General features: G+C 61.3%; 54 protein-coding genes (2 of these 54 cut by a window edge). 34 read left to right on the forward strand and 20 right to left on the reverse strand.

The window, feature by feature from the left end:
• From ACW9IN_RS05250 to sutA, 3 genes are all read left to right on the forward strand, one after another.
• Window positions 1-1,151: the 3' portion of an ammonium transporter gene (locus tag ACW9IN_RS05250; protein ID WP_457364868.1), read on the forward strand. Its footprint begins 187 nt before the window's first position; the window shows 1,151 of its 1,338 coding nt (coding positions 188-1,338); its start codon lies beyond the left edge, outside the window; it ends in the stop codon at window positions 1,149-1,151.
• 211 nt (window positions 1,152-1,362) lie between these two features.
• Window positions 1,363-1,788, forward strand: coding sequence for a secondary thiamine-phosphate synthase enzyme YjbQ (locus ACW9IN_RS05255; RefSeq protein ID WP_457364869.1), 426 nt, complete (start codon window positions 1,363-1,365; stop codon window positions 1,786-1,788).
• A gap of 103 nt (window positions 1,789-1,891) precedes the next feature.
• Window positions 1,892-2,218, forward strand: coding sequence for a transcriptional regulator SutA (sutA, locus tag ACW9IN_RS05260; protein ID WP_457364870.1), 327 nt, complete (start codon window positions 1,892-1,894; stop codon window positions 2,216-2,218).
• A 95-nt stretch (window positions 2,219-2,313) separates the two neighbouring features.
• Here sutA and ACW9IN_RS05265 read toward each other — a convergent pair whose 3' ends face one another.
• From ACW9IN_RS05265 to lptM, 6 genes are read right to left on the reverse strand one after another with little or no spacing between them, the layout of a single operon-like run.
• The gene (locus tag ACW9IN_RS05265; protein WP_457364871.1) at window positions 2,314-3,015 is read right to left on the reverse strand and encodes an HAD family hydrolase; all 702 of its coding nucleotides are present in this window, start codon (window positions 3,013-3,015) and stop codon (window positions 2,314-2,316) included.
• A complete protein-coding gene (gene xerC / locus ACW9IN_RS05270) occupies window positions 3,012-3,911 on the reverse strand; it encodes a tyrosine recombinase XerC (protein WP_457364872.1) in 900 nt (299 codons plus the stop codon). The genes ACW9IN_RS05265 and xerC overlap by 4 nt, the downstream gene beginning before the upstream one ends.
• A gap of 2 nt (window positions 3,912-3,913) precedes the next feature.
• Window positions 3,914-4,630, reverse strand: coding sequence for a DUF484 family protein (locus tag ACW9IN_RS05275; RefSeq protein ID WP_457364873.1), 717 nt, complete (start codon window positions 4,628-4,630; stop codon window positions 3,914-3,916).
• Window positions 4,631-4,643: 13 nt separating this feature from the next.
• Window positions 4,644-5,474, reverse strand: coding sequence for a diaminopimelate epimerase (gene dapF / locus ACW9IN_RS05280; RefSeq protein ID WP_457364874.1), 831 nt, complete (start codon window positions 5,472-5,474; stop codon window positions 4,644-4,646).
• A gap of 3 nt (window positions 5,475-5,477) precedes the next feature.
• Window positions 5,478-6,725: a diaminopimelate decarboxylase gene (lysA, locus tag ACW9IN_RS05285; RefSeq protein ID WP_457364875.1), complete on the reverse strand. Its 1,248-nt coding sequence runs from the start codon at window positions 6,723-6,725 to the stop codon at window positions 5,478-5,480.
• Between the two features lie 9 nt (window positions 6,726-6,734).
• Entirely contained in the window at window positions 6,735-6,905 is a 171-nt protein-coding gene (gene lptM / locus ACW9IN_RS05290) for an LPS translocon maturation chaperone LptM (RefSeq protein WP_457364876.1), read from the reverse strand.
• A gap of 238 nt (window positions 6,906-7,143) precedes the next feature.
• On the opposite strand from lptM, the gene cyaY reads away from it, so the two are divergent.
• The 3 genes from cyaY to rnk all read left to right on the forward strand — a co-directional run bounded on the left by cyaY (window position 7,144) and on the right by rnk (window position 8,257).
• The gene (gene cyaY, locus ACW9IN_RS05295; RefSeq protein ID WP_457364877.1) at window positions 7,144-7,491 is read left to right on the forward strand and encodes an iron donor protein CyaY; all 348 of its coding nucleotides are present in this window, start codon (window positions 7,144-7,146) and stop codon (window positions 7,489-7,491) included.
• A gap of 2 nt (window positions 7,492-7,493) precedes the next feature.
• On the forward strand, window positions 7,494-7,712 hold the full coding sequence (locus tag ACW9IN_RS05300; RefSeq protein WP_457364878.1) for a DUF1289 domain-containing protein: 219 nt from the start codon (window positions 7,494-7,496) through the stop codon (window positions 7,710-7,712).
• 131 nt (window positions 7,713-7,843) lie between these two features.
• A complete protein-coding gene (gene rnk / locus ACW9IN_RS05305; RefSeq protein ID WP_457364879.1) occupies window positions 7,844-8,257 on the forward strand; it encodes a nucleoside diphosphate kinase regulator in 414 nt (137 codons plus the stop codon).
• Here rnk and ACW9IN_RS05310 read toward each other — a convergent pair.
• The 3 genes from ACW9IN_RS05310 to ACW9IN_RS05320 form a co-directional block, all read right to left on the reverse strand.
• The gene (locus ACW9IN_RS05310; RefSeq protein WP_457364880.1) at window positions 8,254-11,094 is read right to left on the reverse strand and encodes a class I adenylate cyclase; all 2,841 of its coding nucleotides are present in this window, start codon (window positions 11,092-11,094) and stop codon (window positions 8,254-8,256) included. The two genes, rnk and ACW9IN_RS05310, sit on opposite strands and share 4 nt — an antisense overlap.
• A 167-nt stretch (window positions 11,095-11,261) precedes the next feature.
• Entirely contained in the window at window positions 11,262-11,513 is a 252-nt protein-coding gene (locus tag ACW9IN_RS05315) for a TIGR02647 family protein (protein WP_457364881.1), read from the reverse strand.
• 95 nt (window positions 11,514-11,608) lie between these two features.
• A complete protein-coding gene (locus ACW9IN_RS05320; RefSeq protein ID WP_457364882.1) occupies window positions 11,609-11,893 on the reverse strand; it encodes a hypothetical protein in 285 nt (94 codons plus the stop codon).
• A 125-nt stretch (window positions 11,894-12,018) separates the two neighbouring features.
• On the opposite strand from ACW9IN_RS05320, the gene ACW9IN_RS05325 reads away from it, so the two are divergent.
• Window positions 12,019-12,678 carry a glutathione S-transferase family protein gene (locus ACW9IN_RS05325; RefSeq protein ID WP_457364883.1) on the forward strand — a complete coding sequence of 220 codons (660 nt, stop codon included), beginning with the start codon at window positions 12,019-12,021 and terminating at the stop codon, window positions 12,676-12,678.
• Window positions 12,679-12,788: 110 nt separating this feature from the next.
• On the opposite strand, the gene argH is transcribed toward ACW9IN_RS05325, so the two are convergent.
• Window positions 12,789-14,183, reverse strand: a complete 1,395-nt coding sequence (gene argH / locus ACW9IN_RS05330) for an argininosuccinate lyase (RefSeq protein ID WP_457364884.1) — start codon at window positions 14,181-14,183, stop codon at window positions 12,789-12,791.
• Window positions 14,184-14,687: 504 nt separating this feature from the next.
• On the opposite strand from argH, the gene ACW9IN_RS05335 reads away from it, so the two are divergent.
• The 7 genes from ACW9IN_RS05335 to rsd all read left to right on the forward strand — a co-directional run bounded on the left by ACW9IN_RS05335 (window position 14,688) and on the right by rsd (window position 21,075).
• Window positions 14,688-15,434, forward strand: a complete 747-nt coding sequence (locus ACW9IN_RS05335) for a LytR/AlgR family response regulator transcription factor (RefSeq protein WP_457364885.1) — start codon at window positions 14,688-14,690, stop codon at window positions 15,432-15,434.
• A gap of 138 nt (window positions 15,435-15,572) precedes the next feature.
• Window positions 15,573-16,514, forward strand: coding sequence for a hydroxymethylbilane synthase (gene hemC / locus ACW9IN_RS05340; RefSeq protein ID WP_457364886.1), 942 nt, complete (start codon window positions 15,573-15,575; stop codon window positions 16,512-16,514).
• Window positions 16,511-17,269, forward strand: a complete 759-nt coding sequence (locus ACW9IN_RS05345) for a uroporphyrinogen-III synthase (protein ID WP_457364887.1) — start codon at window positions 16,511-16,513, stop codon at window positions 17,267-17,269. The genes hemC and ACW9IN_RS05345 overlap by 4 nt, the downstream gene beginning before the upstream one ends.
• Window positions 17,270-17,287: 18 nt before the next feature.
• Window positions 17,288-18,403 (forward strand): uroporphyrinogen-III C-methyltransferase, encoded by a 1,116-nt coding sequence (locus ACW9IN_RS05350; protein WP_457364888.1) that lies wholly within the window; start codon window positions 17,288-17,290, stop codon window positions 18,401-18,403.
• A gap of 5 nt (window positions 18,404-18,408) precedes the next feature.
• The gene (locus tag ACW9IN_RS05355) at window positions 18,409-19,650 is read left to right on the forward strand and encodes a heme biosynthesis HemY N-terminal domain-containing protein (protein ID WP_457364889.1); all 1,242 of its coding nucleotides are present in this window, start codon (window positions 18,409-18,411) and stop codon (window positions 19,648-19,650) included.
• Window positions 19,651-19,886: 236 nt separating this feature from the next.
• The gene (locus tag ACW9IN_RS05360; protein ID WP_457364890.1) at window positions 19,887-20,408 is read left to right on the forward strand and encodes a disulfide bond formation protein B; all 522 of its coding nucleotides are present in this window, start codon (window positions 19,887-19,889) and stop codon (window positions 20,406-20,408) included.
• A gap of 208 nt (window positions 20,409-20,616) precedes the next feature.
• Window positions 20,617-21,075, forward strand: a complete 459-nt coding sequence (gene rsd, locus ACW9IN_RS05365; protein ID WP_457364891.1) for a sigma D regulator — start codon at window positions 20,617-20,619, stop codon at window positions 21,073-21,075.
• A 55-nt stretch (window positions 21,076-21,130) separates the two neighbouring features.
• On the opposite strand, the gene ACW9IN_RS05370 is transcribed toward rsd, so the two are convergent.
• Window positions 21,131-21,808: an FKBP-type peptidyl-prolyl cis-trans isomerase gene (locus ACW9IN_RS05370; protein WP_457364892.1), complete on the reverse strand. Its 678-nt coding sequence runs from the start codon at window positions 21,806-21,808 to the stop codon at window positions 21,131-21,133.
• A 192-nt stretch (window positions 21,809-22,000) separates the two neighbouring features.
• On the opposite strand from ACW9IN_RS05370, the gene ACW9IN_RS05375 reads away from it, so the two are divergent.
• Window positions 22,001-23,113, forward strand: coding sequence for an AlgP family protein (locus tag ACW9IN_RS05375; RefSeq protein ID WP_457364893.1), 1,113 nt, complete (start codon window positions 22,001-22,003; stop codon window positions 23,111-23,113).
• Here the strand turns inward: ACW9IN_RS05375 and ACW9IN_RS05380 are convergent.
• Window positions 23,110-23,571, reverse strand: a complete 462-nt coding sequence (locus ACW9IN_RS05380) for a TIGR02444 family protein (protein WP_457364894.1) — start codon at window positions 23,569-23,571, stop codon at window positions 23,110-23,112. The genes ACW9IN_RS05375 and ACW9IN_RS05380 overlap by 4 nt on opposite strands.
• Before the next feature lie 50 nt (window positions 23,572-23,621).
• On the opposite strand from ACW9IN_RS05380, the gene ACW9IN_RS05385 reads away from it, so the two are divergent.
• From ACW9IN_RS05385 to ACW9IN_RS05400, 4 genes are all read left to right on the forward strand, one after another.
• Entirely contained in the window at window positions 23,622-25,532 is a 1,911-nt protein-coding gene (locus ACW9IN_RS05385; RefSeq protein WP_457364895.1) for an ATP-binding cassette domain-containing protein, read from the forward strand.
• Window positions 25,532-26,104: a mechanosensitive ion channel family protein gene (locus ACW9IN_RS05390; protein WP_348058798.1), complete on the forward strand. Its 573-nt coding sequence runs from the start codon at window positions 25,532-25,534 to the stop codon at window positions 26,102-26,104. Before ACW9IN_RS05385 ends, ACW9IN_RS05390 begins: the two co-directional genes overlap by 1 nt.
• Before the next feature lie 88 nt (window positions 26,105-26,192).
• The gene (locus ACW9IN_RS05395) at window positions 26,193-26,825 is read left to right on the forward strand and encodes a LysE family transporter (protein ID WP_457364896.1); all 633 of its coding nucleotides are present in this window, start codon (window positions 26,193-26,195) and stop codon (window positions 26,823-26,825) included.
• 149 nt (window positions 26,826-26,974) lie between these two features.
• Window positions 26,975-28,870 carry an FTR1 family protein gene (locus ACW9IN_RS05400; RefSeq protein WP_457364897.1) on the forward strand — a complete coding sequence of 632 codons (1,896 nt, stop codon included), beginning with the start codon at window positions 26,975-26,977 and terminating at the stop codon, window positions 28,868-28,870.
• Window positions 28,871-28,918: 48 nt separating this feature from the next.
• Here ACW9IN_RS05400 and elbB read toward each other — a convergent pair whose 3' ends face one another.
• Complete coding sequence (gene elbB / locus ACW9IN_RS05405) at window positions 28,919-29,584, reverse strand: isoprenoid biosynthesis glyoxalase ElbB (RefSeq protein WP_457364898.1); 666 nt, start codon at window positions 29,582-29,584, stop codon at window positions 28,919-28,921.
• Window positions 29,585-29,699: 115 nt separating this feature from the next.
• Between elbB and ACW9IN_RS05410 the strand changes: the two genes are divergently transcribed.
• Window positions 29,700-30,935: a sterol desaturase family protein gene (locus ACW9IN_RS05410; RefSeq protein ID WP_457364899.1), complete on the forward strand. Its 1,236-nt coding sequence runs from the start codon at window positions 29,700-29,702 to the stop codon at window positions 30,933-30,935.
• On the opposite strand, the gene ACW9IN_RS05415 is transcribed toward ACW9IN_RS05410, so the two are convergent.
• A complete protein-coding gene (locus ACW9IN_RS05415) occupies window positions 30,916-31,551 on the reverse strand; it encodes a DedA family protein (protein WP_457364900.1) in 636 nt (211 codons plus the stop codon). The genes ACW9IN_RS05410 and ACW9IN_RS05415 overlap by 20 nt on opposite strands.
• Before the next feature lie 207 nt (window positions 31,552-31,758).
• Between ACW9IN_RS05415 and hemB the strand changes: the two genes are divergently transcribed.
• Both hemB and ppk1 read left to right on the forward strand, forming a co-directional pair.
• Entirely contained in the window at window positions 31,759-32,772 is a 1,014-nt protein-coding gene (gene hemB, locus ACW9IN_RS05420) for a porphobilinogen synthase (protein ID WP_457364901.1), read from the forward strand.
• 18 nt (window positions 32,773-32,790) lie between these two features.
• Window positions 32,791-35,013, forward strand: coding sequence for a polyphosphate kinase 1 (ppk1, locus tag ACW9IN_RS05425; protein ID WP_457364902.1), 2,223 nt, complete (start codon window positions 32,791-32,793; stop codon window positions 35,011-35,013).
• Window positions 35,014-35,152: 139 nt separating this feature from the next.
• On the opposite strand, the gene ppx is transcribed toward ppk1, so the two are convergent.
• Window positions 35,153-36,655 carry an exopolyphosphatase gene (gene ppx / locus ACW9IN_RS05430; protein WP_457364903.1) on the reverse strand — a complete coding sequence of 501 codons (1,503 nt, stop codon included), beginning with the start codon at window positions 36,653-36,655 and terminating at the stop codon, window positions 35,153-35,155.
• 449 nt (window positions 36,656-37,104) lie between these two features.
• On the opposite strand from ppx, the gene ACW9IN_RS05435 reads away from it, so the two are divergent.
• From ACW9IN_RS05435 to ACW9IN_RS05450, 4 genes are all read left to right on the forward strand, one after another.
• Window positions 37,105-37,752, forward strand: a complete 648-nt coding sequence (locus ACW9IN_RS05435) for a DUF1120 domain-containing protein (RefSeq protein WP_457364904.1) — start codon at window positions 37,105-37,107, stop codon at window positions 37,750-37,752.
• Window positions 37,753-37,872: 120 nt separating this feature from the next.
• Window positions 37,873-38,574 carry a fimbria/pilus chaperone family protein gene (locus tag ACW9IN_RS05440; protein ID WP_457364933.1) on the forward strand — a complete coding sequence of 234 codons (702 nt, stop codon included), beginning with the start codon at window positions 37,873-37,875 and terminating at the stop codon, window positions 38,572-38,574.
• Between the two features lie 7 nt (window positions 38,575-38,581).
• A complete protein-coding gene (locus ACW9IN_RS05445; RefSeq protein WP_457364905.1) occupies window positions 38,582-41,080 on the forward strand; it encodes a fimbria/pilus outer membrane usher protein in 2,499 nt (832 codons plus the stop codon).
• A 34-nt stretch (window positions 41,081-41,114) separates the two neighbouring features.
• Window positions 41,115-41,603, forward strand: coding sequence for a hypothetical protein (locus tag ACW9IN_RS05450; protein WP_457364906.1), 489 nt, complete (start codon window positions 41,115-41,117; stop codon window positions 41,601-41,603).
• Here ACW9IN_RS05450 and ACW9IN_RS05455 read toward each other — a convergent pair.
• The 4 genes from ACW9IN_RS05455 to ACW9IN_RS05470 are packed head-to-tail and all read right to left on the reverse strand — an operon-like array spanning window position 41,575 to window position 44,419.
• Window positions 41,575-42,312 carry an amino acid ABC transporter ATP-binding protein gene (locus ACW9IN_RS05455; RefSeq protein WP_457364907.1) on the reverse strand — a complete coding sequence of 246 codons (738 nt, stop codon included), beginning with the start codon at window positions 42,310-42,312 and terminating at the stop codon, window positions 41,575-41,577. The genes ACW9IN_RS05450 and ACW9IN_RS05455 overlap by 29 nt on opposite strands.
• Complete coding sequence (locus ACW9IN_RS05460) at window positions 42,299-42,949, reverse strand: amino acid ABC transporter permease (RefSeq protein ID WP_457364908.1); 651 nt, start codon at window positions 42,947-42,949, stop codon at window positions 42,299-42,301. Before ACW9IN_RS05460 ends, ACW9IN_RS05455 begins: the two co-directional genes overlap by 14 nt.
• Window positions 42,946-43,614, reverse strand: a complete 669-nt coding sequence (locus tag ACW9IN_RS05465; RefSeq protein ID WP_457364909.1) for an amino acid ABC transporter permease — start codon at window positions 43,612-43,614, stop codon at window positions 42,946-42,948. The genes ACW9IN_RS05460 and ACW9IN_RS05465 overlap by 4 nt, the downstream gene beginning before the upstream one ends.
• Before the next feature lie 16 nt (window positions 43,615-43,630).
• On the reverse strand, window positions 43,631-44,419 hold the full coding sequence (locus ACW9IN_RS05470; protein ID WP_457364910.1) for a transporter substrate-binding domain-containing protein: 789 nt from the start codon (window positions 44,417-44,419) through the stop codon (window positions 43,631-43,633).
• Between the two features lie 268 nt (window positions 44,420-44,687).
• Here ACW9IN_RS05470 and ACW9IN_RS05475 point away from each other — a divergent pair, with 268 nt between their 5' ends.
• From ACW9IN_RS05475 to ACW9IN_RS05500, 6 genes are all read left to right on the forward strand, one after another.
• Window positions 44,688-45,383 (forward strand): FadR/GntR family transcriptional regulator, encoded by a 696-nt coding sequence (locus ACW9IN_RS05475; protein WP_457364911.1) that lies wholly within the window; start codon window positions 44,688-44,690, stop codon window positions 45,381-45,383.
• 121 nt (window positions 45,384-45,504) lie between these two features.
• Window positions 45,505-45,831 (forward strand): thioredoxin TrxA, encoded by a 327-nt coding sequence (gene trxA / locus ACW9IN_RS05480; protein WP_457364912.1) that lies wholly within the window; start codon window positions 45,505-45,507, stop codon window positions 45,829-45,831.
• Window positions 45,832-46,065: 234 nt separating this feature from the next.
• Window positions 46,066-47,325 (forward strand): transcription termination factor Rho, encoded by a 1,260-nt coding sequence (gene rho / locus ACW9IN_RS05485; protein WP_457364913.1) that lies wholly within the window; start codon window positions 46,066-46,068, stop codon window positions 47,323-47,325.
• A gap of 156 nt (window positions 47,326-47,481) precedes the next feature.
• Entirely contained in the window at window positions 47,482-49,464 is a 1,983-nt protein-coding gene (locus ACW9IN_RS05490) for an acyltransferase family protein (protein WP_457364914.1), read from the forward strand.
• Between the two features lie 59 nt (window positions 49,465-49,523).
• The gene (gene ubiD / locus ACW9IN_RS05495) at window positions 49,524-50,990 is read left to right on the forward strand and encodes a 4-hydroxy-3-polyprenylbenzoate decarboxylase (RefSeq protein WP_457364915.1); all 1,467 of its coding nucleotides are present in this window, start codon (window positions 49,524-49,526) and stop codon (window positions 50,988-50,990) included.
• Window positions 50,990-51,958, forward strand: a complete 969-nt coding sequence (locus ACW9IN_RS05500) for a CDP-6-deoxy-delta-3,4-glucoseen reductase (RefSeq protein ID WP_457364916.1) — start codon at window positions 50,990-50,992, stop codon at window positions 51,956-51,958. Before ubiD ends, ACW9IN_RS05500 begins: the two co-directional genes overlap by 1 nt.
• Window positions 51,959-52,041: 83 nt before the next feature.
• Here the strand turns inward: ACW9IN_RS05500 and ACW9IN_RS05505 are convergent, their stop codons facing one another.
• Window positions 52,042-52,524 (reverse strand): sn-glycerol-3-phosphate transporter, encoded by a 483-nt coding sequence (locus ACW9IN_RS05505; RefSeq protein WP_457364917.1) that lies wholly within the window; start codon window positions 52,522-52,524, stop codon window positions 52,042-52,044.
• A gap of 328 nt (window positions 52,525-52,852) precedes the next feature.
• On the opposite strand from ACW9IN_RS05505, the gene ACW9IN_RS05510 reads away from it, so the two are divergent.
• Both ACW9IN_RS05510 and ACW9IN_RS05515 read left to right on the forward strand, forming a co-directional pair.
• On the forward strand, window positions 52,853-55,240 hold the full coding sequence (locus ACW9IN_RS05510; protein WP_457364918.1) for a TonB-dependent receptor plug domain-containing protein: 2,388 nt from the start codon (window positions 52,853-52,855) through the stop codon (window positions 55,238-55,240).
• 26 nt (window positions 55,241-55,266) lie between these two features.
• On the forward strand, window positions 55,267-55,556 hold the 5' portion of the coding sequence (locus tag ACW9IN_RS05515; RefSeq protein WP_457364919.1) for a gamma-glutamylcyclotransferase. Its footprint extends 367 nt past the window's final position; only the first 290 of its 657 coding nucleotides appear in the window; the start codon lies at window positions 55,267-55,269; its stop codon lies beyond the right edge, outside the window.

The raw sequence follows: 55,556 nt of genomic DNA on the forward strand, positions 1-55,556 counted from the left end.
TTCGCTCCAAAAACATTCTTTCCGTGATGATGCAGTGCTTCGCCATCACCGGTCTGATCACCATCCTGTGGTTCGTCTACGGCTACAGCATGGCGTTCGATGCCACCGGGATGGAAGCCGGCGTCGTCAACTTCAATTCGTTTGTCGGCGGCCTGTCCAAGCTGTTCCTGTCGGGTGTGACCCCAGCGAGCATTACCGGCCCTGCGGCGCTGTTCCCAGAGGCGGTGTTCGTTACCTTCCAGATGACCTTCGCCATCATCACCCCTGCGCTGATCGTGGGTGCCTTCGCCGAGCGCATGAAGTTCTCCGCGATGCTGATCTTCATGGGCGTGTGGTTCACTCTGGTCTACGCACCGATTGCCCACATGGTCTGGGGCGGTCCTGGCTCGCTGCTCGGTGACTGGGGCGTGCTGGACTTCGCAGGCGGCACCGTGGTGCATATCAATGCCGGTATTGCCGGTCTGGTAGCGTGCCTGGTGCTCGGTAAGCGCAAAGGTTTCCCGACTACGCCGATGGCACCTCACAATCTGGGTTACACCCTGATCGGCGCAGCCATGCTGTGGATCGGCTGGTTCGGTTTCAACGCCGGTTCCGCCGCCGCCGCCAACGGCACCGCCGGTATGGCGATGCTGGTCACCCAGATCGCTACCGCTGCCGCCGCGCTGGGCTGGATGTTTGCCGAATGGATCACCCACGGCAAGCCAAGCGCACTGGGCATCGCCTCGGGTGTGGTGGCCGGCCTGGTGGCAATTACTCCGGCCGCCGGCACTGTCGGCCCGATGGGCGCCCTGGTAATCGGCCTGGTTGCCGGTGTGATCTGCTTCTTCTGCGCCACCACCCTGAAACGCAAGCTGGGCTACGACGACTCCCTGGACGCGTTCGGCGTACACGGTATTGGTGGTATCGTCGGCGCGATCCTCACCGGCGTGTTCGCAGCCCCTGCACTGGGCGGCTTCGGCACCGTAACTGACGTGGCTGCACAAGTCTGGATCCAGGCCAAGGGTGTGGGCTTTACCGTCATCTACACCGCTATCGTGACGTTCATCATCCTCAAGGTGCTGGATGTAGTGATGGGGCTGCGGGTGACCGAAGAAGAAGAGGCCGTGGGCCTCGATCTGGCGCAACACAACGAACGCGGCTACAACTTGTAAGTACGCGGAAAAAAGATGCCCGGCTTGCCGGGCATTTTTTTGTCTGGCGTTTGTCATTCACAACGTGCTGTAACGGTTTTTGCGCAATGTTTGTGATGGGCTGTGCATGGCACTTTTCAGTGTGCGAATGTCTTACAGGCATGTGGGCGTATTCGGCACTTTGTTTTTTCCCAGAGCGCGCTAGAATGCGCGCCGATGGGCGGAGAACTGTATGTGGCAACAGACCCTGATTACCCTGCGGGCAAAGCCCCGGGGCTTTCACCTGGTGACCGATGAGTTGCTGGCCGGCCTGCCTGAATTGAAGGCGTGCCGTGTGGGCCTGTTGCACCTGTGGCTGCAGCACACCTCGGCCTCGTTGACCGTCAACGAGAATGCCGATCCGGCGGTTCGCCGTGACTTCGAACGTTTTTTCAATTCGCTGGTGCCGCAAGGCCTCAGTGGGTTCGAACACAACGACGAAGGTCCGGACGATCTGCCGGCGCACTTCAAGGCCAGTCTCCTGGGCTGCCAGCTGAGTTTGCCGGTCAGGGCCGGCCGCTTGGCGATGGGGACTTGGCAAGGTGTTTATCTGGGCGAGCACCGTGATCATGGTGGTGCTCGTAAAGTCCTCGCCACGTTGCACGGTGATGGGGCATAAGCCACGGGAAATCCTGTGGATGTTGATTTTTTCTCGGCAGCCTTCGACAGTGGGTGAAGCTGGGCTATAACTAATCTGCTTTTCGCAAGTCATGAGGTAGAACATGAGCGACGATGATCTGGAAAACGACGAACTCGAAGTAGGTGACGAAGACGACACCGAAGAAGGTCTTGAAGCGGCGGCGGAAGACGTTGCCGATGACGACGTTGGTGATGACGCACCGGTTCCGGCGGCCAAAGGCAAAGCCAAGGCAGCTGTATCGGTAGACGAACTGCCGAGCGTTGAAGCCAAGAACAAAGAGCGCGATGCGTTGGCCCGTGCGATGGAAGAATTCCTCGCCAAAGGCGGCAAAGTGCAGGAAGTCGAGGCCAATGTGGTGGCAGACCCACCCAAGAAGCCTGATAACAAGTACGGCAGCCGACCTATCTGAGGTCTGTCACCTGCTTGTAAGAAAAAGCCCGCCGTCGCTGCGGGCTTTTTCATGCCTGGAACAAATGTTGATGGAGAGTAGCAATCCCACAGGGTTTAGTGTTGACTCCATCTGCGAAGCAAAGGTGGTAGCTCCGTCAGGCAACGAATCTCGGCGTCGGGGCGTTTGTCTGCTTCCCAAATCTTGCCGTTGGGGTTGAACCACACCGCCCGAAGCCCCGCCTGTTGTGCCCCGGCGATGTCATCACCCGGGTGGTCACCAATATGCACCGCCTGGTTGGCATCCACGCCCCCGCGTTGCAACGCTTCCTGAAACAGTCGTGCATCCGGCTTGGCGATGCCAATGTCTTCGGCGCGCAGGGCAAAGTGAAAGTAGTCCGCCAGCCCGACGCGCTGCACGTCGGCATTGCCATTGGTGATGACCCCCAGCAGGAAGTGCTGGCGCAGCGCCTGGAGCATTGGCTCGGCTTCCGGGAAAGGGGTGAGTTGATGGCGCGCATGAATGAACGCCTCAAAGCAGACATCCGCCATTTCCGTAGCCTGGGGCTGTGGATAACCGGCTTCTTCAAAAGCCAGCATCAACACTCGGTGACGCAGGACGCTGATGCGGTATTTCAGCTCGGGGTGGCGTTGCAGTACTTGTTGGCGAAGGCTGGCGAAATGCTCCAGGGGCAGGTCGCCCACGTTGGAAGCGTGGGTCGCGAGCCATTGGCGCATCGACGCTTCGGCGCTGATGATGACGGGTACGTTATCCCAGAGGGTGTCGTCCAGGTCGAAGGTGATCAGCTTGATACTCATGAGTCGCCGTCCTTGATGCGTTTGGCCCGTGGATGGGCGCTGTCGTAGACCGTTGCCAGGTGCTGGAAATCCAGGTGGGTGTAGATCTGCGTGGTTTTGATGTCGGAGTGGCCGAGCAGTTCCTGCACGGCGCGCAGGTCCTGGGACGACTCGAGCATATGGCTGGCAAAGGAATGCCGCAGCATATGCGGGTGCAGGTTCTGCCCCAGTTCGCGTTCGCCGGCGGCCTTGACTCGCACCTGGATGGCCCGGGGCCCCAGGCGTCGGCCTTGTTGGCTGATAAACACGGCGTCGTCTGCGGGGTTGGCCAGGGCGCGCAGGGGTAGCCAGAGCTGCAAGGCCTCCCGGGCCTTGCGGCCCACTGGCAGCACGCGGGTCTTGCTGCCTTTGCCAAGCACCTGAACCAGGCCGTCCGCCAGGTCCAACTGGTCGAGATTCAGGCTGGTCAGTTCGGACAGGCGCAGGCCCGAGGAGTAGAACAGTTCGAGGATGGCCTGGTCGCGATGGGCCAGGAAGTCGTCCTCTACCGCGCCGTCGAGCAGTTGCAGGGTGCGATCGGTATCGAGGGTCTTGGGCAGGCGCCGCTCACCTTTGGGCGGCGACAGACCGTTGGCCGGGTCGTGGTCGCACAGGCCTTCACGGTTCAGGTAGTGATAGAGCCCGCGCACCGCCGACAGCAGGCGCGACAGGCTGCGCGAAGACTGGCCGGCCTGGTGCAGGCGAGCGATGAGGCTGCGCAGGCTCTGGATATCCAGAGCCTTCCAACTGGTGATTCGCTGTTTTTCGCAGTAGGCCAGGACCTTGTTCAAGTCCCGCCGGTACGCGTCGAGGGTGTGGGGCGACACTTGGCGCTCGTTGCGCAGGTGTGCGCAATAAGCATCCAGTTGCCGTTCCATGGCTAGCGCACCGCGCGCAGAGCAGTGGTGAAGCGCGGCAGTACGCGGCCCAGCACCTCGGCGATGTAGGTCAGGAACAGCGTGCCTACCGAGCTTTTGTAGTGCGCAGGGTCCCGGCTGGCGATGGCCAGCACGCCATGCAGGCCTTGATGGCTGAGGGCGACTACGGCGGTGGAGCCGATCTGTTTGCGCTGTTCGACACCAAACAGGAAATCCAGCTCATGCTCGCGCAGGGTGCCACTGATGGTCTTGCCCTCGGACAGCAGGCCGCCGATGGCGGTCTGTGCCTCACCGCCGCTGACCCAGCGGCCCACCGGCATCGGGTTGTCGCTGAACAGGATCAGGCTGACAAAGGGCACCTGAAAGTCCTGACGCAGGCTGTCCTCCACGGCGATCACGGTTTCTTCCAGGCTGGTGGCATCCATCAGCGTCAGAATCAGGCGGCGGGTCTTGTCGAAAAGACGGTCGTTGTCGCGGGCCACGTCCATCAACTGTGAGAGTCGATGGCGCATCTCGATATTGCGCTCGCGCAGGATCTTCATTTGCCGCTCCACCAGCGACACCGTATCGCCCCGCTGATGGGGAATGCGCAGGGCCGGCAACAGTTCTTCGTGTTCGACGAAGAAGTCCGGATGAGCCTCAAGGTATGCCGCTACGGCAGCGGCCTCCAGACTTTCGCTCGGGGATGCTTGGGCGGGTACTTGAGGCTTATCGGTCATTGGCTTGACTCACTCATAGACGGACCTGTCCTTCGTAGACGCGCGAGGCCGGGCCGGTCATTTTGACCGGGTGGCCAGGGCCTGCCCATTCGATGGACAAGCGTCCGCCGGGCAGGTCGATCAGCAGGGGCGAATCCATCCAGCCCTGGCTGATCGCGGCCACGGCAGCGGCGCAGGCGCCGGTGCCGCAGGCCTGGGTTTCACCGGCGCCACGTTCCCACACGCGCAGTTGCGCACGGGAGCGGTCGATCACCTGCAGGAAGCCCACATTGACCCGGGCGGGAAAGCGCGGGTGATGTTCGATCTTCGGCCCCAGCTCATGTACCGGCGCGTTATTGATGTCGTTGACCCGCAGTACGGCATGGGGGTTGCCCATGGACACGGCGGCGATGTCGACGGTCTTGCCTTCCACGTCCAGGGGATAGCTGACCGCTTGCTCGGTGGCCTGGAACGGAATGTCCGCCGGCACCAGGCGCGGCGCGCCCATGTCGACGCTGATCTGGCCATCGCTGCGGATGTCCAGTTCGATTACGCCGCTCTTGGTCTCGACACGGATCTGCCGCTTGGCGGTCAGGCGTTTGTCCAGCACGAAACGCGCAAAGCAGCGCGCACCGTTGCCGCACTGTTCCACTTCGGAGCCGTCGGAGTTGAAGATCCGGTAACGGAAATCCACCTCCGGGTTGCTCGGCGCCTCGACGATCAGCAACTGGTCGAAACCAATGCCGGTGTGACGGTCGCCCCACTGTTTGGCGTGCTTGGGCAGGATATGCGCGTGCTGGCTGACCAGGTCGAGGACCATGAAGTCATTGCCCAGCCCGTGCATCTTGGTAAAACGCAGCAGCATGGCTTACTCCGGCAGCAGGCTTTCGCCAGCATACAACTCGGCTACCGTCTCGCGGCGACGCACTTCGAACGCTTGATCACCGTCCACCAGCACCTCGGCGGTACGTCCGCGGGTGTTGTAGTTGGAACTCATGACAAACCCGTAGGCACCGGCCGAATGCACGGCCAGCAGGTCGCCTTCCTCCAGGGCCAGCTGACGATCCTTGGCCAGGAAGTCACCGGTCTCGCAGATGGGGCCGACGATGTCATAGGCGCGTGCTTCGCTGTCGCGAGGCGTCACCGCGGTGACATTCATCCAGGCCTGGTACAGCGCCGGGCGGATCAGGTCGTTCATCGCCGCGTCGACGATGGCGAAATCCTTATGCTCGGTATGCTTGAGATACTCGACCTGGGTCAGCAGTACGCCGGCGTTGGCAACGATGTAGCGCCCTGGTTCGAACAGCAGCGCCAGGTCGCGACCTTCGATGCGCTCGCGCACGGCCTTGATGTAATCGGCGACCAATGGCGGCTCTTCATCGCTGTAACGCACGCCCACACCGCCACCGAGGTCGATGTGGTGCAGGTAGATGCCGCATTCGCCGAGGCGATCGATCAGCGCCAGCAGACGGTCGAGTGCATCCAGGAACGGAGCCAGGCTGGTCAGTTGCGAACCGATATGGCAGTCGACGCCCAGCACTTCCAGGTTCGGCAGTTGGGCCGCGCGGATGTAGACGTCTTCGGCGTCGGCAATGGCGATGCCGAACTTGTTCTCTTTGAGGCCGGTGGAAATGTACGGGTGGGTGCCCGCGTCGACGTCCGGGTTGACGCGCAGGGAAATCGGCGCGCGAACGCCCATTTCGGCGGCCACGACCTGCAGGCGTTCCAGCTCGTCGGTGGATTCGATGTTGAAGCAGTGCACGCCCACTTCGAGGGCGCGGCGCATGTCTTCGCGGCTCTTGCCGACACCGGAGAACACGATCCGGTCAGCCTTGCCGCCCGCTGCCAGTACGCGCTCCAGTTCGCCACGGGAGACGATGTCGAAACCGGCACCGAGACGGGCCAGGACATTCAGTACACCGAGGTTGGAGTTGGCCTTGACCGCATAGCACACCAGGCTCGGGGTGCCTTCCAGTGCATCGGCATAGCTGCGGTACTGGGCTTCGATGTGCGCACGGGAGTACACGTAGGTCGGGGTGCCAAAGCGCTGGGCAATCGCGGACAACGCCACGCCTTCCGCGAACAGCTCGCCGTCCCGGTAGTTAAAAGCGTCCATGGGGATCCCTTATTCGTAGGTGTCGTGCTTATGCGCTTTGGCTGGCTTTTGCGACGATTGGGCCTGCTCATTCGGGTCTTTGCTGTCATCCGGCAGGTACAGCGGGCCTTTCTGGCCGCAGGCAGTCACAAGGCAAGCGACCGCGAGGAGCGCAGCAAGGGAAGAGATCAGGCGCTTCATGGCGAAATCCTTGAATATGCATTAATTGCGCCCGAGTATACCGACCACCCGCCAGCTTGCCTATGCGCCGGAATACCCGTCCGGCGGGGCTTTGCCGAGAGAGTAGGGATGCGGGCTACGCTGACTGAGGATATTTCATACCGTCGTTGGCGATGAACTCGGTATCCTTTGCAATCGGCGGGGCGCGTCCGTATCGTGCGGCGCTTGAGCAAAACCAGACATTTTCGAGGTTGCCACAATGAGTTTGACCGAAGCCCGTTTTCACGACCTGGTGGATTCGACCCAGCAGGCGCTGGAAGATATTTTCGACGACAGCGGCCTGGATGTGGATCTGGAAAACTCGGCGGGCGTGCTGACCGTCAAGTTCGAGAGCGGTCAGCAATTGATCATCAGCCGCCAGGAACCTTTGCGTCAGCTGTGGCTGGCAGCGCGTTCCGGTGGCGTTCATTTTGACTATGACGAAGAAAGCGGCAAATGGCAGTGCGACAAGAGTGAGGAACTGTTGGGAGAAATGCTCGCGCGCCTGGTCCAGGAATACACCGGCGAAGTGCTGGACTTTGATGAGTTGGGGCAGGACGAGATCTGACCGTGACCCAGCCTTCACCCGCCCGTCCGCCCAAGCCGCTGTTCAGTAATGTCAGCCCGGCGGTACCGTCACCTTGTATCAGTTTGTGTCGCCTGGATGAGCAGAAAGTCTGCCTCGGTTGCTTTCGCCACGTCGAAGACATCCGTGAATGGCGCTCTGCCGACGATGCCCGGCGGCGTGTGATCTGCGCCGAGGCCGAGCAGCGCAGGGCGCGCGCCTGAGGTCGTCTTGTTTATTTGTGACGCTGTGGTAGTGTCCGGGTACGCCTCAACTCATCGAGGCCCGTAAGAACCCCGCCTTTTCCTGGCGGGGTTTTGCTTTTTTGTGCAGAAAAAAGGAGTCTGCCTGAATCATGACCACCGCACCGTCCATCATTCTCACCCGTCTTGACGTGCAGCGTCTGGAGCAACTGATCGACCGCCTGGGCGACGACTCTCCCGGTGTCGAGGCATTGCAAGCCGAACTCGACCGCGCCGAAGACGTGGTTGGTCACGATGAAGTGCCTGCGGGAGTCGTCACCATGAACTCCAGCGTGCATTGCCGCGAGCAGGGCAGCGGAAAGGATTATCACCTGACCCTGGTTTACCCGAAGCATGCGAACGCAGACGAGGGCAAGATCTCGATCCTCGCCCCGGTGGGCAGCGCGTTGCTGGGCCTGCAAGTGGGCCAGCACATCGACTGGCCTGCACCGGGCGGCAAGACCCTCAAGCTGGAATTGCTCAGTGTCGAAGGTCAGCCCAAGGATGGCGGCGCCTTCCCGCTCTAGATCTGGCGCAAGGCTTCGTTGAGCGACAGCTCCAGTTCGGCCTTGTAGCGCAGGTACAGGTTGCTCGGGCTTTGCACATCACCGAGCAGGCCTGACAGGTCCAGGTCGGTGATGTAGCAGCGGTAGCGCTCGGTCTCGCGGCGCTGCCCGACGATCTCCTGGGCGACTACGGCAAACAGCTGGTCGCCAAACTCCAACTCGGAAAACTCCCGCTGATTGCAGTACAGCGTGATCCCCACTTGGCCCGGCGCGGCCTTGCCGATAATCGCCTGCACATCATAAAAGGGTTTATTGGCCGGGTTCTGCGGTGCGGGCCGAGGCTCGATACCGCGCGCACGGGTGCTGCCCGATGGCAGCAGTTGGTAATACAGCGTCTGCACCGCACTCAGTGGTTCCTGCGGGTCCAGCGGCGACAGCGCGTCCCGGCGATAGATGATCGATTGCAGAAAACGCTGCAACGGCGCCAGCAGGCTCTGTTCATCATGAAATGGCAAGCGTTGTTGCCAGAGCGCGTTGAACTCATCCAGCACGTACAACTCGGCAAACCCTTCATTCACCCGGTAGAACACCTGCACGCAATCGGCCAGGCCCATGGGCAACAGCAGCGCCAGGTCGTGGTCTTCCAGGGCCATGGCGTCCAGGTGCAGCGGGCTGTAACTGGCCAGTTCTTCGCTCAGATAAGCGATCAGCGCGTCCTGGGTCGGCAGTGATACGTGGTTGGCCTGGCCGGGCATCAATTCCATCACGTGATAGTGCTGTTGTACTTGCAGCAAATAACGGTGATTGGATTGACCGAGCAACAGGTTTTGCGCGGTATCGAAGATTTCCTCCACGCGCTGGGCAATGAACTGCGCACGGTTGTGACAGAAGCAACGCACTCGCAAGCGAGGCAAGTGATCCGACGGCAGCTGATTGAGATAATCACGCAGGCAGTCGAGCAAGGCGTGGGGGCCGTCGTAGCGGCTGACCATCACTTCGTTCCAACTGTTGATCGTGACCTGATCCAGGGTCAGCACCAGGTTGTCGCGTACCCCGGCGTAGCTCAAGGAGTCGGTGCGCTCGGTAGTCATCAGGATGTTCAGGTCACGATGATGCTTGAGCGGGTCGACGCCGACATTGATCAGCAGCAGCACTTCTTCGGGCACCGCCGAGCGCAGCAGGCGTTCTTCATCGACGCTGGCCAGGGGCAGGGCGATAGTCTGTTGCAGGCTGCCCAGCAGGTTGAACAGCTCGAATTCGGTCATGTCGCTGACGCCCGGGTGCAGGGCCAGACGGGTGCTGCTGTCGATCACGCCGTTGCGATGGCACCAGGTGAGCATTTCCAGCAGGTCACGGCTGCGTTTGATCGGGGCAAAGTGCTCCCACTCCAGCGCGGTGAGGTTGCCGTTGTACAGGCCCCAATGGTGCTGGCCCGGCTCTTTGCGATTGGGCGACTGCACCAGGGTCAGCGTGTCTTCGGCCAGGTCCGGGGCGATGCCCGGGTTGATGAACTCGACCTTGCCGGCCTTGCGCTCGAACGCGGCGTACAAGCGGCGGCCCAGTACATTGAGGTCGCGCTTGTTGATCAGGCTGACGGTCTGTTCGGTGCGGGCGAACTGGGTAAGAAAGCGGTAGCTGTAGTTCAGCTCGTTGACCAGCGCGCGACGCTCGGAAGCGACCTGGCGCACTTTCCACTGGCTGCGACTGTCGAGCAGCGTCAGCTGGCGCTGGTCCCAACCCCATTCGTGGGCCAGCCGCTCCAGCAACAAGCGCTGCCAACTGGTGGTGCGTTGGCCGGCGCTGAGCTTGCGGTTGACCTTCAGGTACAGGCTGCGTCGCACCAGTTCCAGGCGTTCGGGCTCGTTGCGCGCCTTGAGGTATTCCTCGATGCGCCGGTAGACCACGATGTACGGGTCCAGCTCATCGAGGTCCATCTGGTTGGCGAACACCGCGCGCTTGAAGCGCAGGCTCAGGCACTGCACGTTCGGGTGTTCGCTGGCGTAGACCTCGGTCAGCAGCAGCTTGAGCACCGATTTGTAGGGCGACTCGATGCCCTTGAACAGCTGCCAGAGCCCGGCGCCGATGAATTCGCCCGGCGGGATGTGCGCCAAGTGGCCCAGGTCGAGAGTTTCGTCGGCGCGGATGAAGCGCTTGGAGATCAGCGTGTGGGTGAATTCGGCGTAGCGGGTTTCTTCATACACCGGCACCAGCCACCAGATCGGCGTGCGTCCTGCCAGCCAGATAGCGGTGCGGTAGAACTCGTCCAGCAGCAAGTAATGCTGGGTGGTGCCGCAGTCATCGGAGCTCAGCTGCGTGTCGCGCTCGCCGAGGACGAAACGCGTCGGCTCGATCAAAAAGAAATGCGCCTCGGCGCCCATGGTCAGGGCCCAGGTTTCCAGCAACTGGCATTTTTTGCGCAGCTCGGCCAGTTCACCCTCGCTCAGGTCCGGGGCATGGCACACCCAGACGTCCATGTCGCTTTGATCAGCCTGGGCCAAGGTGCCCAGGCTGCCCATCAGGAACAGGCCGTGGATGGGCCGGGGCGGGTTGCCGTGACGCGGCTTGTAGGAGAACGAGCGGGTCAGGCGTTGTGCTTCGGCCAGGGCCTGGGCTTCGGGTTCGAAATTCGACAGGCCTGCCGGCGTACTGCCCGACACGTAGCCGGGCAGCAGCGGGTGGTTGACGTGGAAGAACAGCGGCAGCAGGTTCAGCACGCTTTGCTGTCGCGGTGTCAGTCCCTCGACGGCACGGGCCATGCGCCCTTCGTTGAGGGCCATGAAGCGCGCGCGCAACTGGGCCAGCACCTTGCGGTCGATGCCTTCGTCCAGGTCGGGGCGGATTTCATGGGAGCGGGTCATGTGGAACTCGGGGCACGCAGGGCCCGACATGGGCAGCCGTGTAGGAGTTTACAGTCAGAAGCGTAGGAGGTTTAGAGGGAAATGGTTTTTGGCGTCAGAATTTTGTGTCTGGCACGGCAACGCCCTCGGAGTCCGCATCACGCGGGCTCCATGGGCGGTATCCGGTGTCAGGCGGCTTCTTTTTTGGCTTTGCTCAGAATCGTCAGCAAACCTTGGGCGTGTTCGGCAGCGTCACGGCCGAGGCTGGTCAGATAACCGCCGTCGGGCTGGGTGGTCAGTTCTTTTTCAAAGAGGCGCTTGGCTGCGGAGATGACCGTGGGGGCGGCAGTTTTATGGACTTTCAAGCCTTCCTGGGAGCTGTCCAGGTTGAAGAGTGCAAGGATTTCCAGTTCGGCAACCAACTCAGGGGTATACGACATAAGGACTCCAGACTTTCTAAGATTTATTAGAGGCTAGCAGGCCATAAGGTGAACGCACTTTGCCGAACTGTCCAGTGGGTTGCTGTGGGTCGGGATTATGGGTTTTCCGGCGGCAGCTCGGGCAGCGCCCGCAATGCTGTTTCATACCATTCGGTATCGAATGCACGGTCCTCTCCCAGCATCTTGTCGATTTCCACGGCCAGCACATGGGCCATGAGATTCAGGATGTCGTCGCGTTCATAGCCGACCAGCGTCAACTTGTTGAAGGTGGCCTTGGCGGCGGGCGGGTTGTCGCTTTCGATCTGATTCTCGATGGCCTGGATCAGGGTGGTCTCGGCGAATTCTTCTTCGTCGTTGTCGATATCGGTTGGCTCGCTCATGGCAGGCTCCTCAAGGAAAGGCCGCCAGTCTACGCCCATTCAGGCGGGTGATGCTGCTGGTCAGGTGGGCGCTTCGGATCTATAACTCTTGCAGCCAACCCCTACCCGGCCTGGAGGCACCTGCAATGCTCAAGCTCTACGGATTCTCGGTCAGCAACTACTACAACATGGTCAAACTGGCGCTGCTGGAGAAAGGGCTGCCTTTCGAAGAAGTGCCCTTTTATGCTGGCCAGACCCCGGAAGTACTGGCAGTCAGCCCGCGAGGCAAGGTGCCGGTGCTGGGCGTCAAACAGGGTTTCATCAACGAAACCAGCGTGATTCTGGAATACCTCGAGCAAACCCAGGAAGGGCCTTCCCTGTTACCGGCTGAGCCGTTTCAGCGTGCCCAAGTACTGGCGCTGTGCCGGGAGATCGAGTTGTACATAGAGTTACCTGCCCGCGCCTGTTTTGCCGAAGCGTTTTTTGGCATGCCGGTACCCGAGGCGATCAAGGAGAAATCCAGGGCCGAGTTGTTGCTGGGGGTCGCTTCGTTGGGGCGGCACGGCAAGTTCGCGCCCTATGTGGCAGGCGAAAGCCTCACCATTGCCGATCTGTATTTCATGTACAGCGTGAACCTTGCCTGTGGGGTCGGCGAGAAACTGTTTGGTCTGGACCTGTTGGCTGAACTGCCGGCGGCCAAGGCGTTGCTGGAACGGTTGCATGCAATGCCCAACGCGCAGAAGGTGGCAGCGGACAGGGAGGCGGCGATGCCAGCATTTATGGCGATGATTGCGGCGAAGAAGTAGATTCTCGGCGCCTGGGGGACAGCTATCGCGGGCAAGCCCGGTTCCCACCTTTGACCGAGTTGTCTGGAAGTACTCGGTATCCTGTGGGAGCTGGCTTGCCTGCGATGCTTTTAGCGGCTGGCGAGCAGGGCCTGGCCGCGTGCTACGGCGGCCTTGACCTGCGCCGGTGCGGTACCGCCCACATGGTTGCGGGCATTGACCGAGCCTTCCAGGGTCAGCACGGCAAACACGTCCTGCTCGATCTGGTCACTGAATTGACGCAGTTCTTCCAGGCTCATTTCCGCCAAGTCCTTGCCGGTGTCTACGCCATATTTCACCGCGTGACCGACGATTTCGTGGCAATCACGGAATGGCAGGCCACGGCGCACCAGGTAGTCCGCCAGGTCAGTGGCGGTGGAGAACCCGCGCAGCGCCGCTTCGCGCATGATCGCGTGCTTGGGCTTGATCGCCGGGATCATGTCGGCAAACGCGCGCAGCGAGTCGCGCAATGTGTCGGCGGCGTCGAACAGCGGTTCCTTGTCTTCCTGGTTGTCTTTGTTGTAAGCCAGGGGTTGGCCTTTCATCAGGGTCAGCAGGCCCATCAAGGCGCCGAACACGCGACCGCTCTTGCCCCGTACCAGTTCGGGCACGTCAGGGTTTTTCTTTTGCGGCATGATCGAGCTGCCGGTGCAGAAGCGGTCCGGCAGGTCGATGAACTGGAACTGCGCGCTGGTCCACAGCACCAGCTCTTCGGAGAAGCGCGACAGGTGCATCATCGCGATGCTGGCCGCGGCGCAGAATTCGATGGCGAAGTCACGGTCCGAGACGCCGTCCAGGGAGTTGCCGCCCACGGCGTCGAAGCCCAGCAGTTGTGCGGTGTATTCGCGGTCGATCGGGTAAGTGGTGCCGGCCAGTGCGGCGCTGCCCAGCGGCATGCGGTTGGCGCGCTTGCGGCAATCCACCAGGCGCTCGTAGTCACGGCTGAGCATTTCGAACCAGGCCAGCAAGTGGTGGCCGAAAGTCACGGGTTGCGCGGTCTGCAAGTGGGTGAAGCCGGGCATGATGGTGTCCGACTCACGCTCGGCCTGCTCCAGCAGGCCTTTTTGCAGGCGGGTGATTTCGCCCAGGATCAGGTCGATTTCGTCACGCAGCCACAGGCGGATATCGGTGGCCACCTGGTCGTTACGGCTGCGGCCGGTGTGCAGTTTCTTGCCGGTCACACCGATACGGTCGGTGAGGCGGGCCTCGATGTTCATGTGCACGTCTTCCAGGTCGATACGCCAGTCGAACGTGCCGGCTTCGATCTCGCCCTGAATGGTTTTCAGGCCGTCGATGATGCTGTCGCGCTCGGCGTCGGACAACACGCCGACCTTGGCCAGCATCGTCGCGTGGGCGATGGAGCCCATGATGTCGTGGCGGTACAGGCGTTGGTCGAAGGTGACGGAGGCGGTGAAGCGGGCGACGAAGGCGTCGACGGGTTCACTGAAGCGGCCGCCCCAGGACTGGTTGGTCTTGTCGGTGCTCATGGATTCGCTCGTGATCTGCTTATTAAGGAGGCGTGAAAGTGTGGCGGCGATCATAACAGGGTTGCCCGGGCGCGCGGTGCTGCGGGTCGTCGGCATTTTTATTTGCGCAAAGGATGGCGAAGTGCCTTGCCGCCGATCGCATCCGGGACGAGACTGGAGACAGGCCTTATTGAAACGATATTTGACGATTGAGCAATATCGTCTCAGCGAGCGTCTACAGTTGGACTGATAGTGTGTGAATGCACCAAAGTCGGGTGATGCGGTCAGAGCCCAGACTATCCATTAAAAAAGGGGGGTATTCGGATTGTGTATCAGCAAACCCTACGACAACGCGCGAAGGCTGCGGGTCTTGGGCGTTATTGAACAGGTCCGGGTAAATATGGGTGCCACTCTCGGGGCACTTTTTGCCGCTCGCGCTAGTCTTAGCGTGGATCGCTGTGACGTAAGTCACCGCACCTGTCTACGCTACCCTTGTGCGAGACTCACGCAGGAATCCAGCGCAATATGAATGTCCTGATCGTTGATGACGAACCCCAAGCCCGCGAGCGACTGAGCCGTCTGGTCAGTGAGCTCGAGGGTTATACAGTCCTTGAACCGAGCGCCACCAACGGCGAAGAGGCGTTGACACTGATCGACAGTCTCAAGCCGGACGTGGTGTTGCTCGATATCCGCATGCCGGGCCTCGATGGCCTGCAAGTCGCTGCTCGCCTGAGTGAGCGAGAGTCGCCGCCCGCCGTGCTGTTTTGCGCAGCCAGCGAAGAGTTCTCGACAGAGACGCTGGAAGCCAGTGGTGTGAGCTTCCTCACCAAGCCGGTGGCTGGCGATGCATTGCTCAAGGCCTTGAAAAAAGCCGAGCGCCCGACCCGGGTCCAGCTCGCCGCCCTGACTCAACCCGCTGCCCAAAGTGGCAACGGACCGCGCAGCCATATCAGCGCACGCACGCGCAAAGGCATCGAGCTGATCCCCTTGAGCCAAGTGGTTTATTTCATTGCCGATCACAAGTACGTCACTCTGCGCCATGAGGCGGGTGAGGTGCTGCTCGACGAGCCGCTCAAGGCCCTTGAAGACGAGTTCGGCGACCGTTTCGTGCGTATTCACCGCAATGCACTGGTGGCTCGCGAGCGTATCGAGCGCCTGCAACGCACGCCATTGGGGCATTTTCAGTTGTTCCTGAAAGGGCTTAACGGTGATGCGCTGATCGTCAGCCGACGGCATGTCGCCGGTGTGCGCAAAATGATGCAGCAGCTTTAGCCCAAGGGCTGTGGCGGCGCCTGCATTTCCTATCCCGGTGCGACGTGGCCAGGGAGGCCCCGCACTTGCTGATTCAAATCAAAGCGTGTTTGCCTGAGCTGTTATTATCCGCCGTATCTATTCAGTACGGATCGATCCATGTCCTCTCGCGAAATCCGCATTGCCACCCGTAAAAGCGCCCTGGCCTTGTGGCAGGCCGAATACGTCAAAGCCCGCCTGGAGCAGGCTCACCCGGGGCTCAAGGTGTCCCTGGTGCCCATGGTCAGTCGTGGCGACAAGCTGCTGGACTCGCCGCTCTCGAAGATCGGCGGCAAAGGGTTGTTCGTCAAGGAGCTGGAAACCGCCCTGTTGGAAAACGAAGCGGATATCGCCGTGCATTCGATGAAAGATGTGCCCATGGACTTCCCTGAAGGCCTGGGCCTGTTTTGCATCTGCGAGCGTGAAGATCCGCGTGATGCCTTTGTTTCCAACAGCCATGGGTCCCTGGATGACTTGCCGCCGGGCAGTATCGTTGGCACGTCGAGCCTGCGCCGCCAGGCACAGCTGCTGACCCGTCGCCCGGACCTGCAGATCCGCTTCCTGCGTGGCAACGTCAACACCCGTCTGGCCAAGCTGGATGCCGGCGAGTACGACGCGATCATTCTGGCTGCGGCCGGCCTGATTCGCCTGGGTTTCGCAGACCGCATCACCTCGGCCATCAGTGTCGAAGACAGCCTGCCTGCCGGTGGGCAGGGCGCAGTCGGCATCGAATGCCGCACCGCCGACACCGAGATCCACGCCTTGCTCAAACCCCTTGATCACCATGACACCGAAGTGCGTGTCACCGCCGAGCGTGCGTTGAACAAGCACCTTAACGGTGGTTGCCAGGTGCCGATTGCCTGTTACGCGGTGCTTGAGGGAGACAATCTCTGGTTGCGCGGCCTCGTGGGAGACCCTGAGGGTGGTACGTTGCTGACCGCTGAAATCCGTGGCCCGCAGCGTAATGCCACGGCCCTGGGAATTCAGGTTGCCGAAGCGTTGCTGGCAAAAGGCGCCGGCGCCATTCTGCAAAAAGTGTATGGCGAGGCCGGTCCGCAGTGAGCCAATGGCGCGTGCTGCTGACGCGGCCAGCCGAGGAGTCGATTGCCCTGGCGGCGTCGTTGTCCGACGCCGGTATTTTCAGCAGCAGCCTGCCCCTGTTGGAGACAGAGCCTCTACCGGTCACGCCGGAGCAACAGGCGATTTTTCGCGATCTGGGGCGTTACTGCGCTGTGATCGTGGTCAGCAAGCCCGCTGCGCGTCTGGCCGTGCGCCGGTTGGACCGCATCTGGTCGGGGTTGCCGTGGTTCAGCGTCGGTGCCGCCACTGGCCAGGTATTGGCCGGGCATGGGCTCGATGTTCACTATCCCCAGACTGGCGACGACAGCGAGGCTTTGCTTGAATTGCCGGCGTTGCGCGAGGCTGTCGCACGGCCTGGCGCGCGGGTGTTGATCCTGCGCGGCGAGGGTGGCCGCGAGTTGCTGGCGGAGCGTTTGCGCGACAGAGGTGCTAGTGTCGACTACCTGGAGTTGTACCGGCGCTTTTTGCCGGCCTACGCCTTTGGCGTGCTGACGCAGCGCATCCAGTTGGAACGCTTGAACGGCCTGGTGGTCAGCAGTGGGCAGGGTTTCTTGCACTTGCAGGCCCTGGCGGGTTCTGATTGGCCACAGGTGGCGCAACTGCCGCTGTTCGTGCCCAGCCCGCGAGTCTTCGAGATGGCGCGGGCTGCCGGCGCCGAAAAAGTTGTGGATTGTCGTGGTGCGAGTGCCGCGGCGTTGTTAGTGGCGCTGCGGAGTCATACCGCGCCCACTCTCTGATACGCAAAGGACGGATACGTGAGCGAAACAGCCTTGCCTAAAGATGAAGCTCAGCCGGCGCTCGAAGTGCCGGTCGAGACACCGGTCACTGCGCCACGCCGTGGCAATGGCCTGGCAATCGTTGCCCTGTTGCTCGGCGCTGCCGGCGTTGCTGCCGGCGGATGGGGGCTCTGGCAGGTCCGTGCCCTGCAAGCGAACAGCCAGCAGCAGTCGGGCCAGGTGCAGACCCTGGACGATCAGGCCCAGACCCTGAAGCAAAGCCAGTTGCAACTGGCGGCCCGCCTGGCGCAACTGCCGGGTGCGGATGAGCTGGAAGAGCGCCGCCGTCTGGTCGCCCAGTTGCAGGGTGATCAGCAGCGCCTGAGCCAGCGCCTGGAGACCGTTCTCGGCGCCAGTCGCCAGGACTGGCGACTGGCCGAAGCCGAACACCTGATCCGCCTGGCGAGCCTGCGTTTGTCTGCCCTGCAAGACATCAACAGTGCCCAGGCGCTGGTGCAGGGTGCCGATGAGATCCTTCGTGAGCAGAGCGATCCGGGTGCATACGCTGCCCGCGAGCAATTGGCCAAGAGCCTGGTGGCGTTGCGCAGCACCGAGCAGCCGGACCGTACCGGGCTGTACCTGCAATTGGCGGCGTTGCGTGATCAGGTCGTGCAACTGGCGGCCATTGCACCGGAGTATCAATTGACTGAACCGGCTTCAGAGGGCCGGCCAACCACCGATACGGAAAACCGCTGGAGCCAGTGGTGGGAACAGATTTCCCGCTACTTCCGCATCGACTTCAACCCCGATGACAACATTCGCCCGCTGCTGGCAGGTCAAGGTCTGAATCAGGTACGCCTGGCCCTGAGCCTTGCGCTTGAGCAGGCGCAATGGGCCGCGCTCAATGGCGAGACAGCGGTATACAGCCGCTCGCTGGGTGAGGCACGCAGTGTCTTGCAGGACAACTTCAACCAGGACAACCCGCAAAGCAAGGCGATGCTGGCGCGGATCGCCGAGCTTGAGCCCAAGGCTGTCTCGGTGGTGACGCCGGACCTGGCCGCGAGTCTTGCCGCCGTGCAGGCTTACCTTGACCGTCGTCATCTGTCCGCCAGTGAAGCCAAGGCGGCAGCAGGCGCGCCAGCGACTCAGGAGTAGAGCCGATGAAGCGTTTCTATGTGATCCTGGTCCTGGCCATTGCAATCGCCCTGGCCCTGGCGGTGGGTATTTCGAAACACACCGGCTACGTGCTGATTACCTATCCCCACGTACTGCATTACGAGTCGAGCCTGTGGGCTTCGCTGGTGGCGGTATTCGTGGTCGGGCTGGCGGTTTATCTGCTGCGTGTCCTGCTGGGCCTGGTGACCACCTCCGGTGGCGTGGTCAACCCCTGGTCGCGGCGTAACCGCAGCCGCCGCGTACAGATCGCGATCGAGCAAGGCCAGATGGACCTCGCCGAAGGGCGTTGGGCCAGCGCCGAACGCCACCTGCATCGCGCCGCAGAGGCCGAGCGTCAACCGTTGCTCTACTACCTCGGCGCCGCGCGCGCCGCCAACGAGCAGGGGCGGTATGAAGAGTCCGACGGCTTGCTGGAGCGGGCGCTGGAGCGTCAGCCCCAGGCAGAGCTGGCGGTTGCGTTGAGCCATGCGCAATTGCAACTGGACCGTGGCGACACGGATGGTGCCTTGACCACCCTGTCGGCCATGCACGAACGCCATCCTCATAATGCCCAGGTGTTGCGTCAGTTACAGCGCTTGCACCAGCAGCGGAGTGACTGGTCGTCGGTGATCCGGCTGATGCCGGAGTTGCGCAAGGACAAGGTCTTGCCGGCGTCCGAACTGGCTGAGCTCGAGCGCCGTGCCTGGGGTGAAAACCTCACATTGGCAGCCCAGCGCGAAGAGCAGGGCGAGGCGGGTTTGCAGTCCTTGGAGCGGGCCTGGCAGCAACTGACCTCGGCCCAGCGTCAAGAGCCGCAATTGGTGCTGGCCTACGCCGAACAACTGCGTCAGTTGGGCGCCGAAGCCAAGGCCGAGGAAGTGCTGCGCGGCGCTATCAAGCGCGGCTACGACAGCCATCTGATCCGGTTGTACGGTCTATTGCGTGGCAGTGATTCAGCCAAGCAATTGAAGTTCGCCGAAGGCTGGCTGAAAGATCATCCGGGCGACGCCAGCTTGCTGCTGACCCTGGGCCGTTTGTGCCTGCAGAACAGTCTCTGGGGCAAAGCGCGGGATTACCTGGAAAGCAGCCTACAGGTGCAGCGCAACCCTGAAGCCTGCGCAGAGTTGGCGCGTTTGTTGGCCCAGATGGGGGACACTGAGCGTAGCAACCAGTTGTTCCAGGAGGGCCTGGGTCTGTTGGATAACCGCCTGCTGGCATCGCCCCTGCCCGTACCTGCCCGCGTCTGAAGTAGGAAGGTGTCGAGGGTTGGCTCAGATGATTCTGATCGTCAGCCCTCTTGATCGGCCTGAATGCCGGGTTTAATGGGGTTTGCAGTAAATTCCTACGAAGGCTCCCGTAAAGTCGTCCGCGTTCTGACGGGATATCCTGACGTTCTCGCGGAATAGTCTGGTCTGGTGCGTATTGAAAGCGGTCCGGCCTTTCCTCTACCGTAGCGACCTATCTTTCGCGGTGCGGATAAAGCATGTCTTTGGCCCCTTCACGCTCCTTGTTTTTCCTGGCGTTCCTGGCGGGTACGCTGACCTTGGGTGCCTCCTTCTACCTTGAGTTCGGTGCGTCGTTGCGGCCGTGCTTCCTGTGCCAGTTGCAACGGGCTCTGTTGGCTGCCTTTACGCTGACCAATCTGGTCGCCGCACTTCATAACCCCAAGCGCTCCACCGCCTACCTTTACGGGCTGGCGAGTATGATGTGTGCGCTGTTCGGAGCGATTACCGCCGTGCGCCAGGTGCTGTTGCAAAACGCGGCAGCCGATCAGGCAGGGGACTGCTGGCCCAGCCTGCATTACATGATTGAAAACCTGTCGTTGTGGCAAGCGCTGCAATTGACGGTCAAAGGCACCGTTGACTGCGTGGAAATCAATTGGACGTTGTTCGACCTGAGCCTGCCCGAATGGAGCCTGCTGTTCTTCGTGGCCATGCTGGTGCTGGGGGGGATGCAGTTTTCACGGCTGCTGCTCGGTCAACGATTGCCCCTGATGAGGCCCTGAATGCAGGGCGCGAGGTGTAGGAGGGGATTAAACACTTGTATGAACTTTCTCTCCTGCGTACCTTGAAGCCATAGTCATGCGGGCATAATCTGGCCCGCACGTGTTATCGAAACCGTTTGTCAGATGCGGCCTTGTCCGGCTGACGCTTTATCCTTGAAGTGTTGCGCGGGCATCGGCGGCAGCGCCCCTATAGGGAAGAGAGATCATCATGCTGGAAAGTTGTCAGAATGCTCAGGAACGCTGGGGTGGGGTGCACAAGCTGATCGACAGCTGGTTGAAGGCACGTCACGAACTGGTTCGGGCCTTTGATGCTCTCGGCGCCAAGCCCGAGGCACTGGCGGATAGCCGTGAGCCTTTAACGGATTTTTGCGGTGTGTTGGTGGACTACGTGTCAGCCGGCCATTTTGGTGTCTATGAGCAACTGACCAAAGAGGCCGAAGCCTTTGATGATCAGCGTGGTCTGGAGTTGGCCGAAACGATTTACCCGCGCATCGATGTGATTACCGAGAAACTGCTGGCCTTCAACGACCTGTGCGATGAAGGCAAGTGCGTCGCTGAAAAATTCAAAGAGCTGGGTGGTCTGCTTCACGAGCGTTTCGAGCTTGAAGACTGCCTGATCGAAGTGCTGCACAACGCGCACAAGGAAGAGTCCGCTACCCAGGCTTGATCCTCGATAGCGATATACAAAAAACGGTGCGCATGGCGCGCCGTTTTTTATTGCCTCAGGAACGCGTGCCGAGCAATTCGATCTCGAATATCAATGGCGTATAGGGTGGAATCAACTCGCCGGCGCCGTCGGCACCATAAGCCTGGGCCGATGGAATCACCAGGCGCCATTTCGCCCCCACCGGCATCTGCTGCAACGCACTGCTCCAGCCACTGATCACACTGTCCAGGCGAAACCATTGGGGCTGTGTGCTCTGGTCAAACACACTGCCATCGGGAAGACGCCCCACGTATTTCACCTGAACCTGATCGCTGGCCGCCGGCTTGTTGCCGGTGCCGGGTGTCAGTTCGGTGAGCAGAATCCCATCGGCCAATTCGCGCACGCCTTTCAGCGCTTTTTCTTTGGTGAGAAATTGTTGCTCGGCCGCGAGTGCCTTTTCACTATGAGGGGCCTGTGCGTCTTGTTCATTTTGTGCTTCGTGACGGGCAAGAATCTGTTCGATGCGTGCGTTGTCCAGGGCTAATGGCTTGCCTTGATAGGCTTGCTTGAGGCCGTCGACCAGCGCCTGGATCTGCAGGTCGGGAACCTCCTGGCGCAGGCGCTCACCCAGGCTTGCGCCCAGGCTGTAGGCGAGGTCGTGCTGATCCTGGTCAGGGGGTTTGGGTGTTGATTGTTCGCCTGCATTGGCCATGGAAACAGCCAGGCCGAGCACGAGAAAAAGGTAACGCGACATGGGCATTCTCCCGCCGAAAGTGCGACGGATTATGCCAGCGTGAATGGGTAAAAAGTGCCGCAGATTTTCGTTATATCGATAAGAATTTTCGTACGGTGCAACGCAAGGCAAACGATACTGTCAACATGCCCTAGCGGCGGTAAGAGCAGAGGGCTAGTATGAGCCGCACCCACGTCAGCCAGGAGGTAAACCATGTCGGCCAAACAGAAGCCTGTTAATACCCCGTTGCACTTACTCCAACAACTTTCGGGCAGCCTGCTCGAACATCTGGAAAACGCGTGTTCCCAAGCCTTGGCCGATGCAGAAAAATTGCTCGCCAAACTGGAAAAACAACGCGGTAAAGCGCAAGAGAAGCTGCACAAGTCCCGCACCAAACTGCAAGACGCCGCCAGCGCCGGCAAAGCCAAGGCACAAGCCAAAGCTAAAGACGCTGTCAAAGAACTTGAGGATCTGCTGGACGCCCTGAAGGGCCGCCAAGCCGAAACCCGCACCTACATTTCCCAACTCAAAAAAGATGCCCAGGAAAGCCTGAAACTGGCCCAGGGCGTTGGTCGTGTGAAGGAAGCTGCAGCCAAGGTACTGAGCGCTCGCGCACCGGCGAAAGCAGTGGCCGCCAGCGCAGCGAAAAAGCCAGCCGCTAAGCCAGCCGCCAAACCTGCTGCTGCAAAACCCGCTGCCAAGCCAGCCGCCAAAACCGCTGCTGCAAAACCCGCTGCCAAGCCAGCCGCTAAAACCGCTGCTGCGAAACCCGCTGCCAAGCCAGCCGCTAAAACCGCTGCTGCAAAACCCGCTGCCAAGCCAGCGGCTAAATCTGCTGCTGCAAAACCAGCCGCCAAGCCAGTGGCTAAACCTGCTGCTGCGAAACCTGCTGCCAAGCCAGCGGCTAAACCTGCTGCTGCAAAACCAGCTGCCAAGCCAGCGGCTAAACCTGCTGCTGCGAAACCAGCCGCCAAGCCAGCGGCTAAACCTGCTGCTGCGAAACCCGCTGCCAAGCCAGCGGCTAAACCTGCTGCTGCGAAACCAGCCGCCAAGCCAGTGGCTAAACCTGCTGCTGCGAAACCTGCTGCCAAGCCAGCGGCTAAACCTGCTGCTGCAAAACCAGCTGCCAAGCCAGCGGCTAAACCTGCTGCTGCGAAACCCGCTGCCAAGCCAGCCGCCAAACCTGCTGCTGTAAAACCAGCACCGGCCAAGCCAGCCGCTCCGGTCGCTTCCGCTACTCCGGCAGCTTCCACCGTTCCAACTGCTCCGGCCAGCAGCACGCCTGCACCGGCAGCCTCCAGCACCACACCAACCAGCGCTTCCTAAGTGCCGGTGATCACGGCGCGCAGCTGCTGCAGCGCGTCGTGATCAAGGTTGGCGACTTGCGTCGTCAGCCCTTCAAGCCACTGCGGTTGATCCTGCTCTGCGGTCGGCCAGTCCAGCGCCAGCGCTTCCAATCGTTCCAGCAATTGCCGTTCGGCATCCAGTTCCAGGGCTTTAACCCCTTCCCGTAACGCCGCCAGTTGTTCATCTTGCTGCGCCTCGGCACGCCATTGCTTGCGCAGTTGTCGCAACGGCTCAATCACGTGTGCTTGCCAAGGCCCGGCGATCTGTTCCAGCGCCTGTATGCGCTCTGGTGTTGTCGCTACCCTGCGCTGCTCCAGCCATGCGCCACACAGCAGAAGACAGACATCGGCGCCCTGTGCCTGCCATTGCAGACAGGCGGCTTCGCACCCTGGGCGGGTGTAGGTCGAAAGGGCAAAGCTCCACAGGTCAGCGCACATATTCACACCCAAGCCAGCGGCCAACGAAGCTGGTAGACTCCGCCGCCATTATGATCCGACTTCAAAGCCTAACATTACAGCGTGGCCCGCAACGCCTTCTCGAAGGTGCCGAGCTGACCCTGCACGCCGGTCACAAAGCCGGCCTGATCGGTGCCAACGGCGCCGGCAAATCCACCTTGTTCGCCCTGTTGCTGGGCGAGCTGACCCCGGACTCCGGGGACTGCCTGCTGCCGGCTGACTGGCGCATCGCCCATATGCGCCAGGAGATCGACACCCTGGACCGCATCGCCATCGACTACGTACTCGATGGCGACCGGCACCTGCGCCAGGTACAACACGCTCTGGCCGAGGCCGAGAATGCCCAGGACGGCGCCGCCCTGGCGCGGCTGCACGCGGAACTCGACAGTGCCGACGGCTACACCGCCGATGCGCGCGCGCGCAAGATGCTTGCCGGCCTTGGCTTCACCAACGAGCAGATGGACCGCCCGGTCGCCGACTTCTCCGGCGGCTGGCGCATGCGCCTGAACCTGGCTCAGGCGCTGATGTGCCCTTCGGACCTGCTGTTGCTCGACGAACCGACCAACCACCTGGACCTCGATGCGATCCTGTGGCTGGAAGACTTCCTCAAGAGCTATCAGGGCACCTTGCTGCTGATTTCCCACGACCGGGATTTCCTCGACGCAGTGGTCGACAACATTGCCCACGTCGAACAGCAGAAAATCACCCTCTACCGTGGCGGTTACACTGCGTTCGAACGTGCCCGTGCCGAACGCCTGGCCCAGCAGCAACAGGCCTACGAGAAGCAGCAGGCGCAGCGTGCGCACATGGAAAGCTATATCGCCCGCTTCAAGGCCCAGGCCACCAAGGCCCGTCAGGCCCAGAGCCGCATCAAGGCGTTGGAGCGCATGGAGGAGTTGTCGGCGGCCCATGTCGACTCGCCGTTCGACTTCGTGTTCCGCGAATCGGTAAAGATCTCCAGCCCGTTGCTGGACCTTTCGGACGCACGCCTGGGGTATGGCGAAAAAACCATCCTGGAGAAGGTCAAGCTGCAACTCACGCCGGGTGCGCGCATTGGTTTGCTCGGACCCAACGGCGCGGGCAAGTCGACGCTGATCAAGAACCTGTCGGGAGAGCTTTCGCCGCTGTCCGGCCGCATGACCCGTGGCGAGAACACGGTGGTGGGTTATTTCGCCCAGCATCAACTGGACTCCCTCGACTCCAAGGCCAGCCCGTTGCTGCACTTGCAGCGCCTGGCGCCGACCGAGCGCGAGCAGACCTTGCGCGACTTCCTCGGTGGTTTCGACTTCCGGGGGGCGCGTATCGATGAGCCGGTGCTTAATTTTTCCGGCGGCGAGAAAGCCCGCCTGGCCCTGGCATTGATTGCCTGGGACCGTCCGAACCTGCTGCTGCTCGACGAACCGACCAACCACCTGGACCTGGAAATGCGCCTGGCGCTGACCATGGCCTTGCAAGAGTTCAGCGGTGCGGTGTTAGTGGTGTCTCACGATCGTCACCTGCTCAAGAGCACCACGGACAATTTCCTGCTGGTGGCGGATGGCAAGGTCGAAGAGTTCGACGGCGATCTGGATGACTACGCGCGTTGGCTGACCGACTACCGCGTGCGCAATGCGCCGGTCAGCAACACGCCGGTCAACCCGGACAAGACCGACAAGAAGGCCCAGCGCCAGGCTGCCGCTGCACTGCGACAGCAGTTGGCGCCGCACAAGCGCGAAGCCGACAAGCTCGAGGCCGAGCTGGGCAAGGTGCACGCGCGCCTGGCCAGTATCGAAACCAGCCTGGGCGACAGCGCTGTGTACGAAGCGTCCCGCAAGGATGAATTGCGCGACCTGTTGGCTGAACAAGCCAGGCTCAAGGTGCGCGAAGGCCAGTTGGAGGAAGCCTGGATGGAGGCCCTCGAGTTGCTGGAAACCCTGCAAGCTGAGCTGGAGGCGCTGTCCTGATGGAGGCGTTGCAGCTGCCGTTGCCGGCACAGTGGGTCGAGCCTGTATGGATCGGCGTGCAAATTCTGCTGATCCTGCTGGCCGGTTACCTGGCCCAGCGTTTTGTCGCCAAAGGCCTGACGCGCCTGGGCGAGCGCTACCCGCTGCCGCCACAGTTGCTGATGCCCCTGCGCGGCGGTTTGCGCTGGCTGATCATGGGCAGTGCGTTGATTTTCGTGTTGGGCCGCTTGGGCGTATCCGCCACGGTGCTGTGGACCGCGCTGTCGGGCTTCGTTGCCGTGGCGGCGGTGGCGTTCTTCGCCATGTGGTCGGTGTTGTCCAACCTGCTGTGCGCCATCCTGATCTTCACGGTCGGGCCGTTCCGGCTCGGTGACATTGTCGAGCTGGTGGACACCGTCGACAAACCGGGTGTGAAGGGCCGGGTCGTGGCGATCAACCTGCTCTACACCACGCTGATCGAAGTGGCAGAGGCCGGCACCGACAGCGCGATGGTGCAGGTGCCCAACAGCCTGTTCTTCCAGCGTTCGGTGCGGCGCTGGCCAGGAACGCACGTGTTTCCGGGCGACCGCTAGCATTCACATCTTGTAAAAATCTATAGCCAGCCTTCGGTCGGCGGAGTTAGCTTAAGGCTCAACGGCAAACTCCCTTCTGAGGTGTGTAATGGCACTCGATACATGGCTGGCCTTTTTCGTGGCCAGTTGGGTCATCTCCCTTTCTCCCGGCGCAGGCGCCATCGCCTCGATGTCCAGCGGCCTGCAGTACGGTTTCCTGCGGGGCTACTGGAACGCGATCGGCCTGCAACTGGGCCTGGCCATGCAGATTGCCGTGGTGGCCGGCGGGCTGGGCGCGATTCTGGCGGCATCATCGACTGCGTTCTACGCGATCAAATGGTTTGGCGTGGCATACCTGGTGTACCTGGCCATCAAGCAATGGCGTGCCTTGCCCATGGACATGGCCGACGACGCCGCCGTGCGCCCGATCGGCAAGCCGATGGCGATGATGTTCCGTGGCTTCCTGGTCAATGCCAGCAATCCCAAGGCCCTGGTGTTCATGCTGGCGGTACTGCCGCAGTTCGTGGACCCGCACGCGCCGTTGCTGATCCAGTACCTGATCCTGGGTGTGACCATGATCTGCGTCGACATGATCGTGATGGCCGGCTACACCGGGCTGGCCTCGAAAGTTCTGCGTCTGCTGCGTACACCCAAACAGCAAAAACGCATGAACCGTACATTTGCCGGCTTGTTCGTCGGTGCGGCGGGCTTCCTCGCCAGCCTGCACCGCGCCACCGCGTAAAGCCCGCCGAAAACCGGGTGGGGCCCAACAGCCCCACCCACCTGCGCGAAAAATACCCCTCCCTCCAAACACCTCATCACTTACGCCTTGAGTCAAATCCGTTAAGGCTCAACAATGTGTTACTTCGTATTTCCCTTTGAGATTCATTCATGACTGCCCCCTTTCGTTTTCTCGCCTGGCTGATGTTGCCGGCGCTGATGTCGTGCAGCTTCAACTTGCTGGCCGCGACCGCCGAGGGCGCCCCGCAAGCCCTGCATTTGCTGGACTATATTGGCGCCGACTACCCGCCCACGGTGGAGGCGGGCAAGGTGGTCGACGACTCCGAATACCGCGAACAAGTGGAGTTTCTCGGGGTGCTGCAAGGCCTGGTGGCGCAGTTGCCCGAGCGCCCGGAGCGTGCGGGGCTGGTAAAAGGCGTCGACGAACTGCTGGCAGCGGTCAGCGCCCATGAAGAAGGGGCAACCGTCGCCCGTCAGGCTCGCCAGCTGGGCGCGCAACTGGCGGTGGCCTATGAGGTGAGCCAGGCCCCGGCCATCACGCCTGACCCTACCCGCGGCGCGCCGTTGTATGCGCAGCATTGTTCGGTTTGCCATGGCGCAACCGGTGCCGGTGACGGGCCTGCCGGTGTGGGCATGACACCGCCGCCGGCCAACCTGCGCGATGCCGTGCGCCTGGATCGCCTGAGCCTCTACGCGATCTACAACACCCTCGGCCTGGGCGTTGAAGGCACCGATATGCCGGCCTTCGCCGACCAATTGGATGACCGCCAGCGCTGGGACCTGGCCACTTACATCGCCAGTTTCACCGCCGACCCTGCGGCGGCGCAGAGCGAGCAGCCGTTCAATCTGGCGGACCTGGCTCGCCAGACACCCAACGAAGTGCTGGCGGCCAGCGGTCCGGCCGCAGCCGCAACCTTCCGCGCCCAGCGTGCGCAACCGCCGCAGGTCAAGCGGGGTCCGGCGCAGTTGCTCGACTACACCGCCACCACCCTGGACAAGAGCCTCGCCGCTTTCCGCAACGGCGATCACGAACAGGCGTATGACCTGTCGGTGGCTGCTTATCTCGAAGGCTTCGAGCTGGTGGAGAGTTCCCTGGATAACGTCGACGCCAACGTGCGCAAGGACACCGAGAAGGCCCTGATGGCCTATCGGCAGTCGTTGCAGGACGGGTTGCCGGTGGAACAGGTGCAGCAGCGCCTGGACGTGGCCAAAGGCAAGCTCACCGAGTCTGCCGGGTTGCTGGGCAGCGACGGCTTGAGCTGGTCGCTGAGCTACATCTCCGGTTTGCTGATTTTGCTGCGTGAAGGCCTGGAAGCCATTCTGGTCTTGGCCGCGATCCTTGCGTTCCTGCGTAACACCGGCCAGCAATCGGCCGTGCGCAGCGTCAACGCCGGCTGGGGCCTGGCGCTGTTGGCCGGTTTGGCGACCTGGGCACTGGCGGCCTATGTGATTGACGTCAGCGGCGCCCAGCGCGAATTGCTCGAAGGCTGCACGGCGTTGTTCGCCAGTGTGATGGTGCTGTGGCTCGGTGTCTGGATGCACGACCGTCGCCATGCGGCTGCCTGGCAGGACTACATCAAGAGCAGCCTGGTGGGCGGTGGCGGGCGTTTCGGCTTTGCGATGCTGGCGTTCTTCTCGGTTTACCGCGAGCTGTTTGAGGTGATCCTGTTCTACGAAACCCTGTGGCTGCAAGCGGGTCCGGCCGGGCACAACGCGGTGCTGGCGGGTGGTGCCACGGCGCTGGTGCTGTTGGTGGGCCTGGCCTGGGTGATCCTGCGCGGTTCGGCGAAGCTGCCGCTGGCACTGTTCTTCGGCATCAACGCGGCACTGCTGTGCGCGCTGTCGGTGGTGTTTGCCGGGCATGGCGTGAAGGCGCTGCAAGAGGCGGGGATCTTCGGCACGCGGCCAGTGGCGTTCTTTGACTTTGATTGGCTGGGCATCCACGCCGACGCTTATTCATTGGGTGCACAGGCGGTGGCGATCCTGGCGATTGTGGTGCTGTATGGCCGCAGCCGTTTGGCCGAGAAGCGCCGCGTCACAGCTTAAGTGTGGAGCGGGCAAGCCCGCTCCTGCATTGATCGTGTTTGGGCTGAGTCAGTCGTTTTCGTGGGTCAGCTCCAGCACCCGGTCCACGAGTTTGTTGATGCCTGACGCCACTTCGCTGATGCGCTTGCCGAGCATGTAGGCCGGGGTGCTCACCAGTTTGCGCGCCTTGTCTTCGACGATATCGTCCACCGCGCATTCCTGGTGGGTGGCCCCCATCTTGTCGAGGGCCGCTGCCGTGTCGGCGCAGTTGCCGATGGTGCAGGTCACGCCCGGGCCGTAGATCTTCGCGGCCAGGGCCGGCGAGATGCAGATCAATCCAACGGGTTTGCCGGCTTCGGCGAACGCCTCGGCCAGTTCCAATAGCTGTGGGTTGACACTGCAACCAGCGCCTTCGACGGCGAAATTCGACAGGTTCTTGGCCGCGCCGAAACCGCCTGGCACGATCAGCGCATCGAAGTCGCTGGCGTCGGCCTCGCGAAGGTCTTTTACATCACCTCGGGCGATACGGGCCGACTCCACCAGCACATTGCGCGACTCGGGCATCTCTTCACCGGTGAGGTGGTCGATCACATGCAATTGGGCGATGTTCGGGGCAAAGCATTGGACCTGAGCGCCGCGCTGGTCCAGGCGCAGCAGGGTGATCACGCTTTCGTGGATCTCTGCGCCGTCGTATACGCCACAGCCGGAAAGGATCACTGCAATCTTTTTGCTCATGGGCATTTCTCCTGGGGTCTGGCGTTAAATGTCTACTAATTTGTCACCTGTTGCCAATGGGATCGCGCCCGGCTAGACCTAATCTAGATGTAACAAAAACAGACCGGACCAGACCATGGACTTCGTGCCTTACGCGGTTCCGTTTTTCATTGCCTTGATCGTGGTGGAGCTGCTGGCCGACCGTTGGCGCGGCGAGCGCAACTACCGGGTGGCAGACGCCATCAACAGCCTCAGCACCGGCGTGCTGTCCACCACCACAGGGCTGTTGACCAAGGGCGTGGGGCTGCTGACCTATGCCTTTGCCCTCAAGCACCTGGCGCTGATCGAGCTGTCTGCCCAGAGCGTCTGGACCTGGGTGTTCGCCTTTGTCTTCTACGATTTCTGTTACTACTGGCTGCATCGCATGGGCCACGAACGCAATATCCTGTGGGCCGCCCATTCGGTGCATCACCAGAGTGAGGACTACAACCTCAGCACCGCCTTGCGCCAGACCAGTACCGGCTTTCTGCTGAGCTGGATCTTCTACTTGCCGCTGGCCGTATTGGGCGTACCGCTGGTGGTGTTTATCAGCGTGGCTTCGCTTAATTTGCTGTATCAATTCTGGGTGCACACCCGCCATGTACCGAAGCTCGGCTGGTACGAGTGGTTCTTCGTCACGCCGTCCAACCATCGGGCCCACCATGCACAGAACGCTCTCTACATGGATCGCAATTACGGCGGGGTGTTCATTCTTTGGGACCGGCTGTTCGGCACCTTCCAGGAAGAAGACGACAACGAACCGGTGGTTTTCGGTGTGACCACACCACTGGCCAGTTGGAACCCGCTGTGGGCCAACCTGCAGTTTTATGCACAGTTGTGGAGTGACGCGCGACGTACCGAAAGCCGGTGGGACAAGGTGCGCATCTGGTTCATGCGCACCGGCTGGCGCCCGGCCGACGTGAAGGCCAGGTATCCGCTGGCCAAGCCGGACCTGAGCCAGTTCCGCAAGTTCGACGTGCCGCTGGATGCGCGCCAGCAGGTGTATATCGCCCTGCAATTTGCGGTGTACGTGGGGTTGGGCAGTTACCTGATGAATTTCGGCGAGGGGTTGCCTACGGCGGCGTTGATGCTGGGGTGGAGCGTCATGGCGCTGGGGCTGTTCGTGCTGGGCGTGGCCCTGGAGAATCGCCCGTGGGCGTTGAAGGCCGAGCTGATGCGGCTGCTGCTGAATGTGCCGCTGGTGTGGCTGGCGCCGCTGGTCGGGCTCTGGCCAGCCAGCCCGTTGGGCTGGCTGGGGGTGGCCAGTTACAGTCTGCTCAGCATAATCGGCCTCTACTGTTGCCGGGGGCGCCTTACTCGACTGGCGTCTTAGGCGTATCAGTGGGGGCGGGCACTGCGTCCAGCCGGGCTTTTGCGTCAGCGCAGGCCTGGCGCGCGATACGGGCGTTCTTCAGCCGGCGGCGCAGCCACAGGCCAAAGCCCAGCACCAACAGCGCGCCGAGCACCCACAGCTCGTACCGCTTGATGCTGCCCAGCATGCCTTCAAGCACCGCGCCGAAATGGTAGGCCGCCGCACCCAGCGCCGCTGCCCAGATGGCCGCGCCGATACCGTTGAGGATCAGGTAGCGCGCCGGCGGGTAGCCTGACAGGCCAATCGCCACGGGCATCACCGTGCGTAACCCATAGACGAAGCGGAAGCTCAGTACCCAGATATCCGGGTGCTTGCGGATATGCTCCAGTGCCCGATCACCCATCAACTGCCAGCGCGGCTTGCGCGCCAACAGTTTGCGGCCATGCTTGCGTCCCAGGAAATACCAGAGCTGGTCGCCGGCATAGCTGCCGAAGAAGGCAACGACCACCACCAGGTTGATATCCATGTACCCACGGAACGCCAGGAAGCCTGCGAGAACCAGGATGGTCTCGCCTTCGAAGAAGGTGCCCAGGAAGAGCGCAAAGTAGCCGAAGTCATGCAGAAATTGTTGAAGCATGGTCTGGGTGCTGGCGAAATGAACGCGCAGCCTACGCCTTCGCGAACATTCATGAAAGTATCGAGATGTGTCACGAAGTGAACAATTCCTACATAAACGACGAATGCGACTACAGGTCGCATCGGTAAGCACAACTGTAATTCCTTCGTCATAATGGCCGCTTATAACTGCAACGCTCGCCCGTAAATGCGGGCTCAGGAGTCTGTCGTGAGCTTTACCCCTGCCAATCGCCTGTTCCCTGCCACCCGCCTGCGTCGCAATCGTCGTGATGATTTTTCTCGCCGTCTGGTGCGTGAAAACGTTCTGACGACGAACGATCTGATCCTGCCGGTCTTTGTACTGGACGGTGAAAACCGCCGGGAAGCCGTGGCCTCGATGCCGGGTGTGGAGCGCTTGACCATCGATCTGCTGCTTGAAGAGGCGGCTAAATGGGTCGAGCTGGGGATTCCGGCGCTAGCGTTGTTCCCGTACACGCCGCCTGAACTCAAGTCCTTCGACGCTGCCGAAGCCTGGAACCCGGAAGGGATCGCCCAGCGCGCCACTCGTGCCTTGCGTGCGCGTTTCCCGGAGCTGGGGGTGATCACCGACGTGGCGCTGGACCCGTTCACCACCCACGGCCAGGATGGCATTCTCGACGAAGACGGCTATGTTCAGAACGACATCACCGTCGATGCACTGGTCAAGCAGGCCTTGTCCCACGCCGACGCGGGTGCCCAGGTGGTCGCGCCGTCGGACATGATGGACGGTCGCGTCCAGGCGATTCGCGAAGCCCTGGAGCTGGCCGGCCACGTCAACGTGCGCATCATGGCCTACTCGGCCAAGTACGCCAGCGCCTATTACGGCCCGTTCCGCGATGCGGTCGGTTCGGCCCTGAACCTGGGCAAGGCCAACAAGGCCTCGTACCAGATGGACCCGGCCAACGGCCAGGAAGCCCTGCATGAAGTAGCGGCCGATCTGGCTGAAGGCGCCGACATGGTGATGGTCAAGCCCGGGATGCCGTACCTGGACATCCTTTACCGGGTCAAAGAGGAATTCAAGGTGCCGACCTTCGTTTATCAGGTCAGCGGCGAATACGCCATGCACATGGCCGCAATACAGAATGGATGGTTGAGTGAAGGGGTGATCCTTGAATCCCTGACTGCCTTTAAACGTGCCGGGGCTGATGGCATCCTGACTTATTTTGCCGTCCGTGCCGCCCAATTGCTTAGAGAGCAACAATAGCCCTCACAGGAACACTCGATGAATACCGAAGGACTCTCCGAAGTTGCCGTAAAAGACGCTCACCCGGTGGTTGAACAAGTCACCGAGACCCCGCCGGAACTGGAGCCGGCACCGCCTGTCGCGGTGACCGAGCCACCTGCGCCGGCTCCCGTGATCGCGGTGACCAACCTGGATGACAGCAGCCTGTACATCCACCGCGAGCTGTCACAACTGCAATTCAACATCCGCGTGCTGGAACAGGCGCTGGATGAGTCCTACCCGTTGCTGGAGCGGTTGAAGTTCCTGCTGATCTTCTCCAGCAACCTGGACGAGTTCTTCGAGATCCGCGTGGCCGGCCTCAAGAAGCAGATCACCTTTGCCCGTGAACAGGCTGGCGCCGACGGCCTGCAACCGCACCAGGCCCTGGCGCGCATCAGCGAGCTGGTACATGGCCAGGTGGACCGCCAGTACGCGATCCTCAACGACATCCTGCTGCCGGAGCTGGAAAAACATCAGGTTCGCTTTATCCGTCGTCGCCACTGGACCACCAAGATCAAGACCTGGGTACGTCGCTACTTCCGCGACGAAATCGCGCCGATCATCACGCCGATCGGCCTCGACCCGACGCACCCGTTCCCGTTGCTGGTGAACAAGAGCCTGAACTTCATCGTGGAACTGGAAGGTATCGACGCCTTCGGTCGCGATTCCGGCCTGGCGATCATCCCGGCGCCACGCTTGCTGCCACGGATCATCAAGGTACCGGAAGAGGTGGGTGGGGCTGGCGACAACTATGTATTCCTGTCATCGATGATCCATGCCCATGCGGACGATCTGTTCCAGGGCATGAAGGTCAAGGGCTGCTACCAGTTCCGCCTGACCCGTAACGCCGACCTGGCGCTGGACTCCGAAGACGTCGAAGACCTGGCCCGCGCGCTGCGCGGTGAGCTGTTCTCGCGGCGTTATGGCGACGCGGTACGCCTGGAAGTGGCCGACACCTGCCCGAAACACTTGTCGGATTACCTGCTCAAGCAGTTCAACCTGGGCGAGACCGAGCTGTACCAGGTCAATGGCCCGGTGAACCTCACGCGCCTGTTCAGCATCACCGGTCTGGACAGCCACCCGGAGCTGCAATACAAGCCGTTCACTCCGCAAATCCCGAAACTGCTGCAGAACAGCGAGAACATTTTCAGTGTGGTCAGCAAACAGGACATCCTGCTGCTGCACCCATTCGAGTCCTTCACCCCGGTGGTCGACCTGCTGCGCCAGGCTGCCAAGGACCCGCACGTATTGGCCGTACGCCAGACCCTGTACCGTTCCGGCGCCAACTCGGAAATCGTCGATGCCCTGGTCGATGCCGCGCGTAACGGCAAGGAAGTCACAGCGGTGATCGAGCTGCGTGCACGCTTCGACGAAGAGTCGAACCTGCAACTGGCCAGCCGCCTGCAAGCGGCCGGCGCGGTAGTGATCTACGGTGTGGTCGGCTTCAAGACCCACGCCAAGATGATGCTGATCCTGCGCCGTGAAGCCGGCGAGATCGTACGTTACGCCCACCTGGGTACCGGCAACTACCATGCTGGCAACGCCAAGCTCTACACCGACTACAGCCTGCTGACCTCCGACGATGCCCTGTGCGAAGACGTCGGCAAGTTGTTCAGCCAGTTGATCGGCATGGGCAAGACCTTGCGCATGAAGAAGCTGTTGCACGCACCGTTCACGCTCAAGAAGGGCATGCTCGACATGATTGCCCGCGAGACCCAGTTCGCCCTCGACGGGAAACCGGCGCACATCATCGCCAAGTTCAACTCGCTGACCGATCCGAAGATCATCCGCGCGCTGTACAAGGCCAGCCAGTCCGGCGTGCGCATCGATCTGGTGGTGCGCGGCATGTGCTGCCTGCGGCCAGGCATTGCCGGGGTGTCGCACAACATCCATGTGCGTTCGATCATCGGTCGCTTCCTGGAGCACACGCGGGTGTTCTACTTCCTCAACGGTGGCGAAGAGCAGATGTTCCTCTCCAGCGCCGACTGGATGGAGCGCAACCTCGACAAGCGTGTGGAGACCTGCTTCCCGGTGGAAGGCAAGAAACTGATCCTGCGGGTGAAGAAAGAGCTGGAAAGTTATCTGACCGATAACACGCACAGCTGGAGCCTGCAGTCTGACGGTCGCTACGTGCGCAACACGCCAACCGGCAATCAGAACCCGCGCAGTGCGCAGGCGACGTTGCTGGAGAAGCTGGGTAGCCCGATTCTGGCGGTGAACTAATCAAGGTTCACCCAAATCAATGTGGGAGCGGGCTTGCCCGCGATGAGGGAGTGTCAGTCAACCCATCAGCTGACTGATCCACCGCCATCGCGGGCAAGCCCGCTCCCACATTTGTTTTTACAGGGTTCTCTGGCTCGCGTTACCGCAGGTTCAGGCTGAACCCCACCCGTGTCAGCCACTCGGCTTCCTGGGCAAAGTCTGCCTGGGTCAGCTGGTTTTCATCCAGCCAGCCGGTCGGGAAGACCACGTCCAGGCTGTCACCGTCGGCGCGCAGGGCCACCTGGGGCATCTGTTGGGTGCCACGGATATGGTGGAACAGGATCGCAAAGCGCAGCAGCACGCACAGGCGAATCAGCTTGATGCCTTCGTCACCGAACTCCGCGAATTTGTCCTTGGGGATGTTACGGCGATGGCCGCGCACCAGCAGCGCGAGCATTTGTTGGTCTTCACGGGAGAAACCGGCCAGGTCGGAGTGCTCGATCAGGTAGGCGCCATGCTTGTGGTAATGGTAGTGGGCGATGTCCAGGCCCACTTCATGCACCTTGGCGGCCCAACCCAGCAGCTCGCGCCATACGCCGTCTTCCAGTTCCCAGTCTTCGGCCACCTGGTCGAAGGCGTGCAGGGCTTTGCGCTCGACCCGGGCGGCCTGTTCCAGGTCGACGTGGTAGCGCTCCATCAATGACGTGAGCGTGCGCTCGCGTACGTCTTCGTGGTGATGACGGCCCAGCAGGTCATACAGCACGCCTTCGCGCAGGGCGCCGTCGCAGTGGTCCATGCGTTGCAGCTCGAGTGCGTCGAAGATGGCTTCGAGGATCGCCAGGCCCGCCGGGAAAATAGTACGGCGGTCGGGCTTGATGCCTTCGAAGTCGATTTTCTCGGCATCGCCCAGCTTGAACAGCTTGCGCTTGAGCCAGGCCAGGCCTTCGGCGTTCACTTCGCCACCGCCGTGACCTCCGGCCTTGAGTGCCAGGCCAATGGCGCGGATGGTGCCGGATGAGCCGATCGCTTCATCCCAGGTCAGGCGATGCAGCGCGTGTTCGATGCTCATGATCTCCAGCCGCGCCGCCGTGTAGGCCTGGGCGTAACGCGCCGGGGTGATCTTGCCGTCCTTGAAATAGCGCTGGGTGTAGCTGACGCAGCCCATCTGCAGGCTTTCCCGCAATAGCGGTTCGAAGCGCTGGCCGATGATGAATTCGGTACTGCCGCCGCCGATGTCGGCCACCAGGCGTTTGCCGGGGGTATCGGCCAGGGTGTGGGACACGCCGAGGTAGATCAGGCGCGCTTCTTCACGGCCGGAGATGACTTCTACCGGGTGCCCCAGAATCTCTTCGGCGCGGCGGATGAATTCGCCGCGGTTGCGTGCTTCGCGCAGGGCGTTGGTGCCGACGATTCGCACGGCGCCCAAGGGCATGCCGTTGATCAGTTGGGCAAAACGCTTGAGGCAATCGAGCCCGCGTTGCATGGATTCTTCGTTGAGCTGGCGCTCGTCGTCGATCCCAGCAGCCAGTTGCACTTTCTCGCCGAGCCGCTCAAGGATGCGGATCTCACCGTTCTGGGCCTTGGCCACGACCATGTGAAAGCTGTTGGAGCCCAGGTCGATGGCGGCGATCAGGGACAGATTCTTGGCTTGGGATTGCGGCATGGTTTGGGGGTCTCGGTCGATAACCTTGCCATCGTGCCACGATCGACCGCCAACGCCAACGCGTTGTGCTTCGGGAATTTTTCTGAATCGGCCTGAAGGGGATTGCTGTAGGAAATGTAGGTTGTCTTTCGGTCTTTTTGTCGGGATTTCTGACAGAGCTATAGGAGGCTTTAACTGTACCCCGTTGTTAAGACAAATCTGATTTGGCCTACAGGTTTTAGGCGACTGTTCTATTCATTTTTTTATTTAAGACTACTGTCGCTCCGGGTTCAGATGACGGTGTATTTTTACCGCTCCCACGCCAACTAACGTGTTGTCTGATTTTGTAGTGAAGTGCCAAAGCGACAGACTGTCACTCGGCAATGATGCCGTGGTGTTATTTATTTATGTTTCGGAAACTCCGGGATGATAATTAAAGGCGCCTGATAACTTTCAGTGACAGGTTAATTATGAAGAAACTAATTGGATCGACCCTCGGTATCGCTTGCCTGGCTGTCGCGCTGGGCGCACAGGCCACTACCAGTGCCCAGCTGGTAGTTCGGGGAACGATCACTCCCGCCTCCTGCAACCTCAGCCTGGCAGGCAGCGGTGTCATCGATTATGGCGTCATACGTTCCGGTGAGTTGTCCCAAACCGCATTCAACCCCCGCGAAGAGCGAAGCACTACCCTGAGTGTCAATTGCGGCACCACACCTGCCAAGTTCGGCCTGGCCTTTACCGACTTGCAGGCGGGCAGTAAGGTCACGGGGATTCTTGGCGCCGGCTTCAGCGAAGCCCAGAACTACGGCCTGGGTACTGTGGGCACCCGTCGTACCGGCGGCTATTCGATCACCCTCAAGGATTTGAGGTCCTCGGGCGTGGTACTCAACCCCATCATGCGCGTGGGCACCGGCGCCTGGCAGACCAGCGATGGCAAGGTCGCCCAGGCGCCCAGCCAGTACTCGTGGCGCAACGGTGCGGCGATCACCCCGGCATCGATTGCCCTGATGACCGGCACTATCGCCGTGAAGGCCGTTATCAATAAAGCCCAGGACCTGGACTTGAGTCGCGACGTGTCCATTGATGGTCGCGCCACACTGGTACTCAGTTATCTCTAAGTAACTTGATACGGTCGGCAAATAGATCGATGCGTTCTTGTCGACCGTTTTTATGTGGACGTTTTAATTATCTGCTATCCGCTTAAATAGCAGCGGGGAAACCAAGTGCGTGGTCTTTCAATAACTAACAAGGCACGGCTGTTAAGTGCAAGTGTGTGTGTTTGTTTTTCAATGATGGTGCTGGCGGACGGTATGCGACCCGAAACCACGTTGGTCATGCTCTATGAGGAAGAAGGCGAAGCCACTCTCAATGTGCAGAACACCGATACCAATCCTGCGCTGCTTCACGCCGTGGTCGAGAACGTACCGGAGGATCCGGAGCCCCTGCTGGTCGTCACGCCGCCTGTCTCCCGTGTGGAGCCGGGCGAGACCCAGTTGATCCGCTTCATCGGTACGCTGAAGGCGCCGCTCAAGACCCAGCGCCTCAAACGCGTGTCCTTTGAGGGGATTCCGCAGGCACGTGCGGCAGGCGGTGCGACCATCGGTATCACCCTGAGGCAGAACCTGCCTCTTATCCTGCACCCCCAGGGCCTGCCCCGGCACGCTTCACCCTGGGAGCTGTTGCAGTGGAAGCGCGTGGGCGAGCATCTGCGCGTCCACAACGACAGTGCTTATGTGGTGCGCCTGGCGCTGGAGGTGCAACTGCTTCCACGAATGAACCTGGCCACCTTGCCGCGTACCTACATCCTGCCGGGTGAGACCCTGACGGCGAAAGTCGAGGGGCGCCTGGACGGCGTGAACGAGGTCGAGATACAGCCTGCCACGGTCTATGGATTTTCGGTTGATCATTACCGGGCGCCGGTCAATGCCGTCGAGGGTTGATCGACTTATGACAACGACCAGACGTCCGTCCGGGATCGGTGCCGCTGCTCGTCGGCCCACGCTGTTGGTGGGGCTTGCGACCCTGTGCGGTCTGCCTGGCCCCGTGCCGGCACTGGAGTTGGGAGAGGGCTTCGACCTGGCGGCCCTGACCACCCATGGCATAGATCCGAAGGTTTCAGACTACTTTCGCAGCGCGGCGCGTTTTCGCGAAGGCGTCCAGGTGGTGGGGTTGCGGGTCAATGGCAATCCGCTGGGGCTGGTGGATGCGCGATTCGACGCACAAGGGCAGCTCTGTTTTACCCCCGGGTTACTGGAGAAGGCCGGGTTGGTCAAACCTGCGAGGGTCATCCGTGAGGTGGCCGCGCCGGAGCAGGCCTGCCATGACTTCCTGGGTGCCTTCCCAACGACGATGGTGAGGTTGCGTCCCGGCACCGACGAGGTTGCACTGGTGGTGCCCACGCAATCGTTGCGTGAACCGGAGTGGGCCGCCGGCAACTTTTCCAGGGGCGGTTCGGCAGCCTTGTTCAATTACGATGTGCTGGGTTTTGACAGCCGTTCCAGAAGCGGCCCCAGCCGATTCATGTCGGCGTATACCGAAGCCGGTTTCAACCTGGGTGACTGGATTGTGCGCAGTCGCCAGTTCTATGTATCCGACAACGGCCAGTCCCGCACCGAGCACCTGTATGCCTATGCCCAGCGGGATGTGGCCGTGTTGCAGTCGACCTTTCAGGCGGGGCAGCTTTCCAGCGGCAGCCCGGTGTTTGGCGGGGTGCAGTTTTCGGGTTTCCAACTGTCTCCGGACGGGCAGTCACGTGGCCCGGTAGGCGACAACGCGGTGGTGGTCGAAGGGCTGGCCCAGAGTCAGTCGCGGATCGAAGTGCGCCAGGCCGGGGTGTTGATTCATAGCACCCTGGTGCCTGAAGGGCCCTTCAGGCTGACCGGACTTTCGCTGCTCAATGGCACCAGTGACCTCGAGGTGAGCGTGATTGACGTGAGGGGGGCCAAGCGCAGCTTCACCGTGCCGGCGGCGTCGTTCAGTGGCGCCGCGCCGGCCGCCCCCGGTTACTACGTGTCGGCGGGCAAGGTGCGGGAGGTTTCCACTGATCAGAGTCAAACGCCACTGTTCGCCATGGGCAGCGGCACCTGGGGGTTGGGGCGCAACACATCGCTGGGCCTGGGATTGCTGGGCGCCGAGGACTATTGGGCGGCGGGCAGCAGCCTGGGCAGCGTGTTTTTTCAGCGGGTGACGGTGGGCGCGCGCCAGAACTTCTCGCGAGATAGCCGCAACGCAGTGTCCGGGGGGCGCCACACGTTGTCCGTGAGCAGCCCGGTCTACGCCAACGTAGACGTCAATTTGAGCGCAACCACCCAGACCCGGGGCTATCGAGAGGTGCTTGAAGCCGGTCAGCCACTCAAGGTCGACGACCTGGCGTCGCGTTTTAAAAACCAGTACACGGCGGGCATGAGCTGGGTCGACCCCGCGATCGGCGGTTTCTCTGTGGGCTACACCCGCAGCGCCCAGTTCGACGGACGATCTACGGAGCACGTCTACGCCTCCTGGAATCAGTCGTTCGGTGGCGTGGATGTGGCGTTGATCGTCGACTCCCAGGTGGGCGGCAAGCGTGTAAGCCGTGAGGCGGCTGCAGCCAACCGACGGCGGGATGCGGCTATGGACGACGGTCTTTCCTTGCGCTTGCAGGTCAGCGTGCCTCTGGGCGACGACCGGCGTGTCACCAGCTATGGAAGCCGTCGTGGCCGGCAGCTCAATGCGGGCACGGCGCTCAGTGAACGGGTCAACGATTACGTGAATTATGAGGTGGGCACCGAGCGGGATATCACCGCGCGGGAACAGTCGGTGCGCGGGCAACTGAATGTGATGCCGCGGTATACCCAAGTCGGCCTCGGTGTCAGTCAGGACGCTCAGGGCTCCAGCTATTCGGGGCAACTGCGCGGTGGGGTGGTGGCACATGAACGTGGCGTGACGTTTTCGCCCTATGCCGTGCAGGACACGTTCGGCATCGTGTCGGTGGGCGACATCGGCTCGGCCAGGGTCGATACGCCCCAGGGGCCGGTATGGACCGACTACCGTGGGCAGGCGGTGATCGCCGGCATGCCGGCCTATGCCAGTAGCCGTGTCGAAGTGCAGACCCGGTCGTTACCCAAGCGCGTTGACCTGAAGAACGGTACCCGGGTGCTCAAGGTGGGCAGGGGGGCCGTCAGCACGGTGAATTTCGAAGTGTTGAAGGTGCGTCGGCTGTTGGTCCAGGTCAAGGATGTCCAGGGTCGGCCATTGCCTCAGGGCGCTTCGGTGTTTGGCGACGACAAACGCTTTCTGACCAGCGTGGTGGGGGACGGCATGATTTTCCTCAGCGACGTCAGTGAGCCACAGAAACTGCGGGTGTCGCTGCCGGACTCCTCCGCTTGTCTGCTGCACCTCGATGCCGGGGTTGAGCCTGACAATGACAAACTCTACGCAACCACATCGGCGGTGTGCCATGCCCTTTAAGCGTGCTTCGGTTGGATTTTTGCTCTGGTTGGGTATGACCGCTCAGGGAGCCAGGGCCGATAACTGTCAGCTGTCGATTACCCAGCCGCGAGTGGATTACGGTGTGATTCGCCGAGAGCCTTTCGATGAGCGTTCGCGGGTGACGCTGGGTACTCGCACACTGCACTTGAATGTCCAGTGTGACGAGCCTTCGCCGATGATGGTGCGTTTCAATGGTGTGGCGAGTGACGGGCAGGGCTTCCGGTTCGGGCGCGAGGGGCGTTTCCGTCTGCGCCTCAAGCAGGCCAGGGTTGATGGGCTGGCTGTCCAGTGGCGCGAACGGGGCTTGCCCGGTGAATCTGCCATTGGGCAACTGCTGCCGGGCCATACCTTGATGGCCCAGAGCATGGGCCGACGACTGACGGCCCAGATCGATATCGATACCGACCTGCCCTCACACGCCCTGCAGGTACGCAGCCAGACGTTACTGGAGGGCCAGGGCAGTTTCGAACTGGTTACTCCGGCTGTTCCACCGAGCCGATGAAGTTGGCGAATTCAGGCGTCCGCGGGTTGGCGAACAGCACCTTGGGGTCGCCGACTTCGTGCACCTTGCCCTGGTGCATGAACACCAGTTTGTCCCCCACTTCCCGGGCAAAGCGCATTTCGTGGGTCACCATGATCAGGGTCATGCCGTCCTTGGCCAGTTGGCGCACCACGCTGAGCACTTCGTTGACCAGCTCCGGGTCCAGGGCCGAGGTGATCTCGTCGCACAGCAGTACCTTGGGCGACATGGCCAGCGCGCGGGCGATCGCCACCCGTTGCTGCTGGCCGCCGGACAGGCGATCGGGGAAGGCGTCGAACTTTTCCCCCAGTCCGACCCGCTCCAGCATCTGCCTGGCCAGTTGGGCAGCCTTGGCCTTGGGGATTTTCTGCACGACTTGTGGCGCGAGCATCACGTTTTCGCCCACCGTCAGGTGCGGGAACAGGTTGAACTGCTGGAACACCATGCCGACTTTCTGCCGCAGGCTGCGCAGATCGGCGCGGGCGGCGTCGAGGTATTCACCGTCGACTTCGATCACGCCATCGTTGATCGATTCCAGGCCATTGAGGGTACGCAGCAAGGTGGACTTGCCCGAGCCGCTACGGCCGATGATCGCCACCACCTGGCCTTCATCCACCGTCAGGTCGATGCCCTTGAGTACGTGGTGATCGCCGTAATACTTATGCAGGGCGGAAATTCTAAGCAGAGGCATGCAGTCTCCTTTCCAGGTAGCGCGCACTGAGGGACAAGGGGTAACAGAGCAAAAAGTAACCAAGGGCCACCAGGCCGTAGACCATGAAGGGCTCGAAGGTGGCGTTGGCGAGCATGCCGCCGGTCTTGGTCAGTTCGGTGAAGCCGATGATCGAGGTGACCGCCGTGCCTTTGACCACTTGCACCGAGAAGCCGACGGTGGGTGCCACGGCGATGCGCAGGGCCTGGGGCAAAATCACGTAGCGCAGTTGCTCAAGCGGGTTGAGCGCCAGGCTGGCCGAGGCCTCCCATTGCCCGTGAGCGATGGCCTCTACGCAGCCGCGCCAGATTTCGGCGAGGTAGGCGCTGGTGAACAGGGTCAGGGCGATTGCGGCGGCCAGCCACGGCGAAATATCCACGCCGAGCAGGGCGATACCGAAAAATACCAGGAACAGTTGCATCAATAGCGGTGTGCCCTGGAACAGTTCGATATAGGTGCGGGCGATGTTGCGCGGGAACGTCTTGCGGCTGATGCGCATCGTCATCACCAGCAAACCGATCACACCGCCCCCCACAAAGGCAACCACTGACAGCAGCAGGGTCCATTGCAGCCCGGTTGCCAGGTTGCGCACGATGTCCCAGAACGAAAAATCACTCATCGGCCATTCCTCATCACAAAACGCTGGCCGACCCAGTTGAGCAACTGGCGAATCATCAACGCCATGCACAGGTACACCAGGGTGGTCAGGGCGTAGGTTTCGAACGCGCGGAAGTTGCGCGACTGAATGAAGTTGGCGGCAAAGCTCAGTTCTTCCGTCGCGATCTGCGAACACACCGCCGAACCGAGCATCACGATGATGATCTGACTGCTCAGGGCGGGCCATACCTTGCCCAGCGCGGGCAGCAACACCACATGGCGGAACGCCTCGAAGCGCGTCATCGCCAGTGCGGCTGCCGCCTCCAATTGCCCTTGAGGAATGGCCTGGATCCCGGCGCGAATGATTTCTGTGGAGTAGGCGCCCAGGTTGATCACCATTGCCAGCACGGCGGCTTGCCATTCGGTGATCTTCAGCCCCAGGGACGGCAGGCCGAAGAAGATGAAGAACAACTGCACCAGAAATGGGGTGTTGCGGATCAACTCGACATAGACACCGAAGCACCAGGCGAACGGCTGGATCTTCCAGGCCCGCACCACGGCACCGACGGTGCCCAGCGCTACGCCGAGGATCGCGCCGATGGCCGTGAGCTCGAGAGTGAACAGCGCGCCACGCAGCAGCAGGTCGGTATTGGCCAGCACCGGCACAAAGTCAAATTGATACGCCATAGGTCAGCTCCGTCGCTCAAAGGCCAGCGGGCAGCGGCTCTTTAAGCCATTGCATTGCGTTCTTTTCCAGGCTGCCATCGGCCTTGGCCGCGACCAGGATCTGATTGACCTTCTCCAGCAGCGCCGGCTCGTTCTTGTTCACCCCTACGTACACCGGCGAATCCTTGAGCTTCACTTTCAACGCCGGAACGCGTTTGGGGTTGCGCTCGCTGATCGCTACCATCACCACGTTGCCGCTGGCGATCAGGTCGACCTGGCCGGCCAGGTAGGCGGCGATGGTGGAATTGTTGTCTTCGAAACGTTTGATGGTGGCTTCCTTGGGTGCCACGGCGGTCAGCTCGATGTCTTCGATGGCGCCACGGGTCACGCTGATGGTCTTGCCCTTGAGGTCGTCGGTCGAACTGATGGCGGCTTCAGGCGGACCGAAGACTGCCAGGTAGAACGGGGCGTAGGCTCGGGAAAAGTCGATGACTTTTTCCCGCTCGGCGTTCTTGCCCAGGCTGGAAATCACCAGGTCGACCTTGCCGGTGGTGAGGAACGGAATGCGGTTGGTGCTGTTGACCGGGGTCAGTTCCAGCTTGACCTTGAGCTGATCGGCCAGCAGCTTGGCGGTGTCGATGTCCAGGCCGCGGGGCTTCATGTCCGGGCCCACCGAGCCGAACGGTGGGAAGTCCTGGGGCACGGCGACCTTGAGGGTGCCGCGGGCGATGATATCGTCCAGACCATTGGCCTGGGCGGCAGGTGCCTGGCTCAGCATCAGGCTGGCGAATAGAGCGGATAGCAGGGCGCAGCAACGTTTGGTCATGGCGACTCTCCGAGAAAGGCGAAGGAAGGTTCTGGACTGGGCTTGTGCGGTGGGTGATTGCACAGCCCATGCCAGCGTGCTCCGGATCGTCTGTGAGGCAGGCGTTTATTGAGTTTTGGTGGTCTTACTGGTCTGAACAGTGATGAAGCTTCGCGCACCTTTTTCGAGCGCTGGCAAAACCCCGCGAGCCCCTTTGGGGCGTGGCTTGCCGCCAGCTTCGAATAGCTTTACAACTAGCCGCTCAGTTGACTGGAACCTTGAGTTTTTTATGAATTCCATCGCCCAAGCCGTACCGGAAGCGGCCTTGCAGGCCATCCGCAAACTGATCAAGGAACACGGTTTTGGCCCAGGTGATGCGCTGCCGTCCCAGCGTGACCTGGCGGCGCAGCTCGGGGTAAGCCGTGCGTCATTGCGCGAGGCGCTGTCGTCTCTCAGTGCCCTTGGGGTGGTCAGTGTGCAGCCGGGCAAGGGGGTTTTCGTGCAGGCGGTGGAGGACGCACCGGGCTTTGCCTGGCCATTCGCGGCGCAGGCTACGCCTCTGGATATTTTCCAACTGCGCTACGCCCTGGAGGGGTTTGCCGCCGGGTTGGCGGCGATGACGCTGACGCTCGATGAGCTGGATGGCCTGGAAGAGAATGTGGCGGCTATGCGTACGGTGCTCAAGGCGGGTGATTTCGAGGCTGCGGCCCGGCTGGACTTCGAATTCCACCAGCGCATCCTGCTGGCCAGCGGCAACCAGGCGATGGTGAACATCCTCAGCGCCAGTGCCGAGGTGTTTCTGGAGAGCCAGAAACTACCGTTCATCCGACCGGAGCGGGCCATGGAAACGTGGCAGGAGCACCGCAAGATCCTTCGCGCGCTGGCCCGTCGTGCCAGCCCGGCAGCGCAGAAAAGCATGCAGGAGCATGTACGCAATGCGGCCCTGCGCACCGGAATCGCCTTTGTGACACCCGTCATGCCGTGAGTTGGGCTATACCCAAACTCATGCAGCGCCATAGCAAGACTCAATCAGCGGCGGCTTCCTGAATGGGGGAAGGGCGGCTATGATGGGCCACGTTTTTTTTGCTTACAATCCGGAGACATCCATGAGCGATCTTATCAAGCACGTCACCGACGCGTCCTTCGAGGCAGATGTAATCAAGGCGGCTGGTCCAGTGCTGGTTGACTACTGGGCTGAATGGTGCGGCCCTTGCAAAATGATCGCTCCAGTCCTGGACGACATTGCGAGCACCTACGAAGGCAAGCTGACCATTGCCAAGCTGAACATCGACGAGAACGCAGAAACCCCGGCGAAGCACGGCGTACGCGGTATTCCGACCCTGATGCTGTTCAAGGACGGCAACGTCGAAGCCACCAAAGTGGGCGCGCTGTCGAAATCCCAGTTGCAAGCTTTCCTCGACGCGCACATCTAAGCGTCGTCAAAAAAGCCCCGCAAATTGCGGGGCTTTTTCGTGAAACAGGGCTAGACGCTCCGAAACTCAGGTGGTACATTCGGCCCCGCACTGGTTTCTCCACTGCCCCCTGCAAGCCGTCGCCGACGCTCTCCTTTTCGATTAGTACGCGATCCTGTCGCCTTCTCCGCGGCGCGGCCTCATTAAGCCAAAAGCTTAATTTCCCCCCTCCATAAATGATTACGTCATTCCTATATGAATCTGACTGAACTCAAGCAAAAGCCGATTACCGACCTGCTTCAACTGGCCGAAGAAATGGGCATAGAAAATATGGCCCGTTCGCGCAAGCAGGACGTGATTTTCTCCCTGCTGAAAAAGCACGCGAAAAGCGGCGAGGAAATCTCCGGTGATGGCGTGCTGGAGATTCTCCAGGACGGCTTCGGCTTCCTCCGCTCTGCAGACGCCTCCTATCTCGCCGGCCCGGACGATATCTACGTCTCGCCGAGCCAGATCCGCCGTTTCAACTTGCGCACCGGTGACACCATCGTTGGCAAGATCCGCCCGCCGAAGGAAGGCGAGCGTTATTTCGCCCTGCTCAAGGTCGACACGATCAACTTCGATCGCCCGGAGAACGCGAAAAACAAGATTCTCTTCGAGAACCTGACCCCGCTGTTCCCGAACGTGCGCATGAAGATGGAAGCCGGCAACGGTTCCACCGAAGACTTGACCGGTCGTGTGATTGACCTGTGCGCCCCGATCGGTAAAGGCCAGCGTGGCCTGATCGTCGCTCCGCCGAAGGCCGGTAAAACGATCATGCTGCAGAACATCGCGGCGAACATCGCGCGCAACAACCCGGAAGTTCACCTGATCGTGCTGTTGATCGATGAGCGTCCGGAAGAAGTGACCGAAATGCAGCGCACCGTGCGCGGCGAAGTGGTTGCCTCGACGTTCGACGAGCCGCCAACCCGTCACGTACAGGTTGCCGAAATGGTGATCGAGAAGGCCAAGCGCCTGGTCGAGCACAAGAAAGACGTGGTGATCCTGCTCGACTCCATCACCCGTCTGGCCCGTGCCTACAACACCGTGATCCCGAGCTCCGGCAAGGTACTCACCGGTGGTGTCGATGCCCACGCCCTGGAGAAACCGAAGCGTTTCTTCGGTGCTGCGCGGAACATCGAAGAAGGCGGCTCGCTGACCATCATCGCCACCGCACTGGTTGAAACCGGTTCGAAGATGGACGAAGTGATCTACGAAGAGTTCAAGGGTACCGGCAACATGGAACTGCCCCTGGACCGTCGCATCGCGGAAAAACGTGTGTTCCCGGCCATCAACATCAACCGTTCCGGCACCCGCCGTGAAGAGTTGCTGACTGCCGACGACGAACTGCAGCGCATGTGGATCCTGCGCAAGCTGCTGCACCCGATGGATGAAGTAGCGGCTATCGAGTTCCTGGTCGACAAGCTGAAAACCACCAAGACCAACGACGAGTTCTTCCTGTCGATGAAACGTAAGTAACACCACGTTTTCGGTCCAAAAAGTGGCGTCCCGCGGGGCGCCATTTTTTTTGCGTCAAAAAAGGGAGGTTTGAGCAGCATAAGTGTCAGTTAAGAAACAAAAAAGGTGAGCGAAGCTGCGCTCATCCCGTTTCGTATCAGACTGGCATGGGTTTTTATGAGTGTTCTTGCTTACCGACGGGACATCGATGGCCTGCGCGCTATCGCCGTACTCGCTGTGGTGCTGTTCCATTTTGGAGTGCCGGGCGTTACCGGTGGCTTTGTCGGCGTTGATGTGTTCTTCGTGATTTCGGGGTTCCTGATCACTTCGATCATCTGGCGTGAGCGCCAGGCAGGGCGCTTCAGTTTCGTCGAGTTTTGGGCCCGTCGTGCCCGGCGCATCCTGCCGGCACTATTTGTCATGATGGCAGCCGTGTTGGTGGTGGGCTGGTTTCTGCTGGCGCCCAAGGACTACGAAGAGCTGGGACGGTCCGTGCACTATCAGGTGATCTTTACCTCCAACCTGCTGTTTGCCCGCCAGCATGGTTATTTTGATGTGTCCTCCGATATCAAGCCCCTGCTGCACACCTGGTCGCTGGCGGTGGAGGAGCAGTTCTACATCCTTTTCCCGCTGCTGCTGACGTTGCTTTCGAGCCGCCTGAAACATTGGCGCCTGGCGCTGTTCGGGGTATTGCTGGTGTCGTTTGGCATGAGTCTCTGGGCGGTGGTCCATCAACCGCAGAAGGCGTTTTTCCTGTTGCACCTGCGGGCCTGGGAGTTGCTCGCCGGCGCGATGCTGGCGGTGATGCCCCTGCGTGAATGGCGCGCATCGCCCGCATTGGCCCAGGCCGTCAGCCTGGTGTCGATGGCGCTGATCCTGATCGCCGTGTTCGGCTTCGATTCCACGACGCCATTCCCCGGGGCTGCAGCCCTGTTGCCGGTACTGGGGGTGGTTGGGCTGATCTGGGCCAATGGGCAGCAACTCACGTGGGTGGGGCGCCTGCTCGGTTCACGCCTGATGGTGGGGGTGGGACTGGTTTCCTACTCCTGGTACCTGTGGCATTGGCCTGTGTTCGTATATGCCAGCTATGCCGCTATCGATGGCCTGAGCGCCCCGGAGTTGGCCGGGTTGATGCTGCTGAGCCTGGTGCTGGGCTATCTGTCCTGGCGGTTCGTGGAAACACCGTTTCGGGAAAAACGCTTGCTGGCCGGGCGCAAGGCGATTCTGGCAGCCGCTGGTGCCGGCATCTTGTGCCTGGGCCTTACAGGCGTGGCGTTGCGCGAGGCTGATGGTGTGCCTTCGCGCTTGTCCGAGCAGGCGCTGGTTTATGCCCAGGCGAAAAAGTGGAGCCCGGCATTGATGGCCTGCATGGCGGACAAAAACACCCCCGATGACCGACTGTTCTGTCACTTCGGCCCTAAAAACAGCGCCGTGTCCGCGCTGGTGTGGGGTGACAGCCACGCCACTGCGTTGATCCCGGCGCTGGAAGAGGCGGCAAAACGGCACGATATCAGCCTTGTGGAAGCCAGCTTTGCCGGTTGTGTGCCCTTGGATGGCCTGGAAAATATTGCCCGCTGTGCCCACTTCAACCGTCGGGTCGAGAAGGCGATGACCGAACAGTCGTTCAGCGATGTGGTGCTCGCCGCACGGTGGAGCCTGTATCTGTATGGGCAAATGTCGGGTGACAAAGAGCATGCGCTGAAGGACCCCGGAACCGGCAAGTACGTGCGGGCTGTGGCCGAACGGCGCTTCGCCCAGGGTTTGCGCGAGCGGATCGCGGGGTTGCGTGCGGCTGGGCATCGGGTCTGGTTGGTCAAGGAAGTGCCGTTGCAGGAAATCATCGTGCCTTACCGCCTCAGCCGCTTGGCAATGATGAATCGGTCCGTGAAGGATGAAGGGCTCCCGGTGGCGGAGCACCTCAAGCGCCAGGCGTTTATCACCCGGTTGTTTGACGAACTGGCGGCCGCCGACAGTGGCGTATCGGTGTTGGACCCGGCGCCTCTGCTGTGCGCCGAGGACGGGCTGTGCCGGGTCGAGCTCAATGGCCGTGCGCTGTACACCGACGATAACCACCTCTCGGATGTGGGCGCGCGACACATCGAGGCGTTTCTGGAACCGCTGTTCAGTTCGCTGCAATCACGGGGGGTGACGGCCAATTAAGCTGCCAGCCGTCCTCAGAGCAGGTAGGATGTACGCCTATTTTACGGGTGGCATGGTTAATGAAATTCAAGGATCTTCGGGATTTCGTGCAGCAACTTGAGCAGCGCGGAGAGTTGAAACGTATCCAGATGCCGATTTCTCCGGTGCTGGAAATGACTGAGATTTGCGACCGTACCCTGCGCAACAAGGGTCCGGCGCTGCTGTTCGAGAACCCGACCGGCTTTGACATCCCGGTGCTCGGCAACCTGTTCGGCACGCCTGAGCGCGTGGCGTTCGGCATGGGCGCCGAGTCGGTCGGCGAACTGCGCGAAATCGGCAAGCTGCTGGCGTTCCTCAAGGAGCCCGAGCCGCCCAAGGGTCTGAAGGATGCCTGGTCGAAACTGCCGATCTTCCGCAAGATCATTGCCATGGCGCCCAAGGTGGTCAAGGACGCGGTGTGCCAGGAAGTGGTCATCGAAGGCGATGACGTCGACCTGGCCATGTTGCCGGTGCAGACCTGCTGGCCCGGCGATGTCGGTCCGCTGATCACCTGGGGCCTGACGGTCACCAAAGGCCCGAACAAGGACCGCCAGAACCTCGGCATCTACCGTCAGCAAGTGATCGGTCGCAACAAGGTGATCATGCGCTGGTTGAGCCACCGTGGTGGTGCGCTGGACTTCCGTGAGTGGTGCGAAAAACACCCGGGCAAGCCGTTTCCGGTATCTGTGGCCCTGGGCGCTGACCCGGCCACTATCCTCGGCGCCGTCACGCCGGTGCCGGATAGCTTGTCCGAATACGCCTTCGCCGGCTTGTTGCGTGGTAATCGCACCGAGCTGGTGAAGTGCCGTGGCAATGACCTGCAAGTGCCGGCCACCGCCGAAATCATCCTTGAAGGCGTGATTCATCCCGGCGAGATGGCTGATGAGGGCCCGTACGGCGACCACACCGGCTATTACAACGAAGTCGACAGCTTCCCGGTGTTCACCGTCGAGCGCATCACCCACCGGATCAAACCGATCTATCACAGCACCTACACGGGGCGTCCGCCGGATGAGCCGGCGATTCTCGGCGTGGCGCTCAATGAAGTGTTCGTGCCGATCCTGCAAAAGCAGTTCCCGGAAATCACCGACTTCTACCTGCCGCCGGAAGGCTGTTCGTACCGCATGGCCGTCGTGACCATGAAGAAGTCGTACCCGGGCCATGCCAAGCGGGTAATGCTGGGTGTGTGGTCGTTTTTGCGACAGTTCATGTACACCAAGTTCGTTATCGTCACCGACGACGACATCAACGCCCGCGACTGGAACGACGTGATCTGGGCCATCACCACGCGCATGGACCCCAAGCGCGACACGGTGATGATCGACAACACGCCGATCGACTACCTCGACTTCGCCTCGCCGGTGTCGGGCCTGGGCTCGAAGATGGGCCTGGACGCCACCCACAAATGGCCGGGTGAAACCACTCGCGAATGGGGTCGGGTGATCGTCAAGGATGAAGCCGTCACGGCCCGTGTCGATGCGATCTGGAAAGAATTGGGAATAGATTGATGCGTGTGACCCTGCAACCTTCCGGCGCCATTCTGGAGCTGGTTCCTGGTGAGCGAATCCTCGAAGGTGCGCGCCGCCTTGGCTACGAGTGCCCCCAGGCCTGTCGCAACGGTGTGTGCCATGTGTGTGCGGCGCTGCTGGTGGAAGGCCGGGTGCAACAGGCGGGCGAAGTGCGCGATCACGGCGAGTTCTACACGTGCATCGCCGAGCCGCTGGAAGATTGCATTGTGTTGTGGGATGGCGTGCTGGCGCCGGGAGAGTTGCCATTGCGCAAGTTGTCGTGCCAATTGAGTGAGTGCGTGGAAGTGGGTGGCGATGTGTGGCGCGTGCGCCTGCGGGCCCCTGCCGGCAAGGCCGTTCGTTACCACGCTGGGCAATACCTGATGATCGAACGGGACAATGGCGAAAAGTCGGCGTTTTCCCTGGCCTCGGCGCCACACGCCGGGCGCGAGTTGGAACTGCATGTGCTGGCCCGCGAAGACAGCGCCCGCAACCTGCTCGAGCAATTGCAGCGCAACCAGATGGCCCGCGTGGAACTGCCCTTCGGCGACACACACCTGGCCGAACTGCCGGACGGGCCGCTGGTGCTGATCGCTGCCGGCACCGGCATGGCGCAGATGCACAGCCTGATCGAACATTGCCGTGCGTCCGGCTTCAAGCACCCGGTGCACCTGTACTGGGGCGTGCGCCGGCCAGAAGACTTCTACGAGATCGAGCATTGGGATCAGTGGCGTCAACTGCCCAACCTGTTCCTGCATAAGGTCGTGAGCGACGTGTGCGGTTGGGAAGGCCGCTGCGGCTTGCTGCATGAGGCTGTGTGTGAAGACATTGCCGACCTGAAAACCGTGCACGTCTACGCCAGCGGTTCACCAGCGATGATCTACGGTACCCTCGATGCATTGGTCGAGGCCGGCATGGACGCGCATCAGATGCGCGCCGATGTATTCGCCTACGCGCCGCGGCCCTGAGGCCGATCACGCAAATCACTGCGATACACTGATCCACCTGTGGGAGCTGGCAAGCCAGCTCCCACAAGAATTTGTGTGTGCTTTTAGAAACGCACGCCGGCCGTCACCATCGCCGCGTTGAACCCCAGCAACACCAACTCCGCCGCCACTGGCCCATAGTGGGTGCCCACGGACGGAATGATCACCGGTGCCACGCCATACCGATTCAGCGGGATCTTGTCGCGGTACTCGCCGCGATACCCCTGAATCACCCCACCTGTCAGCTTCAAATACACCGGATAGTCGGTCATGTCGTAGCGCTTGCCCGCGTAGACGTAGTACGACCGCTGGCTGAACGAATTGCGGAACGTCGCCCCGCCTATCACCAATCCTGATGCCTGGTTGCGTTCCAGGCCGATCAGGCCTTGATGGTTGTTGTGATCCGGGTCTGGGGAAAAGTGTCGGGTGTAGACGCTGGTCTGGGCGTACCAGAAGCCTTTGTCGTCTTCGGTGGTGGTTACTTCAGCGGCCAGTGCCGTCGTCGCCTGGGCGAGAAGCAGCAGGCCGGGCAGTCGGAATTTCTTCATGGGTGCGACCTCGATAGTCGATTGGATGGCGGCTAGGTGGGTCGTGGTGTGCGCACTATTTTGACGGCTCGACGCGAGCCCAGGCTGAACCGGGCCTGAAAGTACAGGGATTGACGGGCGCAATCCTGACGGGCGGAGCGCCGCGCTTATACTTTTGCTTATTCTTTTAAGGTATTTAATTTATTCAGTAGATATCTTTAGGCTATATCGCAACGGACTACCGAATTTCTTTCAATCACCAATAACTGACCGCCACCGCCCGCCAGCCGGATCGATCGCAGGAACTCAGAGCATCGACGTTCTGATTTTTGATTCACAGGGGAGCGGTATGGGGAGCTACAAGAAACACGCGTTGTACACGGCGATTTTGTCGGCGAATTTGCTGACCGCTGTGGGATTCAATCCCGTCTCGGCTGAAGAAACGGCCAGTGCAGATACGCCCAAACTCGACACCGTGATTGTCACCGGCACCCGCGCCCAAGAGCGCACGGCCAGTGCTTCGCTGTCGCCTATCGATGTGATTTCCGGCGATACCTTGCGCAGCACCGGTTCCGATGAGTTGGGGGCGGTGCTGGCGCGTCTGATTCCGTCGATCAACTTCCCGCGCCCAAGCCTGGTGGACGGTGCCGAGCTGGTGCGTCCTGCGCAATTGCGTGGCCTGTCGCCCGACCAAGTGCTGGTGCTGGTCAACGGCAAGCGTCGCCATACCAGTGCGTTCGTCAACCTGGGCGGTGCCGTGGGCCGTGGCTCGGCGCCGGCGGACTTGAACGCCATTCCGGTGTCGGCAGTGGACCACATCGAAGTACTGCGTGACGGCGCCTCCGCCCGCTACGGTTCGGATGCGATTGCCGGGGTGATCAACGTGATCCTCAAGCACGCCGACCATGGTGGCTCCATTACCAGCAAGTTCGGCGAGTACAAAAAAGGCGACGGCATTCAGCGCAATCTGGCGGGCAATACGGGCCTTGCGCTGGGGGATAACGGTTTCATCAACCTGTCGGGCGAAGGCGCCGACAACGATTACACCAACCGTGCCGGCAGGGATTTTCGTCCGGCCAGCGTGGGTTCGACCACCTACGGTCAGCAGGTTTTCCGTCAGGGTGAGCCGGCGACCCATCAGGGCAAGCTGTTCTTCAACGGGGAATACACCTTCAACGACGCGGCCGAGCTGTACAGCTTTGGGGGTTACAGCAAGACGCGCGGCGAGACAGCGGCGTTTTACCGGGCGAGCAATGCGTCCAACAATATTCCGGCGCTCAACCCCAATGGTTACTTGCCGCTGATTCGCGGCGATGTGGAAGACACCTCGCTGGCGGTCGGTTTGCGTGGGCTGCTGGCGTACGACTGGCACTACGATGTGTCGGTCAACTACGGCAAGAACCAGTACCAGATCGGTACCGAAACCATCAACACCTCGCTGGGCCTGGCCACGCCGCGCAAGTTCGACAACGGCACCCTGGTCAACGACCAGAAGCAACTCAGCCTGGACCTGTCCCGCGAGTTCAGCCTGGGCTGGCTGCCGTACCCGGTGTCGGTGGCTTTTGGTGGCGAATACCTGGACCAGGGCTACCAGATCAAATCCGGCGATCCGGCGTCCTACTTCCAGACCGGCAGTTCGGGCCTGGGTGGTTTCCGCGATGCCGACGCAGGCACCAGCTCGCGCCACAGCTGGGCGCAGTACCTGGACCTGGAAACCAACTTCACCGAAAAACTCAGCGCCTCGGCGGCGGTGCGCCATGAGGACTACAGCGACTTCGGCTCCAACGTCAGCGGCTCGCTGTCGGCCCGTTATGACTTCACCCCGCAGGTGGCATTACGCGGCAGTATCTCCAACGGTTTCCGCGCGCCTTCCCTGGCCCAGCAGAACTTTGCCTACACCTCGTCGCAGTTGATCGGCAGCACCATCCAGGAGGCGGGCACCTTTCCGGCGAACAGCCAGGTCGCACGCTTGCTGGGCGCCGAAGACCTGAAAGCCGAGAAGTCGCGCAACTACAGCCTCGGGCTGGTACTGGAACCCACCGACAACCTGACCCTGACCGCCGATGTGTACCGCATCGACATCCGCGACCGCATCAGCCTGTCCTCCAACCTGACGCTCAACCCGGCTGCCATTGCCTACTTGCAGGCCAATGGCGTCGGCAACATCAACTACACCACGGCCCGTTACTTCACCAATGCGACCGACACCAGTACCGACGGCGTCGACCTGGTGGCCAACTATCGCTATCAGTTCGATAACGGTATCCGCTGGAACAGCACCGTGGGCTACAACTACAACCACACCAAAGTCACCGACGTGAAAGCCAACCCGGCGATCCTCGACAGCCTTGGGGTGAACCTGTTGCGGGTGGACCGTCGCGAGCGCATTGGTTTGTTGGGCGATACCACGCCCCAACACAAGCTGAGCCTGGGCAACGACTTCACGTTCGGTAACTGGGCGCTGCACAGCAATCTGGTGCGTTACGGTGAATTCACCAGCTACCAGGCCGATAAGGTCAACGACCAGACCTTCAAGGCGGCCTGGGTACTGGACCTTTCGGCGGACTACAAGTTGAAGAACTGGACCTTCACCCTGGGCGGCGACAATGTCACCGATAAATACCCTGAAAAGGTCAATGCGTTCGCCAGCAGCGGCGGCAACCTCGCCTATAGCACTTTTTCGCCGTACGGTTACAGCGGCGCGTTCTATTACGGTAAAGTTGCCTATAACTGGTAATACGAAGGAGACCTAAGCGATTCGCCATGGCCGTCATTGAATCCGATCTTTTGCAATTGGCTTACCCCCCGCGGCTCGATCTGGGGCCGCAACTCACTCACGAACAGTTGATGAGCTCGATGCAGGCCACCATGGCCCGGCACAAGGGTGGGCCGGTCTGGTTATTCGCTTATGGTTCGCTGATCTGGCGCCCGGAATGCTCGTCGACCGAGCGCGTTCGGGCACGGGTCCACGGTTACCACCGGGGCCTGTACCTGTGGTCGCATGAGCATCGGGGTACGCCGGAACTGCCGGGGTTGGTGTTCGGCCTGGATCG

Source organism: Pseudomonas sp. SDO5271_S396, from assembly GCF_054071795.1.

Excerpts from the sequence above, each read along its gene's own strand:
- ACW9IN_RS05510 (WP_457364918.1), top strand. The coding sequence starts at position 52,853 with ATGGGGAGCTACAAGAAACACGCGTTGTACACGGCGATTTTGTCGGCG.
- dapF (WP_457364874.1), bottom strand. The coding sequence starts at position 5,474 with ATGCTGCTGCGTTTTACCAAGATGCACGGGCTGGGCAATGACTTCATG.
- ACW9IN_RS05370 (WP_457364892.1), bottom strand. The coding sequence starts at position 21,808 with ATGTCGCGTTACCTTTTTCTCGTGCTCGGCCTGGCTGTTTCCATGGCC.
- ACW9IN_RS05470 (WP_457364910.1), bottom strand. The coding sequence starts at position 44,419 with ATGACCAAACGTTGCTGCGCCCTGCTATCCGCTCTATTCGCCAGCCTG.
- rho (WP_457364913.1), top strand. The coding sequence starts at position 46,066 with ATGAATCTGACTGAACTCAAGCAAAAGCCGATTACCGACCTGCTTCAA.
- ACW9IN_RS05395 (WP_457364896.1), top strand. The coding sequence starts at position 26,193 with ATGGCACTCGATACATGGCTGGCCTTTTTCGTGGCCAGTTGGGTCATC.
- ACW9IN_RS05320 (WP_457364882.1), bottom strand. The coding sequence starts at position 11,893 with ATGAGCGAGCCAACCGATATCGACAACGACGAAGAAGAATTCGCCGAG.
- hemC (WP_457364886.1), top strand. The coding sequence starts at position 15,573 with ATGTCCTCTCGCGAAATCCGCATTGCCACCCGTAAAAGCGCCCTGGCC.
- ACW9IN_RS05355 (WP_457364889.1), top strand. The coding sequence starts at position 18,409 with ATGAAGCGTTTCTATGTGATCCTGGTCCTGGCCATTGCAATCGCCCTG.
- ACW9IN_RS05390 (WP_348058798.1), top strand. The coding sequence starts at position 25,532 with ATGGAGGCGTTGCAGCTGCCGTTGCCGGCACAGTGGGTCGAGCCTGTA.
- ACW9IN_RS05460 (WP_457364908.1), bottom strand. The coding sequence starts at position 42,949 with ATGAGTGATTTTTCGTTCTGGGACATCGTGCGCAACCTGGCAACCGGG.
- trxA (WP_457364912.1), top strand. The coding sequence starts at position 45,505 with ATGAGCGATCTTATCAAGCACGTCACCGACGCGTCCTTCGAGGCAGAT.
- ACW9IN_RS05435 (WP_457364904.1), top strand. The coding sequence starts at position 37,105 with ATGAAGAAACTAATTGGATCGACCCTCGGTATCGCTTGCCTGGCTGTC.
- argH (WP_457364884.1), bottom strand. The coding sequence starts at position 14,183 with ATGAGCACCGACAAGACCAACCAGTCCTGGGGCGGCCGCTTCAGTGAA.
- ACW9IN_RS05455 (WP_457364907.1), bottom strand. The coding sequence starts at position 42,312 with ATGCCTCTGCTTAGAATTTCCGCCCTGCATAAGTATTACGGCGATCAC.
- cyaY (WP_457364877.1), top strand. The coding sequence starts at position 7,144 with ATGAGTTTGACCGAAGCCCGTTTTCACGACCTGGTGGATTCGACCCAG.
- rnk (WP_457364879.1), top strand. The coding sequence starts at position 7,844 with ATGACCACCGCACCGTCCATCATTCTCACCCGTCTTGACGTGCAGCGT.
- ACW9IN_RS05255 (WP_457364869.1), top strand. The coding sequence starts at position 1,363 with ATGTGGCAACAGACCCTGATTACCCTGCGGGCAAAGCCCCGGGGCTTT.
- sutA (WP_457364870.1), top strand. The coding sequence starts at position 1,892 with ATGAGCGACGATGATCTGGAAAACGACGAACTCGAAGTAGGTGACGAA.
- ACW9IN_RS05465 (WP_457364909.1), bottom strand. The coding sequence starts at position 43,614 with ATGGCGTATCAATTTGACTTTGTGCCGGTGCTGGCCAATACCGACCTG.
- ACW9IN_RS05410 (WP_457364899.1), top strand. The coding sequence starts at position 29,700 with ATGGACTTCGTGCCTTACGCGGTTCCGTTTTTCATTGCCTTGATCGTG.
- ACW9IN_RS05360 (WP_457364890.1), top strand. The coding sequence starts at position 19,887 with ATGTCTTTGGCCCCTTCACGCTCCTTGTTTTTCCTGGCGTTCCTGGCG.
- ACW9IN_RS05265 (WP_457364871.1), bottom strand. The coding sequence starts at position 3,015 with ATGAGTATCAAGCTGATCACCTTCGACCTGGACGACACCCTCTGGGAT.
- ACW9IN_RS05450 (WP_457364906.1), top strand. The coding sequence starts at position 41,115 with ATGACCGCTCAGGGAGCCAGGGCCGATAACTGTCAGCTGTCGATTACC.
- ACW9IN_RS05500 (WP_457364916.1), top strand. The coding sequence starts at position 50,990 with ATGCGTGTGACCCTGCAACCTTCCGGCGCCATTCTGGAGCTGGTTCCT.
- ubiD (WP_457364915.1), top strand. The coding sequence starts at position 49,524 with ATGAAATTCAAGGATCTTCGGGATTTCGTGCAGCAACTTGAGCAGCGC.
- ACW9IN_RS05375 (WP_457364893.1), top strand. The coding sequence starts at position 22,001 with ATGTCGGCCAAACAGAAGCCTGTTAATACCCCGTTGCACTTACTCCAA.
- ppx (WP_457364903.1), bottom strand. The coding sequence starts at position 36,655 with ATGCCGCAATCCCAAGCCAAGAATCTGTCCCTGATCGCCGCCATCGAC.
- lysA (WP_457364875.1), bottom strand. The coding sequence starts at position 6,725 with ATGGACGCTTTTAACTACCGGGACGGCGAGCTGTTCGCGGAAGGCGTG.
- ACW9IN_RS05505 (WP_457364917.1), bottom strand. The coding sequence starts at position 52,524 with ATGAAGAAATTCCGACTGCCCGGCCTGCTGCTTCTCGCCCAGGCGACG.
- ACW9IN_RS05400 (WP_457364897.1), top strand. The coding sequence starts at position 26,975 with ATGACTGCCCCCTTTCGTTTTCTCGCCTGGCTGATGTTGCCGGCGCTG.
- xerC (WP_457364872.1), bottom strand. The coding sequence starts at position 3,911 with ATGGAACGGCAACTGGATGCTTATTGCGCACACCTGCGCAACGAGCGC.
- ACW9IN_RS05315 (WP_457364881.1), bottom strand. The coding sequence starts at position 11,513 with ATGTCGTATACCCCTGAGTTGGTTGCCGAACTGGAAATCCTTGCACTC.
- ACW9IN_RS05445 (WP_457364905.1), top strand. The coding sequence starts at position 38,582 with ATGACAACGACCAGACGTCCGTCCGGGATCGGTGCCGCTGCTCGTCGG.
- ACW9IN_RS05415 (WP_457364900.1), bottom strand. The coding sequence starts at position 31,551 with ATGCTTCAACAATTTCTGCATGACTTCGGCTACTTTGCGCTCTTCCTG.
- rsd (WP_457364891.1), top strand. The coding sequence starts at position 20,617 with ATGCTGGAAAGTTGTCAGAATGCTCAGGAACGCTGGGGTGGGGTGCAC.
- elbB (WP_457364898.1), bottom strand. The coding sequence starts at position 29,584 with ATGAGCAAAAAGATTGCAGTGATCCTTTCCGGCTGTGGCGTATACGAC.
- ACW9IN_RS05325 (WP_457364883.1), top strand. The coding sequence starts at position 12,019 with ATGCTCAAGCTCTACGGATTCTCGGTCAGCAACTACTACAACATGGTC.
- ACW9IN_RS05275 (WP_457364873.1), bottom strand. The coding sequence starts at position 4,630 with ATGACCGATAAGCCTCAAGTACCCGCCCAAGCATCCCCGAGCGAAAGT.
- ACW9IN_RS05310 (WP_457364880.1), bottom strand. The coding sequence starts at position 11,094 with ATGACCCGCTCCCATGAAATCCGCCCCGACCTGGACGAAGGCATCGAC.
- ACW9IN_RS05380 (WP_457364894.1), bottom strand. The coding sequence starts at position 23,571 with ATGTGCGCTGACCTGTGGAGCTTTGCCCTTTCGACCTACACCCGCCCA.
- ACW9IN_RS05475 (WP_457364911.1), top strand. The coding sequence starts at position 44,688 with ATGAATTCCATCGCCCAAGCCGTACCGGAAGCGGCCTTGCAGGCCATC.
- ACW9IN_RS05490 (WP_457364914.1), top strand. The coding sequence starts at position 47,482 with ATGAGTGTTCTTGCTTACCGACGGGACATCGATGGCCTGCGCGCTATC.
- lptM (WP_457364876.1), bottom strand. The coding sequence starts at position 6,905 with ATGAAGCGCCTGATCTCTTCCCTTGCTGCGCTCCTCGCGGTCGCTTGC.
- ACW9IN_RS05385 (WP_457364895.1), top strand. The coding sequence starts at position 23,622 with ATGATCCGACTTCAAAGCCTAACATTACAGCGTGGCCCGCAACGCCTT.
- ppk1 (WP_457364902.1), top strand. The coding sequence starts at position 32,791 with ATGAATACCGAAGGACTCTCCGAAGTTGCCGTAAAAGACGCTCACCCG.
- ACW9IN_RS05335 (WP_457364885.1), top strand. The coding sequence starts at position 14,688 with ATGAATGTCCTGATCGTTGATGACGAACCCCAAGCCCGCGAGCGACTG.